A 57,671-nucleotide genomic window follows, 5' to 3' on the forward strand; every position below is an offset into this window, starting at 1 on the left:
GGGTGCAATCAATGAATTACCGTAATCCCGTACATGAAGTATTTTATTATTCCAATACCAAAGGAGATGCCTTATGAATCAACAACAACTACCTAAGCCCCACCAACCGCTCGTAACCCACATCTTCACTGCTGACCCGTCCGCCCATGTCTACGAGGGCAAAATCTACATCTATCCTTCCCATGACCTCGATCATGACGAGCCGAGCAACGATAACGGCGACCAGTATAAAATGGAAGACTATCATGTCCTCTCGATGAACAACTTCGATTCCCCGGTGGTTGATCACGGCGAAGCGTTGCATCTGAGAGATATTCCGTGGGCCTCCAAGCAGCTCTGGGCACCGGATGCCGCTTATAAGAACAATACCTATTACCTGTTTTTCCCGGCACGGGATCATGACGACATCTTCCGTCTGGGTGTGGCAACATCAGAGTCTCCGGCAGGCCCATTCATGCCGCAACCGAATTATATGGAAGGCAGCTTCAGTATCGATCCGGCCGTACTGGTGGATGACGACAATCAGTCATACATCTATTTCGGCGGACTCTGGGGTGGCCAGTTGGAGAAATGGCAGACTGGCAGCTTCGTGCCAGATGCAGAAGGACCTGCTCCTGACCAGCCGGCGCTTGGACCGCAAGTTGCACTGCTTAGCGACGACATGCTGTCCTTCCAAGGCAAGCCTGCCGAGATATCGATTGTCGATGAAGACGGGAATCCGATTCTGGCTGGGGATGAGGAACGGAGATATTTTGAAGGCCCATGGGTGCATAAATATAACGGCTATTACTACCTGTCCTACTCTACAGGAACCACGCATAAGCTCGTATATGCGATCGGCAAGAACCCGATGGGACCATTCACGTTCAAGGGCGAGATTCTCTCTCCGGTTATCGGCTGGACAACCCATCACTCCATTGTGCAAGTTGAAGACAAGTGGTATCTGTTCTATCACGACAGCTCCCTGTCGGAAGGCGTCAACCACAAGCGCTGCGTTAAATATTCGGAGCTGAACTACAACGAAGATGGAACGATCCAGAAGATCAATCCTTATCCGGGTGCGGAGTAAGTTAGCTGGTTAGCGGAAACAGATAAGATTACAATAATATAAGGCATAATACATGAGGCAGCTCCTGACGGGGCTGCTTTTTTGATAGGAGGAGGATCAGTTGTTTCACTCAAACTTGGAGAAAATCTCTGCTGAACAAAGAATACTCCAGCAGTATACTGATTGAATTAATAAATTTATCTTAATTAAACATAAAGCCTTCTTTCCTTCGGAGAGAAGGTTTTTAGTTTAATTAGAATTTTGTTGACACACATATAGCCTAATGGCTTTATCCAGTTGAGTGCGTGAAGCGCGTGTCGACGAGTTTTAGTAGGGAACTTCTTTTCCTGTCGAGGGACAAGAAAATAGTCCGATTAACGATTAGATGAGTATCAAAATAAAAAAGCTATATAGAGGAGAGTAGGCTTTAACTTGGGTCAGTAGCGCTACAGGGAAATACTTAACCCATAGAAAGGGATGAAATAGTTGTTTACTTAGATACGTATTGTGTCTTATAATTTTCACAAAGATACACATCGTATCTCAAAAGTTTTGTATCGCACAAGTAATGTAAGGGTGCTCGCATCTTAGTTCCAGTTTTTGTAGAAAGAGGGGACGACCGATGGAAACGAAAAAAACGCCTTGGCAGGCACCGGAATTAGAGGTGCTGGATGTGCAGCAAACGATGGCTGGCTATGGATTCAGGCAAATTGATTGGATCGAAGAACATGATGCAGACCTATATGATCCATCGTCCTGATAATCATACTTCAAATTAGAAATCGTATTCTTGCTCAAAAGGTCGCCTGTAGGCGGCTTTTTCGATGCTCAGATGAGGGACAAGAACATTGTACCATTTCAAACCAAGACGACTATGATTGATATTGAGCAGCAGCTAAATAAGGCGTAGCATCAGCCTCCTGTTGATGTAACATTTGTTCGAATACGTTGCGAAATTCGTTACGCCGCTCGACAAACTTTGTCCAATTGAGGCCTCCACGAAAAAATGATTTCTCCAAAAACGGCTTATACAGACAGTTCATAATATATAACGGAACCTGTTCTTTCAAATCCAGTGGTTGAAACACATGTGATACACCAGGGGGATGACAAACAAGTCGCCTTTGTAAACCAAAATACATTGGCCCCCAATCTGATGAAGCCCTTCTCTTTCATATACATAAGCGATTTCAACAAAACATTCAACCATATATAGGATTTGTTTATTATGTTAAAGAGGTTCTACACCATTTATAGCGTTGTGAGAGGGGAGTGACCATTTTGAATACTTCTAAACAAATGATGTCTCATAATTCCAATGATCGTTTTAGTAAACTTGGAATTTATAGCGTCCAAAGTGTCTTTATTATTCTGTTCTTGCTGTTAACCCCTGTCTACTATTTGAACAAATGGGACTTTAAACGTCACAAAAAGCGGAATCCTTTCTACACCAGTAAATTGGTTCGATTGCAAGAGCGTTATCCGATTTTCTACGAATTGGCCATGTACGTTCAAAATTTTCCTATTCCTCGTAATGTTTACAAAGTTTTACCCCCTTTAAAGGGCGATGTTCTTCAGGTGGGCTGTGGTACAGGTTTATTGAACAAGTATCTTCGCAAGCAGAAGGATGTTCGTTTTCTTAACATGGATCCGAATATAAATGCTCTAAAACTTGGAAAGAAGTGGGGAAGGTTTAATTCTTATATCCATGCTTTCATTGATAAACCGACTTCTTTACCTGATCATAGCTGCGATATGATTTTGTTTGCAAGAAGCTTTCATCACATTCGCTATCACAAAAAAGCCTTCATAGAGAGCTGCAGACTGTTACGTGACGGTGGATCTATCATTATTGCGGACCCGGTTGTTCTCAAGTCTCTTTCAGGTTCTGTAACGGACGGTGGTTATATGGCGAACTCTTCGATTGATGGTGTAATTTGGAGATTTACCAAAGAAACATTAATTACTCACATAGAGCGCTGTCTTCCTCCTGAATTAAAGATAGAATCAGTAACCGAAACGAGACAAGTGCATGTAACGAATTATAATTTATTTGTACCTCAGACAGATATCGTAGTGGTACTGCGAAAAAGGGAGGCTGTATACAATGACAACTAAATTTATTTATGGTGTTTGAAATCTGCAGCATTATTCAATGTTTATCCATTGCTCAGCCAGAAACATGTCTTGCGGATAATATAGGTAAAGGTATCTCTCCACAGAGGTGCCTTTTTTGTTTTTAGGAACCAAGTCTTGTCCCAAGCTGAAGACAAGATCATTGTGTAGGCTGCAACGTTTGTCGTGTCAAGGGAAGATGAGTTGCACGGGAATAACGGCGTTCTTGGGAGAATAGATATCATCCATTTGTTCACGTAACAGCTTTACGGCTGTTCGTGCCATTTCCTGTTCATCCTGCTGCACATAAGCTACGCCTGAAAGATGTGGATTATCAAAAGATAGCAAGTCGATATTTGAGTGAACGTTCAGAAGACTGATCGCGGCGGATGTAAGGCGTGCTGTTTCTTCAGTCAAGGAAAAGGCTGCCGAAATTCCACTGTGGTTCTGTAAGAAGTTGCTTACATAGTCCAATGCTTGCTCGCTGCGTAGAATGTCGAGAGGGATGTGACACCACAAGCTCTTGTCAATCGAGATGCCTTGATCTGTGTACGCCTGCTCGAAGCCGAGCGTGCGATCCTCGACGGCTGTATTGGCATTTTCAGGTGAGATGAGCGCAATCTGCTGATGACTCTTGGATAACAAATGGGATACAGCTTTATACGCACCGCCGTAATTGTCGGATGTAATGGTGTACGTCTCAATGTTGCGCAGATAGCGGTCGATGAACACACACGGGAATTTATCGAGCGACAGACGCAGTAATGATTCGTTATACTTCTCATCTTCTGTTGGAAAAACGATCAACCCCTTCACACCGAGCTCCGTTAGTGTACGAATGACGTTTGATTCGATAGAGGAGGACTCGCGCGTGATGCTTAGTACCATGCTGAGGCAGGCTTCTTGTAGGAAGTGTTCCGTGTAGTCAACGAGCTTCTGAATGACACGGGTTCTCATCGTCGGAATGATGAAGCCGATGAGCGGCATGGAGCACGCGCTGCGTGGGGATGGCGAGACATTGATGCTAGAAACAACAAGACTAGAAGAGACGAATGAGCCTTTGCCTTGTACGCGTATAATTAATCCTTCGTCAGCTAGTAGGGTTAGGGCGTTCCTGACGGTTATTTTACTTACTCTGAATTCGTCCATTAGTTCTTGTTCAGAAGGAATGCGGTCCGTTGGCCGAAGCTGCCCTGATTTAATTTTCTGTATAATGTTTTCTCGAATTTGTTTGTAGAGCGCCAGCTTTTTCAAAGAGTAGCATCTCCCCATAAACTTTATGATTTTATAATCAATTGGTTATATAAAGCTTATTTCATATATATTATAATACGGCATGTAAAGCGCTTACAATATGGAATCTGAGAAATTGTTGCGAAGGGGGCTTTTCTTTGAAAGGTTAGAATTTTGTTAAGGATGGTGGTGCCAAGATGGATTGTAACCGCTTAAATTAACAGAACTAACTAGTCAGCCGACTTTTCAAATGCATAACAAAAAAGAGAGGATGACGAACAAATGAAAAAACGCAGTGCTTTAATCTCCATCGTTACTCTCCTGATTATGTCACTTGTTTTTACTGCATGTGGTAATCCTTCTGGTTCAAAAACGGAAACACAACAATTAGGCGCTAATGCCGGTGAGAATGCAACAGAATTATCATTTTGGACATTCGCAGATTTGCACGGCAAGCATTTGGATAAAATGCTTGGGTTATGGAACCAACAGAACCCAGACAAACAGATTAAGTTGAATGTAACGGTTATGCCTTACGATGATATGCACAACAAGCTCTTATTGGCAGTTACAAGCGGAAAAGGTGCTCCTGATATCGCGGATATTGAGCTTGGTCAATTCCCTAAATTCTTGGAAGGTGACAACGTTCCCCTGGAATCTTTGAATGATGTATTTACACCATACAAAGACGTTGTTGTTCCTTCACGTGTCGAGATTTACTCCAAAGCCGATCAGGTTTATGGCTTTGATTATCACGTAGGTGCTACGCTTGCTTTCTACAACACTGAAATTCTCGAACAAGCAGGTGTTGACTACAAGACAATCAAAACGTGGGAAGATTACAAACAAGCAGGTATCAAGGTTTACGAAAAGACTGGCAAGTACTTAGGTACTGCTGATACATCAGCTTCGTGGCAAGCATCGTTGCTACTAGCTCAGCAAAATGCCGATTTTACAGATGAAAATGGTAATCCAAAAGTGAACTCGCCTGAAATGATTAAAGCGTATGAAATGTTAGTCGATCTGCAGAAGAACAATGTTATTCATACGATCCCTGGCGGACAACCCGACACAGAAGAAGCAAAAGGTGAATATAACAAAGGCAACTACGCAAGTGCATTGATGCCTGAGTGGTACATGTCCCGCTTTGTAAACGAAATGAAAGACCTTAAAGGTAAGTATGCAATAGCTCCATTGCCTGTATTCGAAGAAGGTAATCCTCGTTCCGTTGGCTTAGGCGGTACTGGCACAGTTGTTACTAAGAATGGTAAAAACGTTCAGTTGGCAAAAGAATTTGTAGCCTTTGCTAAGCTTTCGAAAGAAGCTACTACAGAAATCTGGAATACACTTGGATTTGACCCAATCAACATGGAAGTATGGAAAGATGATGCAGTTACGAAAAACCCTGAAAATGAATACGTCCAATACTTTAAAACAAATGCATTTGATACTTTGAATGAAATCAAAGACGAAATTAGAGCGATTAAGTCCGTTAAAGCTTCACCAACCATCGGCAATATATTCAATACGGTTACTTTGAATGCTATCTTTGAAGATGGCCAAGACGTGAAGGAAGCGTTGGATGAAGCACAAGCAGCAATTGAACAAGAATTGAAATAAATATTATAAGTAAATGATTTGATTAAACCTGTCGGCAGGTACAGTGGTCGGCAGGTTTAACCATAGTCAAGGGAGATTGAGAATATGATAAAGAAATTTGTATACTCTCAAAAAGTTGCACCTTATGTTTTTGTATTGCCATTTATACTCATATTTTTGATATTCTGGTTTTTTCCGCTTGTAAATTCATTCGTAATGAGCTTTCAAGATAGGATGCTGGGACAGGATCCTAAATGGATTGGTGAAGCAAATTATTCGAAATTACTTACTGATAAAGTGTTTTTGACATCTATTAAAAATAGCGTTGTGTACATGTTAGGAACCTTAGTGCTGTTGATTCCTTTTCCCATGTTATTCGCCGTTATGATCAACAGTAAGTTAATGATGGGAAGAGAGTTTTTTAAATCTTCTTTCTTTCTCCCTGCATTGACATCTGTCGCAGTTGCGGGTACCATTTTCCGCCTTACATTCGGTGAGATGGAAGGTTCATTAATGAACAGTTTCCTAGGACTATTTGGTGTAGAGCCTATCAAATTTTTGAAAGACGGAAATTGGAGTATGGCAGCACTGTTAATCCTCGCATGTTGGAGATGGACAGGCGTTAATATGCTTTACTATCTATCGGGTTTGAAAAGCATTGACAATGAATATTATGAGGCTGCTTCAATTGACGGTGCATCTGCTTGGCAGAAGTTTAGAACGATCACAATGCCATTATTGAAGCCGACCACGGTATATGTTACCACAATTAGTGTTTATGCAGGTTTAGCAATGTTTACCGAGAGCCTGATGATGTTCAACGGTAACAAATCACCCCAAAATATTGGCTTAACCATTGTTGGATATCTGTATAGACAAGGGATTGAGCAGAATAAGCTGGGTTACGCAGCTGCAGTTGGTATCGTTCTGTTAATCATTGCTATGGTTATCAATTTAACGCAGTTAAAATTTAGTGGAATGTTCAAAAAGGAGGAGGATTAAAGTGGGCAGAAGTCAGACGAGGAGTGATTTCATCTCTAGAATAGTAATTATTTGTTTATTCATTATACTATTCGTTATAATTATGATCCCATTCTACGCAGTGGCCCTATCTTCCTTTAAACCAGGTGAATCATTAGTTAGATATGGTCTTAACCTAAGTTTGGATTTTGAAATCATGAGTTTTGATAATTTCATCTTTCTGTTTACTGGAGAACATGATTATTTTGTGTGGTTTTGGAACAGTATGATTTTAACAATCGTTCAAGTGGTTTTAACACTTTTTGTAAGCGCATTTGTTGCATATGGTTTTGCAGCATATCATTTTAAAGGTAAGAACTTCCTCTTTATATGTGTTTTGCTCATTATGATGGTGCCTTTCGAAATACTCCTGGTTCCTTTGTACAGCCTAATTAATGATTTGGGAATGGTTAATAGCTATTCGGCAATCATTCTGCCCGGTATAGCCAATGCCGCGACAATATTTTTCTTCAGGCAATATTTACGAAGCATACCCAAAGAGATTATTCAATCTGGGCGGGTTGATGGCGCAAACGAGTATGCGATTTATTTCAGACTAATTATGCCGATTATGAAGCCATCGTTTGCAGCAATGGCCATATTGAATGGTATGAATAGCTGGAATAATCTATTGTGGCCATTCATGGTGCTCGGAGATCAGAGTAAATATACACTTCCAATCGGTTTGAAAACGTTGTTAACTCCTTATGGCAATAACTATGACTTATTAATCGTGGGCTCCTTCTTCTCCATCATTCCAATTTTCATACTATTCATTGCTTTTCAGAAATATTTCATAGACGGTATGACTGCAGGCGCTGTTAAAGGGTAATCTATATTATGATGAAACAGGTGATAAGATGGAAATCCAACAACGAGCGTCACACGACATTCAACCATTAATTGAACAGAGAGCTGATCCTTTTATTTACAGACATTCGGATGGTTATTATTACTTCGTAGCATCCGTTCCGGAGTATGATCGGATTGAAATCCGCAGAGCCCAGAACCTTGAGAAGCTTGTTACATCAACTCCTGTAGTGATCTGGAGAAAGCGCGAGAATGGTATCCTTAGTGCCAATATTTGGGCACCAGAACTGCATTTTATTGATGACAAATGGTACGTGTATTTCGCTGCCGCACACACGACGGAAACGAATGAAGGCTTGTTCGACCATCGGATGTACGTGCTAGAGAATGAAAATGCCAATCCGCTCGAAGGCATTTGGACGGAAAGAGGGCAGGTTCGTACCGAGTGGGAAAGCTTCGCCCTCGATGCCACTACCTTTGAGCATAATGGAAGCCGTTATTACGTATGGGCACAAAAGGATCCGAATATTGAAGGTAACTCTAATCTGTATATATCTAAAATGAGCAATCCGTGGACGTTGACTGGGTCGCAAACGATGATTTCGATGCCGGAATATGACTGGGAGATCATTGGTTATAAAGTGAACGAAGGCGCGGCATTTCTTCGCAAGGGTAATCGGGTATTCCTCTCTTACTCGGCTAGCGCCACCGATTTCAATTATTGCATGGGCCTACTTGAAGCCGATGCGGATGCTGATTTGCTCGATGCCACCTCATGGCGCAAGTCGCAAACAGCGGTTCTCTCGACAGATGAGAGCATCTCAATGTATGGTCCCGGTCATAATTCCTTCACGGTGTCAGAGGACGACGAAGAGACGCTATTTGTGTTTCACGCAAGAACGTACAAGAACATTATAGGAGATCCGCTGTACGATCCGAATCGCCATACATTTGTGACAGCGCTTTTGTGGACGGCTGACGGCAGACCCGATTTCCGCGGTTCTGTTGCAGCACTTGCACGTTCTTTACAATGATCGAGTGTCCCAACAAGGTTGGTTGATGGATTTGAGTTCGTTTATCCAACTTGCCAAAGAGAGACAGTTAGAACATCGAAGGCACCCTACTGGGTGCCTTCGATTTCGCTCTACAGATAATACTTCGAACAACAGTTCTGACTAACGACTTGAAATATCTAGGGGAATAAACAAATGTATTGTCTAAAGAAATTGAGGCGAGTTATGGAAGAAGTTGCAATCTAAAGATTCGGGAAACGATAGCTCAATAAAACCGAGGATAGGGCAGGTTATAATCAAACTGCTTAGCGACTTTTTTTATTGTCGAGGGACAAGAACATTGTTCCATTCGAGTCGCTATTATAGCGGCTTTTTTTGTTTTAAGGAACCAAGTTCTTGTCCCAAGCTAAGGACAAGAACTTGGTTCCTTTGCCGAAAAAGACAAGAACATTGTGGCATTTCGGATTAGGTATTCATCTAAATATTACTGCGAGGGAACTCATGTAGCGACATAAAAGCCTGAGAGTAAGTATTTTTGTTTTTTTGCTGACAATATTGGTTGAACTATAAACATTTCACTGAGCCCGAGAGGGAAGCCATAACATATGCAAAGGGTTCTTTATTCACTATCATTCCATTATTCTGGCAGCATGTTGTTCCCGATATTGCTGAGGCGTAATGCCGAAGTGATCCTGAAATTTTTTGTAAAAGAAGCTCAAGTTGCTGTGCCCCGTACTGCTGGCAATATCATAAATCGGGCGATTGGTATTGGCGAGCAAGAACGCGCAGTAGTTGAATTTTTCACTCTGAACCAGATCCTTGAAGGTCTGACCGGTTGTTTTTTTGATCAAGGTGGACAAATAGTTGGCATTGAAGTTGAAATGCTCCGCGGTGGATGTGAGGGTGCAGTCCATATAATGATTCTCAATATATTTCAAAATTTCAATGATCGTCACCTTGTTCTGCGTCAGTGTGCGAGGACGATTCGTGTCGTACTGGAACACACGCAGCAGTTCGTAGAAGATCAGCAGCATATAGGAATCCATCATCTCGGATGAGCCGAGTGACGGGTCATAAAATTCACAGAGCAGTTGTCTCATCAGGATAGGAATGTTGGTGTTATTCTCGGAATGAAAAATAATGTACCGGTTATGATTCTTACGATCTGAGATGGCATTCGCCAGAAAGTGAGACAGAATGCCATTGTTGGCCAGTTTGCTCAGGAAAGAAGAGGAAAAGTAACGCTTACGAATCAGAATATTAATAATCACATCTTCTTCCGATGTGGACAGAATGGCGTGGGGAATGCCTGTATCTACAATACAGATCTGTCCGCTCTTTAGCGTGACCTTTTTTCCATTTATGATCTGGGTGCACTGACCGGAATATACGAAGCTGAGCTCAATAAAAGTGTGAATATGTAGCGGAACCTCGGCAAACCGTGTGTGCTTGGAAATGGTGATGTTGTCTTTCTCTCCAATCATGTCCGCAAAAACATAAACTTTCTGTCCTTCATGATCTACTCTCTTCAATGAATCGTAGGTAGCAGAGTGTGCAGAAGGATGAGCCTGATAATGCAGATCCCTATCCGTAAGCTTACGAAGCTTTGCATCCAATTGGTCGTGATTCATGCTCACTGCCTCCAGTCGGCTGAAGTTTGTAGTAACCTTAACATCTGAATTTATGACAGTCAATATGTACTGTTTTGATATTTCGGTCTTCATTTGAAAGCGCTATATTAAAAGTGTGAAGTGATTAAACATCTTTGTTTATATTTATATTGGTCTGTTTACGATTGATTAATGGATTTTAATGTATTGATTTATGTTTTGGTTCATATGGGATTTTCTTTATATAATATGTAATTTTGACACTTAATTGATAGGAGAGAGCATAAACAACGAAGTTGTCTGTCTAGCAGAAGGGAAGGGTTTTTGATGAGAAAGATGACCGAGGTGTTGGAAAACCGGGAGAACAATTATATTTTGCCTTTCTTCTGGCAGCATGGTGAAGAAGAACTTGTACTGCGTGAACATATGCAGATTATTGATGAGAGTGGCATCAAGGCGGTTTGTGTGGAATCCCGCCCGCATCCGGATTTTGTAGGGCCCCAATGGTGGACAGATCTGGATATCATCATGGATGAGGCGCGTAACCGGAAGATGAAAGTGTGGATTCTGGATGATTCTCATTTTCCTACAGGATATGCCGCTGGCAGAATCAAGACGGATTATCCCCAGTACCAGAAGCAGTTTCTGAAAATACATCAACAGGATTTCGTCGGACCCCAGCTTCAGGCGGGAATTCTGGTGAAATGGGCGCTGCAACGACCCGGCCAGAGAGGTATTAGTGTTGGAGTGGAGCAAGTAAAGTCGGATCATGAGGGAGAACAAAAGCAAGTCTTCTCGGCTAAAGATCGGATTGTTGGTGTAGTTGCCGCTCGCAAAACGGGACCTGATGAGATTGATCCCGATTCCCTGGTTGATCTGACCTCACAATTACATGAAGGAACGGTGCAATGGGATCTGCCTGAGGGGCGTTGGAGAATCTTTACGCTGGTTCTTACCTATGATGGAGGGGAAAAAGCAACCGAAGGATATCTGAATCCAATTGTGCCCGAAGCCACACAGGTGCTGATTGATACGGTGTACGAGGCACATTATGATCGATACAAAGATGATTTTGGATCGACACTGGCTGGATTTTTCTCGGATGAGCCAAGGTTTGGCAATGTAAAAGGACCACTGGCTTCCATCGGACGCCTAGATATGATTCTTCCGTGGTGTGAAGATTTGCAGGACATGTTAAAGCAGGAAGGATCCGACGATGATGTTATTCGTTCACTCCCCTTGTTGTGGGCGAATGCAGGTGTGAAAGGACAAGAGATGCGCTATCGCTACATGGATCTGATCACTCGATTATACGCAGAACATTTCACGGACAGATTGGGAGAGTGGTGTCGCGCCCATGGTGTAGAGTACATTGGGCATGTCATTGAAGACAATAACGCTCATGCAAGACTCGGTTATGGTACAGGGCATTTCTATCGCAGTCTGTGGGGGCAGGATATGTCCGGCATTGACGTGGTGCTTCATCAGATTCTGCCAGGCATGGATGATGGCTATTACAAATCATTCACATCCACTGGATGGGACGGTGAGTTCTTCCATTATGGAATGGCGAAGATGGGAACCTCACTCGGACACCTGGACCCTAAGAAGCACGGTCGTACCATGTGTGAATTGTACGGTGCATATGGGTTCGGAGAAGGGCTGAAACTGATGAAATGGCTAACGGACCACATGCTGGTACGGGGTGTGAACCATTTTGTGCCACATGCATTTTCGCCGAAAAAGTATCCTGATCCAGATTGTCCACCTCATCTATACGCGAACGGATATGATCCGCAGTATCGGTATCTGCCAATACTAACTTACTACATGAACAGAGTAAGTCATCTGTTATCGGATGGTGTGCATGTTGCACCGGCAGCCATTCTGTATCATGCAGAAGCGGAGTGGGCTGGAGAGTATATGTTGTTCCAGAAGCCCGCGAGAGAGCTTACGCAGAACCAGATAGATTTTGACATCGTTCCATCGGAACTGGTGATCTCGGCGCAGGTGAAAGACGGAAAACTCCAGATGAACCGTGAACAGTTCCCTGCCCTGATTATCCCTTATGCCGAAGCGCTACCGAGTCAATTAATTACTCAACTGGTTGCCTATGCCGAAGCCGGTTTACAGGTCTATTTCGTGGATAGACTTCCTGCTCGAAGCAGTGAAGGAGAGGATTGCACGAGCGAGTTGTCAGATCTGAAGAAGCATAAATCTGTGAGTATTGTTGCACTAGATGAACTGGCGACGCGCCTGCGGAGTGACCATGTGTATGAGATCACCGTTTCGGAATACCAGCCCTACTTGCGTTATTACCACTACCGTCATAACGACGGTGAGGTATATATGTTCTTCAATGAAGATCCGGCAAAAGCGATTGAGACCACGATTACCGTTCCGGCTTTGAAAGGCGTGGATGAGATGTACATCTATAATGCTTTTGCGAATACACTCTCACCACTTCACACCAGCATGTATGGAAACAAGCAATCATTCTCCTTGAGGCTCGAAAAATATGAATCTGTGTTGATTGTGCAGGGGACTGCACTGAGTGAGGAGATCGCGGAAGTCTCAACTGCACATTGTTCATACACCAACCTACACGAGATTACAGGAGAGTGGAAGCTCTCCTTGGCAACGGCTAAGCAATACCCGGAATTCTCTGCATATGGGACATGTGCTGAACTTACTTCACTTGCCGTACCGACGATGTTACCCGAGTTCTCGGGGACCGTGCGATATGAGATAGAGTTCGATATGCACGAAGTACCGGCAGCAGCGCGGCTGGTCATTCATGAACCGTACGAAGTAGCTCAAGTGTGGCTGAATGGGCATGATATCGGAACGCGAATCTGTCCGCCTTATGCGTACGAAGCAAGCGGATATTTAGAACCAAAGGGCAACAGACTTGTGATTGAAGTGACGAATACGCTTGTAAAAGAACAGCAAGATTTCCTGTCCCAGTTCCTGATTCAGGAACCGACAGGTATTGTAGGTAATGTCTATTTACAGTACTGAGAATAGATATGGAATGCACATTGAATGCACACGAGCTTATTTGTTCATTCCATATCTCACCCATGAAGGAGTGAGCAGGCATGGATCATCGTCAACTGGCAACGGATGTGTTACGCAGTGTCGGAGGCAAAGAAAATATCAATAAGGTTACCCACTGTGTAACCCGGTTGAGATTCGAACTCAAAAACAGCAAAATCCCCAATGCCGAAGAGATCAAAGCAATGGATGGCGTGCTGACCGTTATTCAGCAAGGAGGACAATATCAGGTGGTCATCGGGAATCAGGTTGTTCCCGTATTTAATGAGCTGTCTTCCCTCCTGGGAGACATGAGCAATACTGAATCCTCCAATGAGGTACAAGGTGAGAAAAAAAGTCTCTTTGACCGCTTCACATCCATGATTTCCGGTGTTTTTATGCCTGTTATGGGAGCGCTTGCAGCAAGTGGTATTATTAAAGGATTGCTGGCTTGTCTATCTGCATTCGGTGCTCTGACGGCAACGGATGGAACGTATATCGTACTGAATGCTATCGGTGATGCACTGTTTTATTTCTTCCCGATTTTCCTGGGTAGCTCCGCCGCCAAATACTTTGGCTTGAATCAATATGTGGGAATGATTATTGGAAGTTCCATGGTCTACCCCGCGCTAGTGAGTTTTGTAGGCTCTGAGCAGCAGTTGACCTTCCTCAGTCTGCCGATGAATATCATGAATTACACATCATCCGTATTCCCTGCAATTGTTGCAGTATGGTTTGCATCCCTGTTAAATCGTGTTATTGAGAAGCGTATCGCGCAAGGTTTTAGATATTTTCTGGCTCCATTTATCGTACTCTTGGTTACGGTGCCACTGACACTGTTTATCATCGGTCCTGTAATCACATACCTCAGTAACGGTCTTGCTGATATTACAACGGCTATCTACAATTTTAATCCGATTCTTGCTGGACTTGTATTGGGTGGACCATGGATTCTGATCGTCATGTTTGGTTTGCACTGGGCCTTTATCCCAATCTTTATTAACAACATGGCAACTGTTGGTTACGATTCTGTGATGGGGTTACTGGCAGCGAATCAGTTTGCGATGGCAGGCGCAGCCTTGGCCTTTGGACTGAGAGCACGGGATAAACAGCTGAAAACACTGGGTATTTCAACGGGTGGCACAGCATTGCTCGGTGTGAGTGAACCTGCACTTTACGGTGTACTGCTTCCTCAAAAAAAACCGCTCATAATGGCGATTATTGGTGGTAGTATTGGTGGAGTGATCGGTGGAGCCTTTTTGTCCAAAGTTTATGCATTTGCTCCATCCGGCGTATTCGGTATTCCTGGTGCAGTCAATCCTCAAGGCATTGATCCCGGCTTCTATGGTTATGTGTTGCAAATGGCGGTGGGTCTGGTGGTTGGTTTCATTTTGACCTATCTGTGGGGATACCAAACCCGCACCAAATCCGGCGAGTTAGCAACGCAAGGCACAACGGATTCCGTATCTGTTTCCGGTATTGAGGAAACGGATGAAGGTTCAAGTTCATCTGTTACGAAAGCAGAGATGACGGTGTATAGCCCTGTTACTGGAGAGGTTGTTGACCTTGCAAGTGTTGCAGATGAGGCGTTCTCTAGTGAAGCGATGGGCAAAGGAATTGCAATTATCCCTTCAAACGGAACGATTGTATCTCCTGTTAAAGGTGTAGTTACCACGATAACCAAATCAAGACATGCGATTGCAGTCATTGCCAACGATGGTGTGGAGGTTCTGATCCATGTTGGCCTTGATACGGTCAAACTGAAAGGCGAGGGCTTCTCTCTCAAAGTCCAAGAAGGTGATTTGGTGAATGTCGGTGATGTCCTGATGGAAGTAGATTTGGCGAAAATTAAAGAAAGAGGTTTTGAATTGATTACTCCGCTGATAATAACGAACTCTGACAATTATGTGTCAGTAAGTCGGATGGGGGCACAAAATATTTCTGCGGGTAGTCCAGTAATTACAATAAAAGTGTAGAGGCAACTCCTTATGTTCTTTAACTCAATGAAGATGATTATCAAGCTCGCTCGCATAGCGGGCTATTTTTTTAAAGTCAAGAGATCATATAAATTGACATTAGCTCAATAACAGCACTATGTGTTATGCTGTCCAGGGACAAGAACATATTCCCATTGAAGCCGTTATTTTAGCGGCTTTTTTGTTTTATCGGTACAAGTTCGTGTCCCGAGCCAAGGACAAGAACTTGTACCGATTACCGAAATGGACAAGAAGATGGTCCGATTACCGATTAGATGAATATCTAAGTAAAAAGTACATTCAGGTAAGGCTTTATTAGGACAAATACAAATTATACAATTGTCACGTCAAGATGAAGCAACTGAGTTTCTGAGGGTAAACACGGGTTGCTAAGGATTACATTAGTGAGATTTCATAATAAAACTAGCCGTTGAGGGACAAGAACTTGTTCCCATTTCCGATTAGACAAAGACCTAAATAATGAGTAGATACAACTCATAAAGACTAAAGTCTTATATACACGATGATTTTAAGCGGAATTGTTTCCATCCACCTCATTACTTCCTGGTTCTGTTGAACTCAATTTTTCTATCATCTTTCTGATACATGGCATAAAAACATTTAAAATGGCCCCACTGAAGCAGACAGCCAGTGCAGTTCCTATACCTATGGGTCCACCAAAAATGAATGCCGTGAACAGAAGTACAACGTTAATCAGAGTTCTCGAATCTCGAAAAAAATATATTCGTTCGAGTTATTTTTTTTAGTGAGAGTGTTAACCGATCGATCGGAATCGGTGCAAAATTGGTCTGTAGATACATGGCCGTTCCTATTCCTGCAACAACCAAAACGCAGCCGAAACACAAAAATTTGAAAAACAATCTGATTGTATGGTCAAGGTAATGCCAAGAGTTAGAATTAAGATATCTATTGCATAAATTAAACATTGATTTACACGTGATAATGGCATCATTTCGATGATAAATCTTTTACCATTAGATAATGCGGAATTCCATCTTCCATAAATACATCGGAGGTAGTCTGGTATCCTAGCTTGTGATAAAATCCCTCTGCATGTGTCTGTCCGTGTAATTTAACTTTGGATATTTCTTTATTTTCTGCAATTTCTTCCAGTGATGTAACGATTAATTTACCGAGACCATATTCGCGATAAGGTTTTAAGATACATATTCGATCTAATTTACCTACGCCATCTCGAATAATAATTCTGCCTGTTCCGGCGGGTAGTTCATTAAAATAGACCAGGATGTGCTCACACTGTCCATCTAAATTATCATAATCATCAAACTCATCTTCAATTGGTACATTTTGTTCTTTCACAAACACTTCTTCTCTTATTTGAAAAGCGATGTTGAGCCCCTCAATTGAGTCTATTTTTTTTGATTTCATTTCTTATAATCCTTTCAGAAATTCATTTTGTAATTAAAAACAAATTAAACATACTTTTAGAATGATTATAAACGATAATTTTTTTGTTGTAAATACAACAAAAAAAGAGGAGCTAAAGGACTACGATTACAAAAAACGATCTCAATCCATGTAACCGATATGTTGACTGATCGTTCCCAAGTAGCTATATTTGATTTGGAAAAGTCATTAATCTGACTCCTAGTTTTCAAACACCTAAGAATCAATGTATTCTTTTTCAAGAACGATCGTTTTATTAAAATGAATGCCACTGTACACGACAGTAGGGGGAAACTAATATAAGATAGAATTCTCAGAGGTCAACCAGAGTAATTCGGTAAAAGAAACATTGCCATTTTGTAACATGATTTCAATAAACGTTTATAAAGTGACCTAAGTTACATGGTTATTAAGCCTTAAAGTTTTAGTGATACTTTGTGACATAATTTAAGGAGGCAATTAGATGGAAAAATCAGCTTTTGAACATTTCAAATGGATTAATGAAAGCAAAGCAACCTTTGAGAATGACAAATTGATTATTGAGGCAACTGCTAAATCCGATTTCTTTAATAATTGTGGACCTGGACCCGTTTCAGAAGAAGGGATCACACCAGAGAGTCTTGCCAATGCACCTTTTTATTATCAAGAAGTTACGGGGGATTTTGTAATGCGTGCTCAAGTCTCCCATGGATTTAAGGACACTTATGATTCAGCAACACTTATGATTATGCAGGATTTCCAGGTGTGGGCTAAAGCTTGTTTTGAAAAAACAGATTTTGATACACATGCAGTAGTTAGCGTAGTAACAAATCAAACATCGGATGATGCAAACGGGTCCAATATCGACAGTGACACCATTTGGCTACAAATAGCACGAGTCGGCAATTCCTTTGCATTCCACTATTCACTGGATGGTCTCAAATATGTGATGATGCGTTTCTTTACACTACCAGTGGAAGAGACCATTAAGGTTGGCCTTGAAGCACAGGCGCCATTAGGAGAGGGTGGACCACGGACTTTCCAGAACTTCTCGTTAGTCAATAAAACTGTTAAAAATATTCGTTTTGGCGAATAACCTAAATACAACCTGCAATGCAGTTTTAATTGGTGCTGTCGAGGGACAAGAACATATTCCCATTAAAGTCGCTATTTTAGCGGCTTTTTTATTTATCGGTACAAGTTCTTGTCCCGAGCCAACAATACCTACAATGTCGAGGGACAAGAACTTGTACCGATTACCGTATTGGACAAGAACATGTTCCTATTGCCGATTAGGCGTGTATCTAATCGTCATCTTGCCCTTCAATTCCTTAAACTAACGGGCAAGATAGTTTAAGCGTGAACCGTACCACAAGAAAGGGCAGTTTTTTTATTGTACTATACACCGATTAGGTTTGAATGCCAGACTCATTCTTTAGAATAGGACGTAACCCCCTTTGAGTAGAGGTTGTCCACTAACTTGAAAAACTCTTCTGACGATAAATCCTTTTGTCGCTGGAGCCAAAGACGAAATAAGGAAAGGGAGGTTGACAGGTAAAACTCAATCAAGTATGGCGTTAAGGCAGGGTTTTGCGGAACATTTAATTCCAACTGATTTAGAGTAATTTCTTTTTTAAGCGTTTTAAAAAACGGGGACTTCCATAATCACCTAAAAGGGCATGGAGAACCAAAAGATGTTCTTTTTTGTCCAGACAATGGAGCGCATCTTGAACCGTATGCATCGATAGCTCTTTTTTCGCAAAAAATCTTCTTTTATGTCGTTCAATAAGTCATTTTCAAGAGCATCTAACAATTCGTAAATATCAGTAAAGTATTGATAAAAGGTGCTACGGTTATATCCTGACTTATTCGCAATTTCCTGAACTGAAATTTTCTCGATTGGTTTTTGGCTATATAACTAACAAAAAACTCCAACAAAGGTTTGTCTTGTTTTCTCTGTTATTTTAGGTTGCTTTTTCATGTTTTTTCCTCCTATTAACGTCTAAGAATATCATCCGACAAATATTCTATGAAATCCCTATTCCTTGGGTTGTGTCTGGGTAAGGAAGGAGATTGCAAAGCGTTACTATTGCAACTTCTTAAACGGCTATTGTCAGGAAAATACTGTGAGTCAAGCTTGGTTAAACAAAATCCCATTATTTATTAATTTTAGGCAAGCTAGAGTTTTAGCCGCGCTCTATAGAAGCAGAGATTCTAACGCTCTATTATTGAAACATTAGATGTTGAATTTGCTCTTACAGTGTTTGGGTTTTGATTGGTACTGTTGTCAATAATCTGAGACCTATTAACCAGACCTATTCTGTATCACAAACAAATAAGGAGGATATGGTTGAACAACAATTTAGAGACTTTTCTAAAAAATGTCCCTTTAGAACTACCTCGTTTGTTATACATATATAAACTTCATCGCGAATACCTGGGAGGTGCCTTAAAGAAACATGTATGAGGAAACTGAATACAGAATTAAAAGAGTACAAGCGGGCGAAACTCAGGAATACGTTTATATCGTTCAAAAATACCAAAAACAGATATTTATGTATTGCTGGAGACTTATTTCAAACAAACAGGAAGCTGAGGATGCTGTTCAGGACGTTCTGGTTAAGGCCTATGAGAAAATAGATGCCTATAAACCTGAGGTGAATTTCTCCGCCTGGCTCTACAAAATAGCCTATCATCACTGCATAAACATAATCCGTCGAAAAAAAATGCAACAGAAATGGAAGTTCAGACTAATGGCTCAAGATCAAACTGCCATTAGTCCTGCAGAGATGCTGGATAACCAACTCTTTAACGAACCACTAAGCCGGGCGCTTGAAAAACTAAATGTGGTTGAACGGAACCTACTGATTCTGCGCGTTTTTGAAGAAAAATCGTTTGTAGAAATAGCTGAAATTTTGAATAAAAGTCCCGATGCCGTCAAGAAAAAGTTTGCTAGAACCAAAATCAAACTCAAAAAATGGATGAAACCAAAGGAGGAAGAACTATGCCAAAATTACAACGTACTTCTCAAAACGAAAACCTGAAAGAAATGGATCTCTTGATCCAAGAGGAGTTTCAGAATTTTGATGTCACTGACAAAGTCATGACTCGGGTCCATAAGCTGGCAGTTCACAAGAGAGGCTTGCATGCCAGAGCACAAGTTCGTCAAAGATTCGTGGTTTCCGGTCTAACCGCAATGTTCGTTCTTGGAGTATCAGTGACAGGGTATGCGGCCTCACAATATATTGAATTCCTTAACAATAAAGGAGAGGTGGTACTAAACACTGCCGCCGCCAAAGAGCCTACTGACTTTGTTACCAATTACACAAAAAGACTGGGCTTTTACACAAATCAGATTAAAGAACAATTGCAACCTGGGGATTATGTAGCCTATTATGTCAAAGATGAGTTAATTAACAACGCGGATAAATTAACCCCCGTAAAATTTGAATATAAGTGGATCGAGTATTCAAATTTTAGCAGTTTGCAAGCTGAAATTACACGGACGCAAGCTCCAGTTTTAAAATCAATAACGCAACTTCCTCAAGGGTACCAGTTTGATTACGGATACGTTTATCCTGCCGATCTTTATACAAACCATCTGGCAGATGCTGCTTACCTGAAGTTAACAGACGACCTTAGAAGACAAGCTGAATCTTCTTCGGATGGGCAACGGGTCTATATTCAAAAACTGAATTGGAACAAGGCTGATTTCTCTTTGGCACGCTATGTCAAGGGGAAGAACGTTGTAACTGTAATGGCAACAAGAATATTCCCCGACTCCAAAGTGACCATATTCCAGGACGATCACGCTAAATCCGAGAAGCTGAACATCCAAGGTAATGAGGTCTATTATATTCAATCCGATATTAAGGATAGGGAAACTAATTCCGTTCCTTACCATCGGATTGGATGGAGGGACCATCACAATCATTTGTTGTATGAAATATCCAATAATGGGGACAGTAATTTAGGTAAAAAGGATCTGGTCAAAATTGCTGAAGAGATGCTTACATCTCCTTAGTGTTCTAAACAACAAAGGGATAAACAAGGCACTTTAGACATTTTACTGAAGGACCCAAGTAATCTTCCAGCCAGTTATAATTTGAATAAAGCTAACAAAACCTATAAGGCAGTATTATTAATGGAGGAATATGTACAGGAAGGGCCATCCCACAAAGGAGGATGGCCTTTAAACTTGCCGTTAAACTGTTAGTTATTATTTGTCGCGGGACGAGAACTTGGTTCCTTTATATAGAATACTTTATCTCTAAAAGGGAGGGGAAACATTGCATAATATGATGAATAAGAGACAATTTATTGAGATGACAGTTAAAGAACAACGTTCAGTAGTATTTAAAGTTAATATTCAAGATGAATTTTTCCGTGGTGTTTCTAAAGAATTAAATGAGGGGTGTCTATTTGTTGAAACAGAAGAAGGCATAAACATAAAAATTGAAATGGATGACATCATTGAAATTTATGCTATCAAATCTTCATCTCCAGGACATTTTGAAGCAAACTAAAATTAATTGCTCTTAATAGGAGGATTTTTATGAATTTAAGTGAACTTTGGAATCATTTTAAGGCAGATAAACGAATTCAAGGGTTGAGCCTGAATACATTGCGTGCGTATGCTTTACAACTCAAGATGTTGGTTTCTGATCTAGGGGATGTCGATATTTCGGGAGTAACTCTAAATCTCCTGAAGGAATACTTAGCAAAGCAATCTGATCGTCTAAAACCAAGCAGCCTAGGGCACGGTATCCCTTTTGTACGTTCCTTATTTTGCTTTGCACATGAAGAAACCTATCTATCTAGCAATCCTTCTATTAAACTGCATGAGCCAAAACATGGAGAAGCGGGTATTTAAGTTTTTGATGGAAGAAGATGTGATTCATTTAAAGATCTCTTTTCAGACCTTACGGGAAGGAGTTTAAATTAAAATAGTATGCCTTCATAAACTGTTAAGAATTGCTCTCTATAATTCAAACTGTAAGCATTAAAACAAATTATTAGGAGGGCATTAATATGAAAAAAAAGAGTTTGAAGTGGGTTGGATCAACAGCATTATCACTTGTACTGGTAACTAGCATATTACCAGTGGCAGGGGCGACTGGTGTGTCTAAAGTTAATAGAGTTACGGAAGTGAATGGAACTGTGACTACAAAAAGTGAGAAAAACAATGTATATGTAGAGAGTGAGTTCGCCACGCTAAAAAGAGTTGTATTGACACAATCTGAAGCTTTTATGCACTTCAATTTTGATGATTTTCCAGAAGGAGACATGCCTATGCCTGAAGGAGGCATGTCTATAATGAATACGGATCCGGCAGAGGCACAGAAAAAGTGGGAAAAAGAGCGTGAAGATCTTAAAAAGGTTCTTGAAAAATACGGGGTTGAGGTTCAACGTCCACGCCTTTTAACTGAAAAGGAAAAACAACTAGGGGCTGTGAAAGATGGCATTACAGGTGGCGAAGGAGTAACTAATTTCTTTGTCAGAGATCCATTCTTCACAATCGGAAATCATCTAATTGAAGGTTCATTTAAATCGGCTTACCGGAGACTTGAGGTTTTACCTGTTAGAAGTATTCTGGATAAGGAAGCAGCCCAAAATAACGTTCCGCATGTAGCTGTCCCACAACCAGACGTTTCTAAAGGAATCAACTCTGCTGCCGGTCCTTACCTTGAAGGTGGAGATATCCTCGTGTATGGAAAGACTGTATTCGTCGGTAATTCTGGTCTAGCTTCAAACAAAGCCGGTATTGATTGGCTCAGAAACTATTTGACACCATCAGGTTATAAGGTGGTTGAGGTGAAGCTAGAGCCTGGCACATTGCACCTGGATTGTGCTATCAGTTTTGTAAGAGATGGATTAATGATTGTTAGCATGGATTCGTTAGCCAATGGGCTCCCAGAAGAACTTAAAAATTGGGACAAAATCGAAGTGAGTTACAAGGATGCTCAAGATTTGGCGGTAAATGGATTGCCAATCAGTAGCACAGTATATGTTACGGACATTGCATTCAAAAATACAATTGGAAAAGAGCTTGAGAAAAGAGGAATCAAAGTAGAATATGTTGATTACGAAATTTCTCGTTCTTTCGGCGGAGCTTTCCGTTGCAGTACACAGCCATTGCTTCGCACGGATAGCTAAAAGTTAAATCAAGTATGAGGTGAACTATGACAAGCCGGATTTTAGTGGTTGAAGATGATCAGGAAATTCGTGATCTGCTACGTATGTCTCTTGTCCGTGAAGGTTATGAAGTAACAACAGCTAAAGATGGAGAACAGGGAATTGAATTAGTAAATGAGTCATTGGATTTGGTGATTCTGGATATTATGATGCCTGGAATAAACGGACTGGAGGCTTGTATACGAATCAGAGAACGATACAATGTTCCTATTCTTTTTCTAACTGCTAAATCCGGAACTTTGGACAAAACGGAAGGTTTGCTTGCTGGTGGAGATGATTACTTAACTAAACCTTTTTCTGTACAGGAGCTTCTGGCAAGAGTTATTGCTTTGTTGCGTAGGTATACGATTTATCAAGATAAAAAGGATTATGGCGAAACATTTCTTATCGGAGGACGCTTAAAAGTAAGTGAACAATTTAACGATGTATGGAAAGGCAGTCAGAAGATTGAGCTTTCCGATCTGGAGTACGGTCTACTTAAACTGTTGATGACCAGAAGAAATAAAATTTTCTCTGCCCAAAATATTTATGAGAGTATTTGGAAGGAACCTTATTTCTACAGTTCAAATAATACGGTAGTAGTACACATCCGAAAATTACGATTGAAAATCGAAGAAGATCCAGCAAAACCAGCGTATATCTTAACGGAATGGGGAAGAGGTTACCGTTTTGGCCACTCATAAACTTACTATAACTAAAAAGTTGACTGTTTTAATAATTATTGCTCTCACCATAAGTGTTCTTTGTTTTTTACTTTTGCAGTCCATAAGCAATCGGGTTATGGATCATTATTTTACTTCTGATGAGCGTTTAAAGTCCGAATCTCAAGTTTACGTCCAAAAATTTTCAGAATATGTTTCAGCAAACGATCTGTCAACGACAGATCGTATTGCGTTTTCAGACTGGATTAAAAGTCAGAAGAGTAATTTATTTTTATACGTATTTCAGAACCAGGTGCTTCAATATGATTCCTTGTATCATGCTGATGACGAAGGAGCATATGGAAGTCAGCCTGAAACTGATTATGATCGACGGAACTCTTACCCAGTACAATTTAAGGATGGGACAGGTAACGTTTCAATCTATGGATTTTATTTTTCCCACTACTATAATGTGGCCTACATGCTTGAAATATTGCTGTCCGCAATGTTATTTATAACCATTGTTTTATTTGGAATACGTAGAGGGATCAAATATTTACGCACAATTAATAATGAAATTCATATCCTTGAAGGCGGCTCATTAGACTATTCTATAACGGTACGAGGGTATGATGAATTGGCGATGATTGCGGAAAGTATAGAGGAACTACGTAAAGCATTTTTAGGCAGGTTAGAAAGGATAGAAAATTTGCAAAATGAGAGTAGAAATCTCGCAACCGAAATGTCTCACGATATGCGTACGCCACTGACATCTCTCATCATGTATTTAGAGTTTGCCCGTAATACACCAGAAGATTTATGTGTAGAAACAAGGTATCAAATCGAGAGTGCGTATCAAAAGGCTCTCCAACTTAAGAATCGTACAGACGATCTGTTTTCATATTTTTTATTAGATAAAGAGAGGGAGGCAGACTTAGTAACCCTTTCAGTTCGGGAATCAATTCATGATGTATTGTCAGATATTACAGCTGTACTTCGAGCGGAAGGATTTCAGGTGCTTGTAAATGCCTCCCCTACGGATGTCATAATTATAGTGGATATGGAAAATATTGGACGTGTATTTGATAATTTTCTGTCGAACATACTAAAATATGCAGATCGAGAGCAAAAAATTAATTTATTTACTTATATAGAAGATAATCATTTTGTGATTTGTGTAGAAAACAAATTAAAAATAAATAATGAATCTGTAGAAAGTTATAAATTGGGTGAAAAAATCATAGAAAAAGTTATGCATCGGATGATAGGACAATTCTCTTCATCTGAAGATCAAGAGAATTACAAGATTATCCTGAAATTTAAAATAAGTCGAGCTTTTAAATAGCTACCTAAAATTGCATGTAACGTGTTTTCGTAAATCTATCACGTTTACTGTATTCAATTCGTTCGACGATGAAGTTATGCACGGAGTTGTTACGACAAAACGGGTAATTCTGTTGGAAGAAGGTACAGCAGAGATGAAAGGGCTAATGGGCAGTAAAGGGGCTCAACGAAGCGAGCACTGGAAATCTGCCATAAAGATCCAGCCACAACTCATGTTCACCTTTATAATTGGAACTGATGAAGTGAAAGAACTGAAGGTAATGGCCCATGCTGAGCGATCGACGACAGGATGCCCTGACATCACGAGAATCAACATTTTTCCAGCCCATTCCAAAATGAATTGTCGAGGGACAAGAACATGTTCCCATTGAAGTCGCTATTTTAGCGGCTTTTTTATTTTATCGGTACAAGTTCTTGTCCCAAGCAAAGGATAAGAACTTGTACCGATTGCCGATTAGGTGTATATCTAAATAATCAGCATATGCACTTATTTGGGAGCAACTATAAGAATAATGTTACATTAATTAAATCCAAACCCCCGAGTTAGCTGTCTATATAACAGGAGGTGAACGACAATGATCGATGCACAGCAACAAATCAACGCCGCACAAAACGGAGATCACGATGCCTTCGTATCTCTTATAAAGGATCGAACGGATAAGCTGCACCGAGTGGCTCGCCATTATGTACGGGAGTCCAAAGATGCGGAGGATATCGTTCAGGATGCCCTCGTTAAGGCTTATGAGTCACTGCAAACGCTGCAGCAAGCCGAAGCGTTTGAGAGCTGGCTTACCAGAATTGTGGTGAACCGGGCGCTCAATCATTTGAAGAAATCCAAGCGTGTTCACCTGAGCGAAGACCCGCAGGCGCAAGAGCCACTGGTCGTTAATGATATCGATCAAACCCTGGATCTGGAGCGTGCATTGGCCAGTCTGAATCCGAAGCTGCGTCAGCTCCTGTTCTTAAAATATAAGAAGGACCTGACCCAGCAGCAAATCGCCCATCTCCTGGATATGCCATTAGGTACTGTAAAAACACAATTACGGAAGGGGCTGGAACATTTGCGCAACGAAATGGCTCAAGATTTTCTCGAACGAGACCTGGATACATTACGCCTGCAGTTAAGACAACAGGCAGAGCACCAGTTTGCCGTTTCACCGGATTATGATCTGATCGTCAATGACTATCAAGAGAACACCGGGAGGGGAACAGGGAAGGGAGAAGCGGGATTCTTATGGGTTAAAACGGGGAGTGATGACGCCGTTTCTGCCACGCTCTCCAGGGACGGCAACTTGCTAGACTATGCCATTTCCTGGGCCTCATTGGACAACGAGACACGGATATCTGAGGAGGAGCTCAAACAGCAGGCAGAGCAATTCCTGGAAGATCATTATCCCGGCGCACTGCGTGATTTTCCGTATTGTGAGATGGAGTGGATGGAAGGGATGTTTGTGTACACACGACAGCAGAAGGCGATGGGGCTGCCGCTTCCTGAGACGGGATGCCTGATTATGGTTCATCCCAGCGGTCGCGTGGTCGGATTTAGGTACTATGGAACCGTTCCAGGGCCAGCACTCCCAACCATGATCACACCAGAAGAGGAACAGATGGCGTGTATGAAGGCGAATTTTTTGCTACATGTGGAATATTGCGTATTGGACAAAGCCGTGTACACGGATGGTGACGATCAGGTCCATCTTGTTTATGCCCCCCGAAGTAGAGGGCTAATCTATACTGCATCATCACAGGAGGAAGTTCCGACAGCCTATAGGGCAGAAGCTGTCCCCTCTGACCCAAGAACTCTGGACGAGTGGCCAGGTGAGTTCCCGCCCGCACGAAGCCTAGAAGAGTGGATTGGCGTAGACAACGACCAATTTCAGTTAGTACAAGACGACAATATTGGCTCGAACACCAAGTTGATGGTGTGGAAGCAACAGAATGAAGAGCGTCCAGCCAAGAATGACCGGTCTTGGAAGGCCTATTGGGCTGATCAGATGGAGGGAGCAGTCAAGGCGCGAGTAGACAGCCAATCCGGACAACTGATTGACTTTGTTTCGCATGGTAAGTCAGATCAACTAGCTCCATTAACCTGGGATCGAGACGCATGTATAGAAGTAGCTATGGACTATGTCCGAGGACTAGCAACCGAAATGTTGCCGTATCTCAAGCTTCTAACTGAAGAGACCGACGACGAAGATCGTTTGGAAATCATTCGCTTTGGTGTATATGTTCAAGACGTATCTGTCAGGGATGAATGCTATCAACTAGCTGTTGACCGCTCTAATGGGAGGGTCAAAAGTTTGATGTCCCCCTCCATAAGGCCAGAACAGTTAAAGAAGCTGGAGACCGTGCCTTCATTTGATTACCATACAGCTATCCTCCGATGGACGGCACAGGCCAAGCTGCGTCTGCAATGGGAACGGATGCACAATGCTAGGGCGGAAGAGGCCCCGTACGAACTAGTGTATCGAATGATTGGTAGCGAGCACGAGCGGACGCCCGAAGTGCTTGATGCGCATACGGGGAAGTTATACGAAAATACTTTTTACTGACAAACAAAAACATCTAGCCCGAAACTAAGGGCTGGAAGGCATTCAAAAGCCTGCGGACGTAGAACAGCATTTTAAAAATAGACGTTTAACACAACGTTCTATCATATTAATTGTGTCCATTGAATTTTAAAAACGCCGAACTCGGAATATGAGTTCGGCGTTTTAGGTAGATTATACGACGGAGGGGTGGGAGTTAAAACTACAAACTCATGTCGAGGGACAAGAACATCGTCTGATTTCCGATTAGATGTATACTTAAGTAAAAAGTACATAAGCCCTCATTAGTACCAAATAATTTTATATAATAACATTCACATTAAAATATATTACTTATGTAACATTTCTCAAAGAAAGACTCTTAAATTATAGTTCTCTTTTTTGTCTCAGACTCTCAATAAAAACAGGTAGTTATCTGGATAAACTTAATTGAGCGAATAAATGAAATAATAATTGCTTCTCGATCGTGTATGCGATATATTGCATATAAGAATAATTGCAATGAGGATGAAAACAATGCCAATTCCTAAAAATTTTTCCTTACCAGTCCGTATGTCCGCAAAAGAAAGAGCGTTTTCTCAGATTCAGCGATGGATCATTGATGGAACACTGCAACCAGGTGAAAAGCTTATTGATGCGGAAATGGCTGAATCGCTTGGAGTCAGCCGGACACCGATTCGGGAGGCATTTCAGTTACTCGAAGTTCAAGGCCTCGTGTCTATGCATCCAGGAAAAGAAACAAAAGTAACGAATATTGAGAAAAACGATATTTTTAAGATGTATTCAACCATGGCTGCTCTTCAGGCTTTGGCTGCTGAAATCACCGCCCAAACTATTGTTCCAGAACAGATTGAGAAACTAAGATCACTAAATTTGGAATTTGCAAGTTCCATTAAGAATGGCCAAGTTTATCAGGCTATGGAGGTGGATGAGCAATTTCATAATTATATTGTGGAGCTCTCAGATAATCCTTATGTAGCTACATTTAATACATCTCTTCAGATTCACATTAGGCGATTTAAATACGTATTTTTAAAACAACCTATTACGGCTACACTAGCTTCAGTTGAAGAACATGATCAGATTATTAAAGCTTTTGAAGGCAAAAATAGCAACGATGCCCATAATTTAATGAAACAAAATTTTATTCGACCGATGCAGGAACTGAACGAAATACTTTGAAATGAGGGAAGAAACATGGAAAATAAAAAAGATCTTCGCATTCGAAGCAAGGTAATCAGTGAAGGTGCTAACCGGGTACCGAACAGAGCGATGCTGCGTGCAGTTGGATTTCAAGATGAGGATTTTAAAAAGCCAATGATCGGAATAGCAAGTACGTGGAGTGAAGTAACACCGTGTAATATGCACATCAATGATTTAGCGGTGCAAGCTAAGCTGGGCGCACGTAATAACGGCGGTGCTCCACTAATTTTTAATACGATTACCGTTTCTGATGGGATCTCGATGGGGCATGGCGGATGTTGTTCTCGCTACCAAGTCGGGAAGCTATAGCTGATTCGATTGAAATTGTGACCGGAGCCGAGCGTTTTGACGGCGTTGTTGCAATCGGTGGGTGTGACAAGAATACGCCTGCATGTTTGATGGCTATTGGACGGATGAATATTCCTTCTGTTTATGTATATGGAGGAACCATTCAACCTGGTAATCTCGACGGTAAAAAAGTGGATATCGTTTCAGCTTTTGAAGCCGTTGGGCAATATCAAGATGGAAAAATAACAGACGAACAATTGCATAAGGTCGAATGCAGTGTTTGTCCAGGTCCAGGGGCTTGTGGGGGGATGTATACCGCTAATACGATGGCCGCAGCTGCAGAAGCAATGGGTATGTGTTTGCCTGGTTCTTCTTCGACATCAGCTATCTCAGCGGATAAAGCATTAGAATGCGAAGCAGCCGGTAAGCAGGTCATCTCACTTCTTGAACAGGAAATCTACCCAAGAGACATTATGACGAAGAAAGCATTTGAGAATGCGATCACCGTTGTTATGGCTCTAGGGGGATCAACCAACGCATTTCTCCATCTGCTAGCTATTGCGCACTCCGTAGAAGTGGATTTAACCTTGGATGATTTTGAACGAATTCGCTTGCGTGTTCCTCATTTGGCAGATCTGAAGCCAAGTGGTCAGTATGTCATGCAGGATTTGAATGATATTGGTGGTGTTTCCGGGGTAATGAAGCTATTGCTCGCTGAGGGATTACTTCATGGGGATTGCCTCACCGTAACTGGTAAAACGTTGGCGGAGAATTTAGCGGAAGCTGCTCCACTACAGAATGATCAAGAGATTATACGTCCACTCAATAATCCGCTTAAACCAAATGGACCACTGGTTGTGCTTCGAGGAAACCTAGCTCCTGAAGGCGCTGTTGCCAAAATGTCAGGCATGAAGATACAACAGTTTTCCGGACCGACAAAGGTCTACGATAGCGAAGATGAAGCGACAGAAGCGATCATGAATGATGAAATTCAAGAAGGGGACGTATTGGTCATACGCTATTGTGGACCGAAGGGTGGACCAGGTATGCCTGAGATGCTTTCCGTTACAGCACTCATTGTAGGGAAAGGTCTCGGTGGGAAAGTTGCTCTCATAACAGATGGTAGGTTCTCGGGTGGCTCGCATGGATTTGTAGTTGGCCATGTATCCCCTGAGGCACAAGTAGGTGGACCGATCTCTTTGCTCCAAAATGGAGATATTATCACCATCGATAGCGACATTCAGGAAATTAAGGTTGAATTGCCAGAAGAAGAGTTGGCCGCTCGAGCGCAAGCTTGGGTACAACCGCCACTGAAAGTGAAATCCGGTGTACTTGCCAAATATGCTAAATTAGTTTCCTCTGCTTCAAGAGGTGCAGTAACAGATTTGATGGAATAGACAATTAAACATTGATGCTACATATAAAATGGGAGGGGAGAAGCTACTACAACGAATGCATGAAGCGCGCTAAACAAAAAAACGCCAGCTTTAGAGATCAAGAATGTCGCAAGAAAAAGATGAAGAATTTAGTTTCATCATTTGAAAATGAAGTGCACCCCCTAGAATAGACATTGGATTAAACCCCTGAGTTTAGCCGATGAAATTCTAGGGGGTGTATTTTTGCTTGTACCGTTTCTCGACTTTCATTAATTGGGGGTTCGCTACGAATAGCAGGCAGGTTCCGGCTAGTGTTTGGATGGTCTAAATCTGGAATGAGTAAATATTGCCAATGCAAGTCGCTAGCCCGTTAGGCAATCCAAACTAGCTGCTTTCAATATTAAATTAAACTCTCGAATGTCGAGGGACAAGAACATGTTCCTATTTCCGGTTAGACGCATAACTAATCGTCATCTTGCCCTTCAATTCATTAAACTAACGGGCAGTATAGTTCCAATATGTGGTACTATTTGTTTGGGCAATGATGGGGCAGGTATGGCGACCACAATAGGTCTTATTAGACATGGGGTTACTGAATGCAATAATCTTAGATCTTAGCAAGGCTCAAGGAATATCTGATATACCGCTAAACGAAGAAGGAATAGAGCAAGCAACTGCACTGACAAAATGACTTTCAAGCTAAGAATGGGATGTCATATTCTCCAGTAATCTAACGAGAGCTAAGCAAACTGCCGAAATCATTCAGCAATGTTTAGGAGTACTCGTATTCAATGATGAACGTATTAGAGAGATTAATTGCGGCCTAATTGAGGGCACCACAGAGGAAGAGCGTATCACTCGTTGGGGAGCAAATTGGAGTGAGCAAAATCTTGGTATGAAGATTTCAAAATGGTCGCAAAGCGAGGTCTAACTTTTCTCGAAAAACTGATTAAAGAATATGTTGATAAAAGAATATTAGTTATAAGTCATGGAGCATTGATTGGGCTATCATTACAACATCTTTTGCCGCAACATTTCCAAAAAACGTATATAGATAATACTTCTATAACCATATTAGACGCGGTGAACCACACTAAAAGTATCGACAAATTTATCGTCGTTAGCAACTATTAAGCTGGATAATACAGTTTCTGGGTCGAATTTGGTTGGCGGTAAGTTAGAATGGGGGGGATAACATATGGAAAAGTACGGAAGTGACAAGGTACGTTTTCTAAAAGAAATAATGGATTTGATGGTACCCATAGAAGGCGGATCAATTGAACTACGCGATTTTCTTAATACAGATAAATGGCTTAGCACTGATTACACTTTATCTAACCCAGGAAGTAGTAAAAAGACTATAACGTGGACTGAAGCTATAGAGCCATTCCATGTAATGAAGTATCCAGTAACACAGCAGTTATATCATTTTGTCATGCATGAAGAAGAAATAGAGCCGATTGTGAGTAAGCTGCCAATTACGGAAGTTTCGTGGATGGATGCTATTGCTTTCTGTAATGAGTTATCGAGAAAGCTTGGCAGGATGGAATGTTACACAGTTACAAACGAAAGTGAGAACATAATATTTAACAAAATAGCGAATGGATTTCGATTACTGTCAGACGCTGAATGGCAGTATGCGTGCAAAGCAGGATCAAAGGGATATCGGTATGCAAGAATTGATCAAATTGCATGGTATCAAGGAAATTCCAATGGATCTGTTCATAAAGTAGGACAGTTGCTTCCTAATCCATGGGGACTTTATGATTTGATCGGTAACGTCTGGGAATGGTGCTGGGATCTATATGATGCTGAACGATATGGGAACTATAGAGTTTTCAGGGGAGGCAGTTGGGCTGAAGTGGAGAACAATTGTGGTTCTACGAGTAGAAGGAAAAGCATGCCCAATTTTAAAATAGATGATCTTGGTTTTAGAATAGCACTTACAAATCCTTGAGAAAACGACACATCGAGTATGCTCAAGTCGTTGAGCTAACGGTAGGTGTTCAACTATCCGGAAACTATAACTTACTGATGACCAGAAGGCAGCCGACGACTAAGATCGGCTGGCTATTAGTCTTTTATGGTAAGATTATAGAATCACCTACAAAGTAAAACTCAATACTCAATGGAGGACACAACAAGTGTCGAGGGACAAGAACATAGTCCTATTGAAGTCGCTATTTTAGCGGCTTTTAGTTGCCCGCATTCTGAAAAGATTTTTTCAAAAAATACTCATATCTACACTAAATCCAAGAAAAAAGTTAAAAAGCTATGAGCAGTGGAGCTACTTTATGGATGATACATATACCTTGTTACCATCGAGAACCAGCCATACGCAGTTACTTATTCGGTGGTCACTTAGCCCGAAATTATATATTATACATCCAAATTAGTTAAATTACAGAAAAGACGATTTACATCTATTTAATTATGGTTAGATCGTTTAATTAAGTAGGTCAAAAATCACACAATAAAATGCGGATAATTAACGCCAACATGATCCCTTTGTGTCCTACCCATTCACATTCTATGATTTCGAGCTGGAATATAGGCAAAATGAAGAAGAAGCTACTATCGGCAGATATAACATTGTTCGGTTGACAATAGAATGTTTTTAACGTGTATCTAAATGTTAAAATCGAATATGGTGGAAATGATGAAGATGTCGATCTCAATTGAAATTCTGGGGGGAACTTAATGTACTCACGATTAGTACAAAACACCGATTTATCAAAACTACTGGCAAAGACATACATTAAATATGGATTAACCAATGATGAATTTATTATCTTAAACGCATACTGCATGCATGAAGGGTTCTATACACCAGAAATTGATTGGGATGAGCTCTCTGAGATGACGCATACAAACAAGATACAACTGAAAAAGATTTTCGCTTCACTCGCTGACCGAAACAAACTTATTTTTGACGGGACTCGGATTGATAACCATGAATTAAGCCTAGCTCTTCAAGCTGTGTATGACACTGTTAAAACAATTGGTGATCGAATTACGGAAAGCATTTATTTTACACAAGGAATGGGATATAACCAAAATAAGCATATGGGCTACGTTGTTTTGATTCCATTCAGAGAGGGTGTAGGCGTTACTCGCAATAACGATGACTGGTCTTCAGTTTCTCAAGAAATGTGGGATAAAGAAGATATGATAAAACTAGCAAATGAGATAAGATCGTTTGCTGAAAAAATTGATGATGAATACGTTTCTGTGTATAACGATAGATTTAAAAGAAATCAGATGTTGGAACTTGAACGTGAAAATGAAAAAAGAGAGGAGGATCATCGGAAGAAACAACAGAGGAAACTGCCTAAACCTGGTTTTGTGATTCTATTCCGTGATTCAGTTAATCGCTATTACTTTTCGTATACAACTACGATTCTACTAGATCAAAAGATGGCAGACATTCGTAATAAACATGGACAAAATAACATTCATTTTGTACATACATTCGAAACTATTGACACTTCGAATTTTATTCATCAGTTTATAAGAAAACAGTTCTCAAACAGGTTAATAGAGAATACTACTTCATATGCGCTTACAGATGACGATGTTAGATTCATCAAGGAAGAAAATTTCCCACCGAATGCCATGAAATGGCTAGAAGGTTAATATGTATCGGCCATTTCTCGCTAATTTAAATGTTACAGTCGAACACAGCCTGGAACTAGCAGTTACGCGTCAATAAACAAGTAACTTATTGGATAAATATAGTTCTTACATGGAAGTCGCTTATAAAGCGGCTTTTTTGTTTGGAACAAGTGCTTTCAAAGAATGGAGTATAGGATATAACTACTTAAATTTATCCATTTATTCAGTAAAATAACTGCAGAATAATTAAAAACGTTCCTGGATAAATTAAATCCCGAGACATCAATGGGCGAAACTGCCAAGTCTATTTGTCGGCAGAAATTTAGATGAGAAAGCCCACCTTATTTTTAACGAACGACAAAGCATGAGAATATAAGAGCGAGAAATAGGAGCGAACAATGATAAAACCAATTGAACCGATCACTCACCCCCCATTCAACCCAATTCACGACAAGCTCTATAATCCGTTTGAGTTACTTGAGCATTTTAATCCGGAAAATGTACTGAGTTTACCTGCTACGCCCGATTTCCAGTGCTTTTTATACTTTCATCAACAAGGGGGGACTACTATCTCGAACCCTTACGCCGCGATGATGGAAGCTTTGCATGACACATCAGTTGTAAGGGAAATGAATGTATTTCTGGCAACAGAGGTGCAGGCAGGACGCCGTCCTGTCGCAATCATGGGCGGGCATCGAGAGCGACGCGGCAGCGATGCATATCGCGAGGTTGCACGAATTGCTCAGAAGCTTTCTGAATCTGGTTTCATCGTTGTTAGTGGTGGTGGACCAGGTTGCATGGAAGCGACTCATCTTGGTGCACTTTTCGCAGGACGTTCAGAAGAATCACTTACATCCGCAATCAATAGGTTAGCGGAAAAACCATATGATGAATTCCCAAAAAACATGCATCACCTCATTGGAAAAGATGGAAGGACAATCAATGAAGATTTGTTAAGTGATCTCCACGCATGGATGCTTCCAGCTTGGAAAATTGCTAATGAACTTAAGGACCAACTTACGCCTCTCAATCGTAGTTTGGCATTGCCGACATGGCATTATGGTCACGAACCATTTACGCCTTTTGCAACCCATGTGGCAAAATACTTCCTAAACAGCATACGAGAAGATGTTCTCCTGACGCTAGCTTCATGCGGCATCGTTTTTTCTGAAGGGCGGGGAGGCACTATCCAAGAAGTGTTCCAAGACGCGGGCCAAGTATACTACCGCGACACAGAAAATAAAGCTCCTATTACTTCAATGTTGTTTCTTGATAGCAAGTTCTGGACAGTTCCGGAAGTCCCAGATGGTAAGGTGCACATACCAGTGTTGGAATTGCTTCATCAACTCTTCGTAGTTAGTGGGAATATGACAGAGGAGGAATTCAAACGCTATATCCGGCTCGTCGATGATGCCGATGAAGTTGTGAACATCATCATTGAAAATGCTCCGTCCGCAAGCGAAGTCGTGCATAAGCTTAGAAGGTTCGGCATCAGTAATATCAATTCAGAGCTCATGGCCGAAAGGGTTGAGACTCTTGTTAGTCAAAGGAGGAAATGAGGCTAAGGCTTGCTGCTTACAATGTGGAAAACTTCTTTGAGCGCGCGAAGATACTAAACGCCGATGAATGGATGAAAAACAGGAGCTTATCTGGTCGGGAAGTTTTGGAAGGATTTGCTCAACTTAATTCGCTTTTAGCCCAGCCGACATACAGCTCATCTGATAAGAATGAAATTGTGCGCTTGATGGAAACACTGGGGCTTAAAGAATTAGATGAGTCCACGTTTGTCATGCTGCGGCGCAATCATGGAACTCTTGTCACCAGAAGGAACGGTGAATTAAAAGTTGTTGCGAACGGTCGAGAAGATTGGATCGGCTGGATTGAGTTGACGACTGAAGCAGTTAACGAACATGCTACGCAGAACACCGCTAGGGTCATCCGAAACGTTGATGCTCAAATCATGGTGGTGGTGGAGGCAGAGCACAGGCCCTCACTTGTTAGATTCAATGAACAAGTGCTTCATCCCATTGCTAAATGGCGTTTTGATCACGTGCGCTTGATGGATGGTAATTACGTAGATCTGGATATTTAAGCTTCCCTATGAGAAAAACAGAAAATAGTAAAATATGAGCGTTTCCCGGTGTTCAATACGGGAAACGCTCTTTTAATCTTAACCTGGAACAATCTAGCTTATCAGGGGTATAATCCAAAGAGAGTAGATAGATATTGGAAAGAATAGGAGGCCAATCATGGGAAGAAATTTTTTGAAAATAAACAATTTTGAATATAGGATGGTAAGCGATCCAGAGGAAACGGATCAAGAAATGATTGATAACGGCTATATAAAAGTTACAGATGCTCAGTTTGACAAAGCATTCAATTTCTATCCAAAGCTAATGAACAATGAGGTTACTTACAGCGATATTTTGAAAGAAATAAAAGTACTACCCTAAAGCACGTTCCGAACGGCACAAACGATATCCACGCAACTCTTCACTGACACAGTGCAATGATAGGAATTATGTCGATTGAAAAGAGCACATTACCATAAAAAGTCGCTAAAATAGAGGGCGTGTGAGCTAAGAACAGATCCCACCAAAAAACTAATTGTAAAGTAATATCCATTTTTAAAGTTAACGGGCAGTTTAGTTTAATGAACAATGCTAAAATAAAGAAAATATAAGAATAAATTGAGGTAAGAAATTGAAAACAAAGAAAAGTATGAGACAGATATGCCCAAAATGTGGGTACGAGAAATGTGTTCCCAAACTGTATATCGATAATCCAAAATATCCTTCTGGTTCGATTCTGAGATGTAAGCAGTGTAAATCACTTTTTTCGCTTAAAAATGGAGGATGGGTCTTTTGGAAGGAATGGGAATAAGCTAACGAGAACCGTTAGCTCAATCAAACATAAAAAGCAGCCGATCATATGCGTTTGGCTTCTTTACACCGTGATCCGTGAGAAGTGCAGTATACTAACATGGCGATTTGTGGAGGGACAAGAACATGTTCCCATTGAAATCGCTATTATAGCGGCTTTTTTGTTTTATCGGTACGTATTGGGGCAGGTATGGCGTATGGCGTTTGACGATTTGATTCCATCTGTACATATGTACAAAATACGAGTTTTGTGAAACAGTACTAATGATTTAAAAGCTGTACAGTGATTTTTACCCCTGTACAGCAATTCTTTATATTTTTCGAGTTAATCCCAAACTACTTCTGTTCCTGCTACAAAGTCATGAATCGCACGTCGATCCTCACGCAAACCGACCATAAAAGCACTCACAATAACTCCGATACCCAAAGTTAATACGTACACAAGTCCAGCTACAACAACTCGCATCAGCATCGTACCAATTTTTGGCGGTTCGTGTGTATCGTATTGGCGGATTCGAATTCCACATATACGTTTGCCTATGGTTCGACCATACCAGTAAACTGGTAATAAAATTGAGTATAACGCACTAAGCAGTTTGGCAATCGGCTCATCCGTATCAAAGTTGCCCGTCAGCACACCTGCAATAATCACTAACGGAATTGAAATAATAAGACTATCCAATACACCTGCTCCTAATCTAATCCAAAAACCTGCTTTATACAAAGTGCTTTCCTCCAAACTACAATTTTAAACTAAACGGCTAATTTACTTCATGAACTCCCTTCATTAAAATATCTAACTTTATGTACACAACCCAAATAGTATAACAGAAAATTTTACCTTTTTACGATAAAACTCCTATTTCATTTTAATTGCATCTTTTGTGAATTTTATAACAAACTATCGAATTAACTTACTGCTGTACATGTTCACTACTTACTCTTACATAATCCTTTTCAAAAATTGTATTTAGCTACTGAGCCCCCAATGAAAACACCATAATAATTATGTAAACCGAGAAAGCTACTCAACTTTTGTTAAGTAGCTTTCTGTTCGTTCTGCATCTGCCCTCTTCGCCAAATCTTATTCTCCACAATGGCATAAACTAACCCCGCGATGGCAAATATCCATATCGATGTCATGCGGTTCAGATGGTATCCTTTCGCGAAATATGGATTGTACATGAGATCAAAAACCCACAGCCCGCCCCATCCAAACCCAATCATATAGATGAAAGTTCTCATCATAGGAAAGCATACATATTTCCGCAGCAGCCATGTGATCGGGCTAATAATAACAACATAAAAAGCGACTAAATAGTGACCGAATCCCAGGATGAGCGAAAGAATATATATTACTCCCCCTGCATTGCGTAAGCCGTAATACTCTGTCGTTGTTATATGGTACCCTTCAATCCTTTCAAGAACGAGATATGCCGTCAAGCTTATCCCTATAAATATAAGTCCTAATACCATGTACCGTTGAACCGCGTTCACCAACATCAGATCACCCCAATGTCTAAACGTAGCCAGAACCACTCAAGTTACATGATTTCGAACAAATTACACAATTACACATAGGCGTTATTAGGTTCTGTTAAATGTTAAATTTAATCTATCGTTTCAATTGCTCTAATCCAACGACTACTTCTTACCTTCCAGAATCATCGTACCCAAACGGTCCATAAGCTCCATTCTCCCCATCGCTGTGTACGAATAATTATAATTATCGACATTAGAGATTTTATAGATCTTGCCATTCTTCACTGCGTTCATGTTATTCCACACCTTGCTGTCTACCATCTTATTCTCGCTATTCTCCATCAGCAGCAGACGATCCGGATTAACGGTAGCCAGAGCCTCCAGTGCGATCTGTTTACCTCCCCAGCCCTCTGGATCTGGGATACCCTCTGTGCGCTTCAGGCCCCATTCACCGTATAACATCTCAGCTGCCCCTTTATTGGAATAGATGACCAGGTTGTTTGGATATGTCTCAATTACGGCAAAGGATTCACCATGTACAGCCGCCTCCAGCTTTTGTTTCCACTCTGCAGATTTCGCATCATACTTGGCCAGATATTCATTTTTCTTGCTTTCTTCTCCAAACGTATCTGCCAAGAATGTCAGGCGTTCTCTCCAATCATAGTAAGAGTAAGGCAATGCAATCGTAGGCGCAATTTTAGATAAAGTTTCATACTGATCCGTGTTAAAATCCTTTCCCAAAATAATCAGATCCGGATTGGCACCCGCTATAGCTTCAATGCTGAACGGGAAACCATACCAGCCCAAATTAAGGGTATCTGCACTCAGTTGATCCTTAATGGTTGGAGTGATTTCCTCCGGGTTACCGTAATCCGCACTCATCGTTGCAACAGGTGTTTTCCCAATGATCAGTAGCTCTTCTGTAGAGCCGGATAGATCAACAATGCGCTCTGGATTCAAAGGGATCGTAATCTCTTCTCCATTCGGGTTGGTAATCACTTTGGTCGTTGCTTGTGCAGTCACCTCTGAGGAGCTGGCCACTTCACTGGTGGTCTGGATCGTTCCACAGGCCGCCAAGGTGAGCATACAACATAGTGCAATCCATACAGGAATTCGTTTAAACATCGTTGTCATTCTCCTTTTATGTCAGTTCATTAGCCACATGAGGCTTATTTGCTTCAGTTACTTTATCTATCTCATCGAACTCATTATTATACGTTTACTTTTACCTGCCAGCCTTCTGCATCCTGTTGTAATTGCCACAACCGAGCGTAGATGCCTGAGTGATCTAACAAATGCGCATGAGTTCCTTGCTCTACGAGCTGACCTTGGTCCAATACAAGGATCTGATCGGCATTCTGAATGGTCTTTAATCGGTGTGCAATCAAAATAACCGTCTTGTCCGCGACTAGCTCATTAATCGCTTGCTGCACCGCGGCTTCGTTCTCCGGATCAAGTGAAGCGGTGGCTTCGTCAAGCAAAACGATCGATGCATTTTTCAATAAAGCACGTGCAATGGAGATCCGTTGCTTCTCCCCACCAGATAACGTCGATCCACCCTCGCCAACGAGCGTATCGTACCCTTGAGGCAGACTGGAGATAAACTCATGACAACAAGCTCTGCGTGTTGCTTCCTCAATCTCGAATTGCGAAGCGTCTTTCTTTCCTACACGAATGTTGTTGCCGATCGTATCCTGGAACAGATACACGTCCTGGAAGACCACAGAGATATCCTGCAACAGCTTCTCGGGGTCCATCTGATCAACGGGTCTGCCACCAATGCGAATGGTTCCTTGCTGTACATCCCAGAAGCGGGCAATGAGACGTGTGACTGTACTCTTACCACTACCGGATGGGCCAACCAAGGCAGTAATGGTATGTGGCTCAATCGTAAACGACAAGTCTTTCAACACCGGCTGCTGATCATCATATCCAAAGGTCACCTGGTCGAATGAAATCGCCTGATTGGGCTGTACATCTCCCTTTCCTGCCATCGGGGCCTCTTGTTGCACATCCATAATGCGTCTTGCACTATATGCAGAGTACCGCATCTCCCCATAACTCATCAGTACAACCGTTAACGGTTCGAATACCTTTGTACCTACCAGCAAAAATAACAGAAATACCGGTAGGGACAACTCACCACCAGCAAGCAAATAACTGCCCACTAGAATCATCCATGTCATCCCTGATCGTGCAAGCAACATCGCGCCCATGATCATCGGTCCCATAATACCTTCTAACCGAATGGAAGCTGATTTCAATTCGTCAAAAGAACGACGCAGCCGTTCAAAACGTTTGCCCCCCATATTGTGGGCCTTAATCTCACGAATACCGCTCAGATACTCCTGAAGTCGACTGGCGGCTTCGTTTTTGGCTCGAACATGGTTCTCACTCAGTCGTGCCTGAATGGAATCCGTAAGCCATAACAGAGCCACACCTAAGGAAACCGCAACAAACATGGCTACGGCCATTCTCCAATCCACCAACAGAAGTCCGCCAAAAGCAAGTACCGGAAGCACAATCGCGCTGATCAGCTGCGACAGATTGTGAGAGATCGTATGCTCAACCTGACCATAATCACTCAGGATCAGATTCGTCAGATCGCCAGGATCACGTTTTCCGAAAAATCCTAACGACAGATGGCGAATATGTTCCGCCAACTTCAACCTTCCTGAGGCCGCAAGGCTGTATGCTGCCCGATAGGTCTTATCATAGAGCGAAGCATAAGCCGCATACTCCACCAGAAGCCAGGCAAACAGGATGCAGCATACAATCCACATTCGGTTGATATCCAGTCCTTTGTCTGGTCCAGCAAAAGACTTATAGATCGTGTTGAATATATCCACAAGCAGCGCCGCAGGAACAATCTTTGCAATCCCGTCCAGAATCGCTGCAATTACCGAAGGAAGCAGACTACGCGGGTTACCCCCAGATATATTGTATAAATAATTCTTCATCGTCCTGCACCTCCAAGCTTCCAGGAAGCTGCACTGATATGGGCCTGCCACATGTGCTCATATACTCCGCCTAATGCACGCAATTGATCATGTGTCCCACGCTCGGCAATCGTTCCCTTGCGGATCACGAGTATTTGCTCTGCTGCACGAATCGTTGTTAGACGATGAGCAATAATCAGTACTGTTTTGCCTTGAACCAATTGGGCTAGACCTTGCTGGATCTTGTGTTCATTCTCTGCATCTGCGTAGGCCGTCGCTTCATCCAGGACCAGAATGGGAGCATTTTTAAGCAGTGCCCGTGCAATAGCAATTCGCTGTGCTTCGCCGCCGGACAGGTACGTGCCGCCTTCTCCGATTTTGGTGTCATATCCGGCATCCAGTTTCTCAATGAATTCATGACAGCAAGCAGTTTGAGCCGCAGCTATAACGTCCTGTCGTGAAGCTGATGTATTGCCCATCCGAATATTTTCTTCAATCGTATCGTAGAACAAATGTACATCCTGAAATACAAAGGACACGGTATCCATCAGTTTCTCCGTACCCATCTCCTGAATCGGAATTCCACCAATCGTAATCTCACCTTCCTGTACATCCCAGAAACGAAGCAATAGATTCGCAATGGTTGACTTTCCTCCACCAGAAGGTCCGACAAGTGCGGTCATCTCTCCTGCGTTGGCTACAAAATCAACCTGATCAAGTACAGGTTTATATGCTTCGCTCTCCTTACGTTCATAAGCAAAAGATACCTGCCGAAAGGCAACCTCATATGTATCCGGAACTTTGGGCAACTCAGGTTCTTGTACAACCGGCTCGGCAAACACCGATTCTATCCGTTTCTGTCCTTCCACAATCTCTCGCATCCCACTACCCAGATACATTAACTTCAATAACGGAGCAGATAGACTCGGGGTAATGATTAGAAACAGAATAAACGTGATCGCAAACGACTGATTGCCTGCATTTCCACTCGACAGCAGAATACCCACCGGAACGATGAAGGTAAATAACGAGATCATGATTACAAAAAACAGCCCGTAGGATGTTTTACACAAATCAGTTATTTTCAACGAAATATCCCGGTACCGCGTCACCGCCTGTTTAAACGTTAGAAACGAATCAGCTGTAATGCCAAATACTTTCACCGCCGGCATACCTCTCACGTATTCAACACCTGTGGAATTCATCTCTTCAATAGCAAGTTGAAAATCACGATAAGCCTGGCGGCCTTTTTCGCTGCGAAAGAGGCGACTTTGGAGCCAGAACCCGATTCCGATTGGAACCAAAAGCGTCAGCGCCATGCGATAATCAAGCCAGAACAGATATCCCAAGAGCATTAGTGGAATAACGATCGCACTTACCAGGTCCGGCAACTGATGGGCGATAAATTTCTCGATTTTCTCCACACTGACTTCGATGATCTTCTTGAGCTCACCGGTTGCCGTCCGGGTGTGATACCCCATGGGTACTTTGGCAACATGTTCCGCAAGTCTCACTCTGAGCTGGTACAAAATGTTGAACGCAGCAATGTGTGAGCACATCCCCCCGATATAGAGCGCAACAAGCCCTGCAATCAGGGCTACGAACGCGACCATCCCCCAATAGATCAACAAATCTTTGTCCATGGCAGATGGTTGGCCCGCATGCGCTAGCAGTTCCTCGACGATCTTATACACTCCGACAAAAGGAACAATCTGCAACAGACTCGCCAGGGTCGAGAAGATACTTGCTGTAATCAGCAGACCTTTGCGCTCCTTCGTTACTTGCATTAGTCCCGACACTTCAGATGTGTTGTTCATCTCACCCCTCCTGATATTAATAATCATTCTCAATATAGCGCAGTGCTATATACGCACATTAATATCTCATAGAGCCCTGAATGATCACTACCTCTTCACGGAGCAATAATACCTCTTCAAGGATTATTGTTGTCTCACAGCTTCTTATAAGCCCTATTGGACATATGACCTCGTCGCTTAACTTGAGAATGTCTGGTGAAGTATTTACATTCTTGCCAAGCAAAAAAATTGTTGTTGGAGAAAGTTTTCGTTTTTTGCTTGTATAGATAAATATGACTTCTTTGATCTGTAACTCCCGTAATATTTTCCATTTAGTATGGATAAATATGTGAAGGAGTTCTGAAGGAGTTACTTACATCATTTAACTGTCGCCTATTGAATTCAAAAGGAAGCCATATTGGATATATGGCTTCATCGCTTAACCTGTGAATGGACACTCAACTATGAAAAGCTTTCCAGAACGAACCTTCTGTATTAATGATGTCCTTGATCTGGACAAAAGGAATCGTAAACGTTGGAAACCCTGCCGCATAGGGAGCGATGTCATATGGATTGAAGTAGAGATGTAGAGCATCCGCTGTTACAAAAAACGGCTGATCCCCACTAATCCCCGTATAGGTGTCCGGAAACACATACGAGTATTGAGGATCATTTTTGATCTGATCCCCCACAATCTGGCTCAACACTTTTACATAGTCACTATTTGGTTTAAACAAATCCTTCAACGCATACAACTGACCATTCGTCAGATTAATGATCGCATAGATCATCGTAGGCATACCATGCGCTGCACCCGCCGGGTAGTTATAACCTGTGAGTTGCAGTTGCAGCAATTGCTGCTGATAAAACGTTATATCAAAATCACCTGTATACGTATAATCTAGCTGCTGATCCGCAGGGATCGGTTTAACCTGGGAGAGTTGCTTCAACTTGGCATTCAGCGCAAGCTGCTCCGCTTGGTTCGTTAATCCCTCCACCTGCGGATAATATACGAGGTAGTCCCTGTTTGGTTTGTACTTCTCTTCGCGTACACGGTACGGCAGATGAAGCGGAACGATTGTATTTTGCCGCCAGATGATCTGTCCTGCCCGATTCACATACGATAAACGCTGGTCTACATAGGCCTTAATCAGATCTGGTGCCACGACCTCCAGCGTACCCGAACCTTCTACATGGGGATACCCAGCGGCAGGTCTTCCACTCAGATCCAACAGATAGGTCTGTCTTCCATCCGATGCGGAAGCAAGGCCGTTTTTGTAATTGCCTACTTCGCGATATAGGAACTCCGTAAGCCTTCTACCGTTGGTATCTGCAATCGCATACACAGAGCCGATATAAGGCTGCTCCGGGTTAATCGCTTGCCCCAGCGCATAACGATGCTCGCCTAGTTCGCGGATGTCATTATAGGCGGGTTGAATGATAAACGATCCTTGCGTATTAATAACACCGTAGATCGATTTGTAGTCCTCTGCTGTATTAACAATCGCTTGCCCGCCGTTAAAAGGAAATGCCGATGAAAACTTGGGCTGAATGCGAATATTACCCCGTTCGTCGATGTACCCATATTTTCCAGATGCTTCTTTTTGAAAAGCAAGCAGTCCATCCCCTAGTGGTCCCACATAGGCATATGGATACGTTGCGAGCCGATGTCCATTGCGATTAATGAGCGCATATTCATTGTCCTTAATCTGCACAACCGCTTTACCATCTTGAAAATCATTCGCCGAAGCGAACTGTGCAGGTATCACCTCATTGCCCAACGCATCCAAATAACCATACCGACTCACCGATCCATCTGCCTGACCAGGATTAGAATCGTAAAATAACGCTCGACCGTCGTTCATATTTGAGATATACGGGTACGCACGTTTGGTCAGGACTGTACCTTGTTCATTAATCATCTTAAATCCTTGAGAATCAATTGTTATCGCCCGTTCTTCGGAAAAGGAATTGATGGAATCGTATACAGGTTGAACGACATACTGCCCCTGAAGGTTAATTACGCCGGCACGACCACCCTTCACAACCACAGCCAATCCATTGGGTTGGAACTCTTGCGCGTCATCCAGAACCGGCTCAAGCCGAATGTGGCCTTGGGCATCCATGTACCCCCAACGCGTCCCACTCGTGGTTCGAACGGAGACTGGATATAACCATGTCGCTACCCGGGCATGACTTATAGGGACCATTGCCTGCTTAATTTTCTTTTCTAGCTCTTGTAGTACCTCTCTGGAAGGATACGCTTCCGGGAAACTGAGTGCCTTCTGAACTGAAGCGAGAGCTGCCGGATACTGGCCCGCATGGTACTGAGCATCCGCAAGGTAATACCAGTAAAAGATATAATCAGGATATTGCTGGGTTAGTTGCTCGTAATATTGCACTACTTTGGGATAATAGGTTGCATATACGTCCGGTGCAGGAACCCATTTCCCATTCTGCCATCGGATAATCTCCACACGATAAGCTTCACCTGTGTCATGTATCCAGAGTGCAATCTCCACTTTCCCATCTCGGCCATGTGGACCAGGCATATCTATAATCTCTGCATAGCTATAGTATAGATCGTCAGGCGCCAGATCTTTGAGCCCTGATTCCGTCCACTCATATACGGCAAGCTTAGACCATATAGAACCAATCCGCCAACCGATAATAAGATTGTTCCTTGCAGTTGAAGTTACAGGGGCTGCAGTCATTAAAGTCACCCCATACCCCAATCCCTTAATTAGTGCCATCTTGATCCAATGTCCTTGAACAAATTTCAGAATGAGCAAATACAGCTCACCATTCAACTGATAGACTGCAGCAATCTCCGGCATACCGTCACCGGTAAGATCTGCCGCATAGATCGCTGGATGTTGAACAGGTTTATCAATAGTGACGACCGTTGCACCAGCCGGAATATGTTGATTCACAATTTGCGTTAACAGCGGTTCGCTCATGGACATCTCAGTTTCCTCCCTTATGACCGCATTCGCCTAATGGTATGCGTCATAAATCGGGATATGACATGTAATTCATTTTATATAAGTTGAACTAAAGAATATTCACACTTACCACTCCGATGACAGAACACCTTCCGATCGCTGTTATCCCCATATTTTTGATTCACCTTTTAATTATTCTTCTTACAAAGTTACTTTCTCTCCATTGATTAGCAGGTAGCTCACATCATTCACCGGAATGGTCTTAGGGGAAATCCACTTAATGAGATCCTGATCCAGCTGGAGGAAACCGGATTCGCCAGTCAACTTTGTACCATCCTTCAGGTGCACTTCAATACTCAGATCCTCCATCCGAATCATACTCAGTGCCTCACCTGTAAGTGTGACACCAACCGGGGAAAGAGTAACATTTGCCAGTGAGGCTCCATTTGCATCAAGCTGAATGTTTCCTGTTTTACTCAAACCATTTTGACTCAAGTTAAAGGTCGTTTTCCAATTTCCCTGTACAACTTCACTAATGCTCGTAAAGCTGCCTTGGAGTCTGAGCTTATCTAATTGGTCAACAGCGGACAGATCATACACAAACTCAATGTAATCCCCACCAATGTCTACTCCTTTTTTCATGTATCTCCCGTAGCTAATGGAATATTGGGGAATATCGAGCTTTTGACCTTGCTCATCCGTGAAGTAGAAGTATCCATGATTATACTCGCCAATCTCATTATCCGGATTAATCTGAATGTGTAACTTGCCATCCACAAAACCTATATTGGAAATATGCATCCAATCAATACCGGAAATGGGGATATTCGTTACATCCTGATGCAGTACCGGAATAGGATCAGTTTCCAATTGAATATCGGTTGTACCTCCCAAGCCACTAATACGATCTCGCTCCAGGATTTGATAACTATTGTTTTGCTTTTCTTGTAACAACTGCTTCCAGTCCACTTGTACGTTGTAACCCTCTTGAAGAGATGTACCCGACATCAGCGTATTAATCTGAACTGTAATTCAATTTTTGCTGACTTTTCCTTGAATGAGGAATCGGACAATAGCCGTTTGATTCGCATCATCATAATGAATAATCTGAGCGTTGTTTGCATTACCTCCGGTTATCCTGTAATCATATACATCCAGTGTATCGTCAATGCGATGACCCGTCAGATCCGACAATGAAACATAGATTTCCGTTGTATCTCCGTCCCTGACAGCACCTATAACCTCCATTCGAATCCCTTGATCTTCACTCACCTGATGAACAGGCTGAAGAATGCCAATCCGATCTGCACCTAGAAAATGAAGAACAGTAGACAGATCAATGATGCCCACCGATGCAGCTGCCCCTGTAACAAGACATAACGATAACGCAGCGGTTACAGGAATATAGATGGCTTTGCGATACTTTTTTCTTTTATTCATGGACTTCTTTGTCTGTGCGGATGGATCGGATGGATATAATACAGGTGGATAAAATGATGTATCTGATCTTGTAATGTTTGTTGGTTCATTCATCGCCAATTTATCATAGAACAACTTTTTAATGTTAAAGAGGTTCTGCTCAGTGAATTCTTTTTCGGATTCTCCCATATGATCGCCTCCTTTATTTCCTGTTCATCCACCATGTCCTCAATCGTTGCCTGGAGCGATAAAGCTTGTTATGGACTTGCCTAACGTGTAGAGACAATGCTTCCGATATCTCATGGGGTCTCTGTCCTTCGTAAAACCGACGTTTCATAATCTCCCGTTCCGGTTCTGGAAAAGATTCAATCATTTGATTAAGTTCCGTATATGTCTCTTTACTGACCATCTGAACCAACAAATCATCCGTTTGCACCGAATGAATCTCCTCTTCATATGTAAGCTCAGTTCTTTAAGTTTCCGGTAGCGATCAATCGCTTTATGTTTTGTCATTGTTGCAAGGTAATTTTTCAGGCTACTTCGCCCAGACTGGAATGCATCCGGATTCTGCCAAAAAGCAAAAAATGTATCTGCTACGCATTCTTCAATCTCTTCTGTCGATGCATGATGTAGGATGGAATGAGCAATCTTCCATAACAAACCTGCGTAGTGGTTCATCACCCATTCCATGGCTTCAGGATCACGATTCGCTACTGCCTTCCGTATCTGTTCTTCTTCCACGATTAGATGTCCCCTCCCTTCCATGCTCATATGATCACGAGTGCTCGTGTTGATCCGTGCTTCCTACCTATATTCGTTTGGCAAATGACTTTTACTTACTCCACGATAAAAAAAGATTTGCAGTGGCCTTGTAGCCTTCTGCAAATCTTCTCATCTTCTATAATACATCTTATTTACTACATCATATCGCTCTCATGGGCCTTCGCTTGAAAATCTAACCAATATTACGCCTCTTCTTGCATACTCAATTGTACATATTGGGTGAGACGACAATACTGAAATAACAGCAACTCTTCATTACCTTGTCCAAGAGCCACGCTACGTCCTTCCTTAATGACGTGATTCAACAACTCATGCAGGAAACTCATCTGCAACCGCAAGGATTCCGCTGTGAGCTGCTCAAGTACCTCAATATCTCGGATCGTAAACTGAGATAACCCGCGCAGCAGCAACTCTTCTGACCAGCCGTTAATTTTCTGCATGAACTGATTATATTCTTCCAAGTCTGCCCATCCTCCCATTACCGATATCCAGTTTCAGACTGAGCACCGTTTTGCCCTTCAGGAAACTGATTGGGCTAATCCGTTTTGGTTCCACACGCACAAAGGCATAGAAATGTTCAAGTGATTGGGAACCATATCCTGACTCCAGTCTTTGGATCATCGCCTGCCAGTCAGATGAATATGGGAGAGTGAGTGCCAATCGTTCTCCTTCGGTACTCTCAACCGTCAGGACAAGCTCCTGCGTTTGTTTGACAAAGTTATGGTCCACGATTCGAGCAACTTTGATCACTGCCAATCGTTCTTTGGGAGCAGCAAACAAGTCGAACGATCGCGATTCCTCTTGAAGTACTGACGTTACGTCTTGCATGGTTTTGCCCATATTCAACGTTTCCACACCCGTTCGTGGCAAAATCGCAAGCTTGGCACCTTCCCCGGAAGAGATCCGGCGTTCTTCATTCACTTTAACTGAATGGAATTGAACTTCTTCACCCACGAACTGGCGAAAGGTAAGATTAGGCAACCATGGTGTGAATGCACCATAATGCTCTGTATACGAGAACTGCTGATCATCATAATATACAGCACGTACATCGCTATAAGTGTAGATTTCCTCATCATCAAAACAATAGAAATAATAGGTGATTCCACGGAAACCGGATCGTGTCTCCCACGCATCAGCTCCCAGTCCATACAGGTGAAGTGAAGGAACCGTATAGTATTTACTTCGAAAACTGCCAATGAGCTGACTCTGCTGAATGACAGATACCTTTTCTTCTTCAAGAACCTGGAGTGCAAGATACAGCTTGCTTACCCGATCCAACATGGATTGCATGGAGAAACGTATATGTCTGTTGAAAAACAACTGTAGTTCCCCTTGAATCCCTCGTAAACTGCGTTCTATGTCAGGTAGGTTGCCACTATGAGCTGCAATTGCCAAAGTCTCCAGTTGTGCCATATAGGACTGAGGAAGGCGGGCCAGTCCCGTCTTCAACAATCCTGCCAGCATAACCCGACATTCCTGCACTGTCTGAAGAGAGAACTTGGCCTCGTACACCCGTCCACTTAATGCATCCGTATCATCCAGACCTTTAAAGTTCCGGTACCGTAACAAAGCTTCAAGCTTGGCCATTTTCCCGGCTGTCTGCTGCACCTTACATAGTGCTTTTGCAAGGTTCGGTTCCTCCGTAAAAGACACCTCGATATTCTGGGTGGTCAGATGAACCGTAAGAAGTGAATCTTCAATGATCTTAATTTCCTCTGGGTATCTCAGTCGGAAAACAACTTCCTCAATCATGGAAGAACTATACGATTTAATTAACACAGTAAGGTCAGACTCCGTCATCCAGCGGAAGCGAGACTCGATCTCACGAGAAACTGAATGCGGATCTTCGCTTGAATCATCCACGTTTGATACTAAGTTTGATGATGATTCTGTTACTGATACGTTTTTTGGTACGTCCAACGGATCATTATCCGATATCCCTGAGTCCTTATCCAGCGCATGCTTCTCGTCTGCATTCATTGAATCCTCTGCCGTATATTCCCGTTGATCATACAGAATTGCAATAAGCACATGCTTGCAGATATGATCGGCCGGGCAGGAGCATTCCCAATGATCCAGCGTATTTTCAAGCGTACATTGTGTCCCGTCACTGAGCTGACAACTCACAGATGATGCATTCCATGTGTACGTTACACTTACACCATTGTCCAACTCTTTCAAAGACCTTTTGTACAACCCCTTGTTGGCATACCGAATCAAATAATCCTCCGTACACAGCTTCGAAAAAATCCGGAATTTTTCCTTGAATCCATTCACGTCATCAACGCCCCGTTGCTCTCAGAATGTCGTAGATCGTTTCACTGAACACGCGACCTGGAACGTTGCCTAGAGCAATGGATTTGTTGTCACCATAGTAATAATATTGCTTGTTATTCGGTTTGAAGAAATGAAGGGATTCCAGGGTAATGTCATCCAATCCCTCGTAATACGTGATGCTCGTACCACTGAATTGCAATTCCGCAACGAGATCTCCGTACTCTTTATAAAATTCATGATACCAGCCGCCGTCCTGTGCCGGTCCTTTGATCCAGCCGTATTTCTCCAGTGCTTTGGGGAAAGCCGTTGGTGAGAAATCAGACTCGGGCAGATGATCGTATTCATTCTTCGTTTTATCCTCATCTTCTGGCTGGTGAATCTCACGATTCAATTGCTCGAATGGCTGCTTGATCTCGTAATCCTCCAACTGCGTTGTCCAACCTTCAAGCGTCGCCTGATCCAGTTCCAGCGGGTGTATAAGTCCCACTTGCGCATCCGAAGGCAGATCAACCTCATCTTCATCCACGGAATTGAAGGTCCCGTCCTCCATATAACGGAAGGTGCTGATCAGAGAGCCATCCTCATATGTTCCCCAGATCAGACCAACAGCAAATTTTTGCATGATTACATTTTGTACAAACAATGCTTTCCACTCATCGGCAGACCACAGACGTTGCTTGGACAATGACTCTTCCAGACGCTGCGCCTGAATGTTAACCATGGATTTGAGATCTTTTTTCAGCTGTGTGAAACGTGCCTTGGACTGCGCTGCCAATTCAGGATCATCTTTCTGTGCAGGAGCAGGCAGACTCTTCACGGATTTGCCCGTTTCTTCATTTAAGACAACGACTTGCAAGTCTCCATTGACCTTAACAAGGAAGGAACGCTCTCCGTAACTCAGCTGCATGGTTCCTTTTTCATCAAAACCAAGTGTGGTGACCAGCCGATCCTCCAGTTGTTCCGAGGTAAGTCCCATATTATCGGCTGCAAGTTGCAATGCTTCTTCTGCTGCACCTTTCACCTGACGGTTCTTCACGCCACGTTTGATCTTGTCAATCGCCATAAGAGCGGATGGATCTTTCAGATAAGCGAGCACTTTTACAGCATCTGCTGCAATCGCGCCACGACTGTTTTCTGTCCATTCCTTAATTTGCGGAGCCAGAATATTCACAATGTGAATATCGCCAAAGAGTGCTGATACATACATCACCCATTTCTCTTTTGCAGGAGCACCTTCCTGAATCCAGACCTGGAGCAGTTCACTTGCAAAACGAGCGAGCGATGCCTCACTTACGTAATCTCGTAATTCATTCAACCGTTCATTAGGACCGGATGTATGATCCAATGATTGGACCAAAGCATACTGTTTAATCCGGTCATCTAAAGGCTGATTGTCTTCAATACGTATCAGTGAAGGGAGATCTTTCAAGGACAACCAGCTCAGTCTCGACAACTTTTTGGCATCCGCCTGATCAGCGAGTGCAGCATGGGCATACTCTGGACTTAGATCTGCGGTATCCAGCAGAATTTGGATCAAGCTCTTCCAATCGTCGGACTTCTCTTTCTTCAAAAGTTCACCGTACAGTTCCTTGCTGTTTTCCAGACTGCGGATTGCAGTCAGAGCCATCTCTTTGATTCCCACTTTTTTCTCCGAGAGGTAGATGAGCGTATACAAGTCCTGATCAGGAATTCGGTTGAATTCCGCTAACGCCACGCCGTTGGCCTTTTTGGAAGAATCCTGCAGTCCGGCACGAATCGCTTCAGCCAATATTTTCTTCGATAACTCATCACGCTGTTCAAAGGTAATCTCCAGAATTAAAATGCGTGTATCTGTTGGCAGTTTCTTGTACTGTGTCAGTGCATAGTCCAGATTCTGCTGAATGATTCGGCGGTATTCGTCATGCGGCATCGATTTGTATCTGTAGTCGGTCATGCCATTAAGTGAGATCAGGCTGGTTAGCAATTTCTCACGTTGCACCTCAGGGTCTTGCCCGTAACGTTGAAGCAGCTGCTCTCCACTAAACGCGTATGAATTGTACATGTCCGAGATAATATCCAGTGTCCAATCGGGATGAGTGGTCAGGATTGCGAACCTGCGCATCGCCTCCGAATCCAAGGGCAGAAAACTAATACTAATGAGGTTGTGAACACGCTTTTTATCCCGATTCAGTTGATTAAACAACCCACGACTATTTGGGTCCTCCCAATATTCCTCCAGGGTGTTTTCCCCACTTAAGTATCTTGCAATCGCAAGTCCTTGACGTCCCCCGTCCAAAGGATGCCGAAGAGCGTTAAATACCGCTTGCTCCAGTGACCCCTCCGCATTAGGCAATGTCAATCCTTGATCCTCCATGAATTTCTGAATGCAGAGTTTGAGGAATGGCGGTTTGATAATCTCGTATGCTCGAATCGCTTGTTCAGGACGATTCGCGATCGCGGATTGTAACATGTTCCAAGATACCGTGTACGAATTAAGCTCGTCCCGCAACATTTCAACCAACTGATAAGGTTCATCCAGAGGCACAAGTCCAGCAAGCAGATCATTTGGACTCTTGGCTCTAGGGTCCATACTCAGCAAGTAACGGCGAACTTCAAGTGGATAAATCTCATGTAATTGATGTACTGTGTGAAGCAAAACATGCCCAATCTCACTATTTGTATCAAGGAACCGTTGTTTACCTCCACTAATGTTAATCAGGTACAACAAGGCACCACTCACAAGTACCATAGTTTGATGGAATACTGTGTGTGAACATTGCTCTTTTGAAGAGAAAGACGTATTGGGATACAGTTCAGCTATGAGCTGACTACGCTTCTCCTTGAGGAATTCATCCTTCAATTCTTGGGAAGATCCGTTATGTTTCCCTTGAATATTACTGACCACTACAGGTTCAATCAACGTATGTAACTCGTCCCGCAACTTATCTGCATCATTAGCCATCACATGTTGAAACAACACTGGTAACGATTGAACAGAAGATTGAACCTCTGCAAGATGAGAAGCCGTGTCACTGAGTCTTGAATATAATTGCAGCAGCATTAAAGCATTAATTACATCCCGGTAATCCCCTTGACTGTCCGCTTTTTTGGAATCAAAAAGCCACTGGGCACGCTTTAATTTACTCTTTAATTCAGTCAGAATTTCGTTCTCGCCTGCAAACTGTTTGATCTTCTCCAACCGGGACAACAATCCATCCATACGATCAGCGCTTTTGCTCTTCCCGCTTAATCCGTAAGCTTCGGAGTCATTTCCCATACAGACAGTAAAGGCATCCGTTCTCCATGAATTTCTTTTGGAATAATTGGATTCCAGATATATCACAATAGCCCCGGCACGGTAAAAGATATCTCCATCGTCTTTTTTGGCAAGCTTCATGAGCAGATCAATCGTTTGATACACATAATGACTCGAATTTCCCATCATATCCGGGAACTTGTCTGTCGTTCCCAAGACGTAATCGATAATTTCGGAGCTTCGATCTGTTTTTAATGAATACTCGTTTGAACAGGTTACTGCGAATTTCTCCACCAAAGTTTCAACTGCGCGGTCTGCGGTAAGCATTACACATTCCTCCTTGAATTTAAGTGATGATCTCGCCAATCCAATCCGCGAGTTCGTTAGGCGTAATTGCTGCTACATGTGCCCCCATATTGGTTAATGTCTGTGCGGCATGTTTGTTATAGACTGAATCCCCGTTAAAATCGAGCGCGGTGAGAACCAGCAATTTACATCCTGCATCGATGATATCTTTACAGGCTTTGTACATCTGCGCAATCGGGTAACCTTCCTCCAGATCACTAACCAGAATAAAGATGGTTTTGCCCGGATTATCGATTAACGTCTCGCCATAACGCAGCGCTTTGGTAATATGTGTGCCCCCGCCGAGCTGTACATTCATGAGCACGTCTACGGGGTCTTCCAGCCTGTCGCTCAGATCAACAACCTGCGTATCAAATATGAATAATTGGGTGCGCAACGCATTCAAACGGTAGAAGATGCTGGCCATCACCGAACTGTAGATGACTGAATCCAGCATACTGCCACTTTCGTCCACACCAATGATGATGTTCCACTTGTTATGGGGCTGGATATTCCCATCGAAATACAGACGATCAATCACAAACCTGCGCTTGTTTTTATCGTAATTTTTCAAATTCTTGGTGATGGTTCGCTTGAAATTCAGATTGCGTAAGGATCGTACTGAACTGGAGGTGTAGCGACTGCGCTTGCCCATGATACTGGCTCGGGTCTGCGATTCCAGCTTGCTGCGGAGCTCTTCAACCACAGTTCGCACGATATCCTTGGCGCTCTTTAATACCTCACCTTTCATCCGTCCTTTGAACTGCATAATATTCTTGAGCAGATTCATGTTGGGTTCAAGGGATTCAAGCAGCTTTTTGTCCGTTAACAATTCTGTCAGCCCGTAACGATCAAGCGCCTGTTTTTCCAAAATTTCTACCGTTGGTTTGGGGAATAGATCCCTGACCTTGTGCAGCCATTTTGGTACAGTCAGGTTAGACACACCGCGTCCTCCCTCTTTTCGGTAACCTTGTTCTTCACCGTATTCACGGTTATACAGATACCCCAGAATCTCATCGATTTCCGTATATTGAAATTCAGCCGAAGTGTATTGGTCTGTATTACACAACCCTTCTTCCGCCGATTCACCGAGAATCAGACGCCATCGATTTAAGGTTTCAGCAGAATGTTGATCCCCTCGTTTGCTTCCATCCGGATTGGAACTTTCATTGATTTCTCCGGTTTCGTCCGTTGTCCGATTCGCTTCATTCATATTAGCTTCCATGCGGCAAACTCCTTTCGAAGCGCTTCATCCCACGTCTTGGACTGAATCAGCATCTGTTCATCGACCGCAGGCCTCAACATCTCCTCTGGTTCAACCTGATGCAGACTCGCCACCCGCTCCGCAATCAAGCCCGTCTCCATTGGTGTAAAGTAGGTGAATGCCAACCGCAATTCCGGTACCATACTGATGAAGTCGTCGTATGACAGCTGTTCAATCAGATAATTCAACTCAGACAAGAGCTGATCTTCATATAAAAAAGCGTCACGCGCTACAGTGAATACTCCCTGCAAAAAAAGTGCCGTTTGACGGGTCTGATCCGGTGTACCATGGATATACCCGCGAGCACGATCAACAATCTCATCCCTGGGCCTGTCACCGAGCCCTGAGGAAATAGCCACACACACACCCTCCAGCTGAGCCGGAAGCTGGTGATCAGACAGAAGCTCATTCAGGTGAATTCGGAATGTCTCATCCTGAAAATTCTCCTCTGATGACTCCGCGAGCATGGCTAGCAGCTTCAATCCCTGAATAATAGCTTCATGTTCATCCGGATTGGCTCTGGAGAGCTGTAACAACTTGTCTACGGCATTCCTATAAGCTTCGGATACCAGGTCAGGGAGATGTTGCTCGTCAGATAATCCCAGCAACCTGCGGTGTTGATGAATTCGGTTCAAGACATGCAGACTGTTACATAAGGATAGAAAATTCCCGTCCGTTCTCAGCGCTGAACGGACCTGTTCATAGAGTTTCATCGCAGTGTCCTGAAGCCCCAAAAGTAGCGCTTGAAGCATGAGTCGGGCAAGTTCACCGCTATGATGATTCGGTATTTCTTGCATTTGTTCTTCCATTTTGCGCGTAGCCGCTCCAGCAAGTGTTCCGCCATAGAGAGAGTTTTCTATCAATCTGGCTTCAATACGGGAGGAGTACATATAAACCCAGGTTTCACGTACGAGATTCATGTCACGCTCTGCGATCCAGTCCGGCCCCGATTGCCGTTTCGCGAATTCCGGAACCAGATAGGTGATGCACTGAATCAATTGACTTATCTGACGGTGCTCCGGTTTCGCATACAGATCCAGCACTTTCTTGTGCTGTCCTGTTGTGCGGATCTGCAGTTTGTACTCTGTACAACGCGCCTTGAAGTCCTCCACGATGGGAATACTGAATGAATTGGGAGCCACACTTCCAATGACGTCTCCTGTCAATAACTGCTGCAGCTCTTGCAGCGGTTTATCGGTCGCCAACGTAAGCTCCCCCTTCACAAAGGAAGAGAGTGCTGCATCCATTAACTCATAGACGCCGCCTTCCCTTTTACCCCGAAGCCCGGCAAGACCTTGAATCATGCTGTACGCCTCAATTGCATCACTCGTTGATACATGCTCGTGTCCGTCCCGTAATTGACGCATCAGCCGGGATAACAAGTCCAGAGCCGTTAGATTATACGGTGTACTCTTTTTGCGAAGCAGCTGGTTCCAGATCTGATCGTAATAATTTACATAAGGCATGCCACTCGCATATCCATTGAGCCGATCCGCTTCAGCAAAGGTATAGACCATCGGGTACATTTGTTGGTGAACCGTATCTGGATTAACCGCACTTTGTTGAGACGTTCCTGGTTTACCTTGTCCATCCAAACGTTGGTCTGTATGCCGTTTATCCATTTCTGGCTGTTCCAATTCCGATTCATGTTGCTCAGACATCAACAGTCCATACGTATGAAATCCACCGGTAATGACAAGCACACGGTCATGCTCCTGCACCGCTTGATTAATACGTTGTCTCATATGTGCTTCTCTTGCCAGATCACCTGAAGAATGTAATCGTTCCGTGGAATAACACATTCGGGATAAAGTACAATACGTGAATACATCCTGCACGAATGCCTGAGTGGATTTTTCCAGACCGCCAATTTCAAACACCTTTTCCCATAATTCATCAAAACTGCGGCAGTTTGTTTTTTGGCATAATCGGTTAATGAAGTCAGACCCCGCAAGCAAGGTTTCGTCCTGGATGGAGATCTCCTTTTGTTCTGTCTGGCCGGATTTGGATGCACGAGTGGAGAAGTGTTGATAGTCCAGATCAATAAACTTCGCCGGAATGTCCAGGCGTTTTGCTTCTTTCAAAGCTACATATTCAGGCGAATACCGAAGCATCGGATAATAGCAGGCTTCTCTCTCCAATTCACTCTCATAGGTATAGTACAGACTGACAGGAGGTATCGTTGCCTCATCACTCAGCACTGAAATTAATGGATTACCGCTC

The 57,671-nt window shown here is 42.6% G+C and carries 43 protein-coding genes and 2 pseudogenes (1 of these 45 running past the window's edge); 27 read left to right on the forward strand and 18 right to left on the reverse strand.

All coding sequences use genetic code 11. The features are described 5' to 3' along the window. The first annotated feature begins 73 nt into the window (after nucleotides 1–73). From MHH92_RS16250 to MHH92_RS16260, 3 genes are all read left to right on the forward strand, one after another. A complete protein-coding gene (locus MHH92_RS16250) occupies nucleotides 74–1,069 on the forward strand; it encodes a glycoside hydrolase family 43 protein (RefSeq protein ID WP_036613892.1) in 996 nt (331 codons plus the stop codon). 601 nt (nucleotides 1,070–1,670) lie between these two features. Beyond that, nucleotides 1,671–1,808: a paeninodin family lasso peptide gene (locus tag MHH92_RS16255; protein WP_106427116.1), complete on the forward strand. Its 138-nt coding sequence runs from the start codon at nucleotides 1,671–1,673 to the stop codon at nucleotides 1,806–1,808. 521 nt (nucleotides 1,809–2,329) lie between these two features. Next, on the forward strand, nucleotides 2,330–3,166 hold the full coding sequence (locus MHH92_RS16260) for a class I SAM-dependent methyltransferase (RefSeq protein ID WP_047843251.1): 837 nt from the start codon (nucleotides 2,330–2,332) through the stop codon (nucleotides 3,164–3,166). A gap of 186 nt (nucleotides 3,167–3,352) precedes the next feature. Here the strand turns inward: MHH92_RS16260 and MHH92_RS16265 are convergent, their stop codons facing one another. Continuing rightward, nucleotides 3,353–4,417 carry a GntR family transcriptional regulator gene (locus MHH92_RS16265; protein WP_340904902.1) on the reverse strand — a complete coding sequence of 355 codons (1,065 nt, stop codon included), beginning with the start codon at nucleotides 4,415–4,417 and terminating at the stop codon, nucleotides 3,353–3,355. A gap of 261 nt (nucleotides 4,418–4,678) precedes the next feature. On the opposite strand from MHH92_RS16265, the gene MHH92_RS16270 reads away from it, so the two are divergent. From MHH92_RS16270 to MHH92_RS16285, 4 genes are all read left to right on the forward strand, one after another. Then, a complete protein-coding gene (locus MHH92_RS16270; RefSeq protein WP_340904903.1) occupies nucleotides 4,679–6,016 on the forward strand; it encodes an ABC transporter substrate-binding protein in 1,338 nt (445 codons plus the stop codon). An 84-nt stretch (nucleotides 6,017–6,100) separates the two neighbouring features. After that, nucleotides 6,101–6,997 (forward strand): carbohydrate ABC transporter permease, encoded by an 897-nt coding sequence (locus tag MHH92_RS16275; RefSeq protein WP_315372012.1) that lies wholly within the window; start codon nucleotides 6,101–6,103, stop codon nucleotides 6,995–6,997. 31 nt (nucleotides 6,998–7,028) lie between these two features. Then, nucleotides 7,029–7,847, forward strand: a complete 819-nt coding sequence (locus MHH92_RS16280; RefSeq protein ID WP_370739079.1) for a carbohydrate ABC transporter permease — start codon at nucleotides 7,029–7,031, stop codon at nucleotides 7,845–7,847. Between the two features lie 28 nt (nucleotides 7,848–7,875). Then, nucleotides 7,876–8,859, forward strand: a complete 984-nt coding sequence (locus MHH92_RS16285) for a glycoside hydrolase family 43 protein (RefSeq protein ID WP_340904906.1) — start codon at nucleotides 7,876–7,878, stop codon at nucleotides 8,857–8,859. Nucleotides 8,860–9,467: 608 nt separating this feature from the next. On the opposite strand, the gene MHH92_RS16290 is transcribed toward MHH92_RS16285, so the two are convergent. Then, the gene (locus MHH92_RS16290) at nucleotides 9,468–10,469 is read right to left on the reverse strand and encodes a helix-turn-helix domain-containing protein (protein ID WP_253508869.1); all 1,002 of its coding nucleotides are present in this window, start codon (nucleotides 10,467–10,469) and stop codon (nucleotides 9,468–9,470) included. A gap of 306 nt (nucleotides 10,470–10,775) precedes the next feature. Here MHH92_RS16290 and MHH92_RS16295 point away from each other — a divergent pair, with 306 nt between their 5' ends. Then, nucleotides 10,776–13,469 (forward strand): glycosyl hydrolase, encoded by a 2,694-nt coding sequence (locus MHH92_RS16295; protein WP_253508871.1) that lies wholly within the window; start codon nucleotides 10,776–10,778, stop codon nucleotides 13,467–13,469. Nucleotides 13,470–13,549: 80 nt separating this feature from the next. After that, nucleotides 13,550–15,460: a beta-glucoside-specific PTS transporter subunit IIABC gene (locus tag MHH92_RS16300; RefSeq protein ID WP_253508873.1), complete on the forward strand. Its 1,911-nt coding sequence runs from the start codon at nucleotides 13,550–13,552 to the stop codon at nucleotides 15,458–15,460. Between the two features lie 969 nt (nucleotides 15,461–16,429). On the opposite strand, the gene MHH92_RS16305 is transcribed toward MHH92_RS16300, so the two are convergent. Then, nucleotides 16,430–16,870: a GNAT family N-acetyltransferase gene (locus tag MHH92_RS16305; RefSeq protein WP_076317727.1), complete on the reverse strand. Its 441-nt coding sequence runs from the start codon at nucleotides 16,868–16,870 to the stop codon at nucleotides 16,430–16,432. Nucleotides 16,871–17,351: 481 nt separating this feature from the next. Between MHH92_RS16305 and MHH92_RS16310 the strand changes: the two genes are divergently transcribed. Then, nucleotides 17,352–17,963, forward strand: a complete 612-nt coding sequence (locus MHH92_RS16310; RefSeq protein ID WP_036673660.1) for a DUF1349 domain-containing protein — start codon at nucleotides 17,352–17,354, stop codon at nucleotides 17,961–17,963. Between the two features lie 573 nt (nucleotides 17,964–18,536). Here the strand turns inward: MHH92_RS16310 and MHH92_RS16315 are convergent. After that, nucleotides 18,537–18,767 carry a TetR/AcrR family transcriptional regulator gene (locus MHH92_RS16315; RefSeq protein WP_340907694.1) on the reverse strand — a complete coding sequence of 77 codons (231 nt, stop codon included), beginning with the start codon at nucleotides 18,765–18,767 and terminating at the stop codon, nucleotides 18,537–18,539. A gap of 559 nt (nucleotides 18,768–19,326) precedes the next feature. Between MHH92_RS16315 and MHH92_RS16320 the strand changes: the two genes are divergently transcribed. The 17 genes and pseudogenes from MHH92_RS16320 (at nucleotide 19,327) to MHH92_RS16390 (ending at nucleotide 36,531) form a co-directional block, all read left to right on the forward strand. Then, nucleotides 19,327–19,911: an RNA polymerase sigma factor gene (locus MHH92_RS16320; protein ID WP_340904916.1), complete on the forward strand. Its 585-nt coding sequence runs from the start codon at nucleotides 19,327–19,329 to the stop codon at nucleotides 19,909–19,911. Then, the gene (locus tag MHH92_RS16325; protein WP_340904918.1) at nucleotides 19,872–20,891 is read left to right on the forward strand and encodes a DUF4367 domain-containing protein; all 1,020 of its coding nucleotides are present in this window, start codon (nucleotides 19,872–19,874) and stop codon (nucleotides 20,889–20,891) included. Before MHH92_RS16320 ends, MHH92_RS16325 begins: the two co-directional genes overlap by 40 nt. 265 nt (nucleotides 20,892–21,156) lie before the next feature. Next, nucleotides 21,157–21,393, forward strand: a complete 237-nt coding sequence (locus MHH92_RS16330; protein WP_076317724.1) for a hypothetical protein — start codon at nucleotides 21,157–21,159, stop codon at nucleotides 21,391–21,393. A 29-nt stretch (nucleotides 21,394–21,422) separates the two neighbouring features. Continuing rightward, nucleotides 21,423–21,740, forward strand: a complete 318-nt coding sequence (locus MHH92_RS16335; RefSeq protein ID WP_253508879.1) for a site-specific integrase — start codon at nucleotides 21,423–21,425, stop codon at nucleotides 21,738–21,740. 158 nt (nucleotides 21,741–21,898) lie between these two features. Then, nucleotides 21,899–23,023: a dimethylarginine dimethylaminohydrolase family protein gene (locus MHH92_RS16340; protein ID WP_083669620.1), complete on the forward strand. Its 1,125-nt coding sequence runs from the start codon at nucleotides 21,899–21,901 to the stop codon at nucleotides 23,021–23,023. 26 nt (nucleotides 23,024–23,049) lie between these two features. Continuing rightward, the gene (locus MHH92_RS16345; RefSeq protein WP_036673666.1) at nucleotides 23,050–23,745 is read left to right on the forward strand and encodes a response regulator transcription factor; all 696 of its coding nucleotides are present in this window, start codon (nucleotides 23,050–23,052) and stop codon (nucleotides 23,743–23,745) included. After that, on the forward strand, nucleotides 23,732–25,048 hold the full coding sequence (locus tag MHH92_RS16350) for a sensor histidine kinase (RefSeq protein WP_076317723.1): 1,317 nt from the start codon (nucleotides 23,732–23,734) through the stop codon (nucleotides 25,046–25,048). The genes MHH92_RS16345 and MHH92_RS16350 overlap by 14 nt, the downstream gene beginning before the upstream one ends. A gap of 574 nt (nucleotides 25,049–25,622) precedes the next feature. Next, entirely contained in the window at nucleotides 25,623–27,599 is a 1,977-nt protein-coding gene (locus MHH92_RS16355; protein WP_340904925.1) for a sigma-70 family RNA polymerase sigma factor, read from the forward strand. A 513-nt stretch (nucleotides 27,600–28,112) separates the two neighbouring features. Next, entirely contained in the window at nucleotides 28,113–28,778 is a 666-nt protein-coding gene (locus MHH92_RS16360; RefSeq protein WP_340904926.1) for a GntR family transcriptional regulator, read from the forward strand. A 15-nt stretch (nucleotides 28,779–28,793) separates the two neighbouring features. Continuing rightward, nucleotides 28,794–30,484, forward strand: a pseudogene (gene ilvD, locus MHH92_RS16365) (dihydroxy-acid dehydratase). Between the two features lie 739 nt (nucleotides 30,485–31,223). After that, a complete protein-coding gene (locus MHH92_RS30595; protein WP_430214022.1) occupies nucleotides 31,224–31,394 on the forward strand; it encodes a hypothetical protein in 171 nt (56 codons plus the stop codon). After that, nucleotides 31,370–31,597: pseudogene (locus MHH92_RS30600) on the forward strand (histidine phosphatase family protein); the annotation flags it as partial. The gene MHH92_RS30595 and the pseudogene MHH92_RS30600, both read left to right, overlap by 25 nt. A 64-nt stretch (nucleotides 31,598–31,661) precedes the next feature. Then, complete coding sequence (locus MHH92_RS16370; protein ID WP_100527504.1) at nucleotides 31,662–32,420, forward strand: formylglycine-generating enzyme family protein; 759 nt, start codon at nucleotides 31,662–31,664, stop codon at nucleotides 32,418–32,420. Nucleotides 32,421–33,163: 743 nt separating this feature from the next. Next, a complete protein-coding gene (locus tag MHH92_RS16375; RefSeq protein ID WP_340904930.1) occupies nucleotides 33,164–34,099 on the forward strand; it encodes a hypothetical protein in 936 nt (311 codons plus the stop codon). 377 nt (nucleotides 34,100–34,476) lie between these two features. Continuing rightward, nucleotides 34,477–35,637, forward strand: a complete 1,161-nt coding sequence (locus MHH92_RS16380) for a hypothetical protein (protein ID WP_340904931.1) — start codon at nucleotides 34,477–34,479, stop codon at nucleotides 35,635–35,637. Continuing rightward, on the forward strand, nucleotides 35,634–36,170 hold the full coding sequence (locus MHH92_RS16385; protein ID WP_243391300.1) for a hypothetical protein: 537 nt from the start codon (nucleotides 35,634–35,636) through the stop codon (nucleotides 36,168–36,170). Before MHH92_RS16380 ends, MHH92_RS16385 begins: the two co-directional genes overlap by 4 nt. A gap of 157 nt (nucleotides 36,171–36,327) precedes the next feature. Next, nucleotides 36,328–36,531 (forward strand): hypothetical protein, encoded by a 204-nt coding sequence (locus tag MHH92_RS16390; protein WP_100527501.1) that lies wholly within the window; start codon nucleotides 36,328–36,330, stop codon nucleotides 36,529–36,531. A 754-nt stretch (nucleotides 36,532–37,285) separates the two neighbouring features. Here the strand turns inward: MHH92_RS16390 and MHH92_RS16395 are convergent. The 14 genes from MHH92_RS16395 to MHH92_RS16455 form a co-directional block, all read right to left on the reverse strand. Then, nucleotides 37,286–37,684: an RDD family protein gene (locus MHH92_RS16395; protein WP_081746009.1), complete on the reverse strand. Its 399-nt coding sequence runs from the start codon at nucleotides 37,682–37,684 to the stop codon at nucleotides 37,286–37,288. A gap of 920 nt (nucleotides 37,685–38,604) precedes the next feature. Beyond that, nucleotides 38,605–39,567, reverse strand: a complete 963-nt coding sequence (locus MHH92_RS16400) for an ABC transporter substrate-binding protein (protein ID WP_340904935.1) — start codon at nucleotides 39,565–39,567, stop codon at nucleotides 38,605–38,607. An 86-nt stretch (nucleotides 39,568–39,653) separates the two neighbouring features. Next, nucleotides 39,654–41,402 (reverse strand): ABC transporter ATP-binding protein, encoded by a 1,749-nt coding sequence (locus MHH92_RS16405; protein WP_340904936.1) that lies wholly within the window; start codon nucleotides 41,400–41,402, stop codon nucleotides 39,654–39,656. Continuing rightward, nucleotides 41,399–43,198 (reverse strand): ABC transporter ATP-binding protein, encoded by a 1,800-nt coding sequence (locus tag MHH92_RS16410; protein ID WP_340904938.1) that lies wholly within the window; start codon nucleotides 43,196–43,198, stop codon nucleotides 41,399–41,401. The genes MHH92_RS16405 and MHH92_RS16410 overlap by 4 nt, the downstream gene beginning before the upstream one ends. Before the next feature lie 437 nt (nucleotides 43,199–43,635). Continuing rightward, the gene (locus MHH92_RS16415; RefSeq protein ID WP_340904939.1) at nucleotides 43,636–46,143 is read right to left on the reverse strand and encodes a WG repeat-containing protein; all 2,508 of its coding nucleotides are present in this window, start codon (nucleotides 46,141–46,143) and stop codon (nucleotides 43,636–43,638) included. Nucleotides 46,144–46,323: 180 nt separating this feature from the next. Continuing rightward, a complete protein-coding gene (locus tag MHH92_RS16420) occupies nucleotides 46,324–47,130 on the reverse strand; it encodes a hypothetical protein (protein ID WP_340904941.1) in 807 nt (268 codons plus the stop codon). Between the two features lie 24 nt (nucleotides 47,131–47,154). Next, the gene (locus MHH92_RS16425; protein WP_340904943.1) at nucleotides 47,155–47,730 is read right to left on the reverse strand and encodes a hypothetical protein; all 576 of its coding nucleotides are present in this window, start codon (nucleotides 47,728–47,730) and stop codon (nucleotides 47,155–47,157) included. Nucleotides 47,731–47,743: 13 nt separating this feature from the next. Then, nucleotides 47,744–47,950, reverse strand: coding sequence for an RNA polymerase sigma factor (locus MHH92_RS30605; RefSeq protein ID WP_445744709.1), 207 nt, complete (start codon nucleotides 47,948–47,950; stop codon nucleotides 47,744–47,746). Continuing rightward, nucleotides 47,911–48,282, reverse strand: coding sequence for a sigma factor (locus MHH92_RS16430; RefSeq protein WP_340904945.1), 372 nt, complete (start codon nucleotides 48,280–48,282; stop codon nucleotides 47,911–47,913). The genes MHH92_RS30605 and MHH92_RS16430 overlap by 40 nt, the downstream gene beginning before the upstream one ends. A gap of 224 nt (nucleotides 48,283–48,506) precedes the next feature. Further along, on the reverse strand, nucleotides 48,507–48,785 hold the full coding sequence (locus tag MHH92_RS16435) for a hypothetical protein (RefSeq protein WP_340904947.1): 279 nt from the start codon (nucleotides 48,783–48,785) through the stop codon (nucleotides 48,507–48,509). Further along, nucleotides 48,772–50,604, reverse strand: a complete 1,833-nt coding sequence (locus MHH92_RS16440; RefSeq protein ID WP_340904949.1) for a hypothetical protein — start codon at nucleotides 50,602–50,604, stop codon at nucleotides 48,772–48,774. Before MHH92_RS16440 ends, MHH92_RS16435 begins: the two co-directional genes overlap by 14 nt. Before the next feature lie 4 nt (nucleotides 50,605–50,608). Continuing rightward, nucleotides 50,609–54,166 carry a DUF4132 domain-containing protein gene (locus tag MHH92_RS16445; protein WP_340904951.1) on the reverse strand — a complete coding sequence of 1,186 codons (3,558 nt, stop codon included), beginning with the start codon at nucleotides 54,164–54,166 and terminating at the stop codon, nucleotides 50,609–50,611. A gap of 19 nt (nucleotides 54,167–54,185) precedes the next feature. Then, nucleotides 54,186–55,409, reverse strand: coding sequence for a VWA domain-containing protein (locus MHH92_RS16450; RefSeq protein ID WP_235431586.1), 1,224 nt, complete (start codon nucleotides 55,407–55,409; stop codon nucleotides 54,186–54,188). Next, on the reverse strand, nucleotides 55,394–57,671 hold the 3' portion of the coding sequence (locus MHH92_RS16455) for a DUF5682 family protein (protein ID WP_340904954.1). 191 nt of this gene lie beyond the right edge of the window; the window shows 2,278 of its 2,469 coding nt (coding positions 192–2,469); its start codon lies off the right edge, out of view; its stop codon occupies nucleotides 55,394–55,396. Before MHH92_RS16455 ends, MHH92_RS16450 begins: the two co-directional genes overlap by 16 nt.

Origin of the sequence: Paenibacillus sp. FSL M7-1414 (genome assembly GCF_038003195.1) — a bacterium.
Lineage (GTDB): Bacteria > Bacillota > Bacilli > Paenibacillales > Paenibacillaceae > Paenibacillus > Paenibacillus amylolyticus.

What these genes read in the sequence shown, in the direction of transcription:
- MHH92_RS16250 (WP_036613892.1), top strand. Translation starts at nt 74, where the DNA reads ATGAATCAACAACAACTACCTAAGCCCCACCAACCGCTCGTAACCCAC.
- MHH92_RS16255 (WP_106427116.1), top strand. Translation starts at nt 1,671, where the DNA reads ATGGAAACGAAAAAAACGCCTTGGCAGGCACCGGAATTAGAGGTGCTG.
- MHH92_RS16270 (WP_340904903.1), top strand. Translation starts at nt 4,679, where the DNA reads ATGAAAAAACGCAGTGCTTTAATCTCCATCGTTACTCTCCTGATTATG.
- MHH92_RS16275 (WP_315372012.1), top strand. Translation starts at nt 6,101, where the DNA reads ATGATAAAGAAATTTGTATACTCTCAAAAAGTTGCACCTTATGTTTTT.
- MHH92_RS16285 (WP_340904906.1), top strand. Translation starts at nt 7,876, where the DNA reads ATGGAAATCCAACAACGAGCGTCACACGACATTCAACCATTAATTGAA.
- MHH92_RS16290 (WP_253508869.1), bottom strand. Translation starts at nt 10,469, where the DNA reads ATGAATCACGACCAATTGGATGCAAAGCTTCGTAAGCTTACGGATAGG.
- MHH92_RS16295 (WP_253508871.1), top strand. Translation starts at nt 10,776, where the DNA reads ATGAGAAAGATGACCGAGGTGTTGGAAAACCGGGAGAACAATTATATT.
- MHH92_RS16300 (WP_253508873.1), top strand. Translation starts at nt 13,550, where the DNA reads ATGGATCATCGTCAACTGGCAACGGATGTGTTACGCAGTGTCGGAGGC.
- MHH92_RS16305 (WP_076317727.1), bottom strand. Translation starts at nt 16,870, where the DNA reads ATGAAATCAAAAAAAATAGACTCAATTGAGGGGCTCAACATCGCTTTT.
- MHH92_RS16310 (WP_036673660.1), top strand. Translation starts at nt 17,352, where the DNA reads ATGGAAAAATCAGCTTTTGAACATTTCAAATGGATTAATGAAAGCAAA.
- MHH92_RS16320 (WP_340904916.1), top strand. Translation starts at nt 19,327, where the DNA reads ATGTATGAGGAAACTGAATACAGAATTAAAAGAGTACAAGCGGGCGAA.
- MHH92_RS16325 (WP_340904918.1), top strand. Translation starts at nt 19,872, where the DNA reads ATGCCAAAATTACAACGTACTTCTCAAAACGAAAACCTGAAAGAAATG.
- MHH92_RS16335 (WP_253508879.1), top strand. Translation starts at nt 21,423, where the DNA reads ATGAATTTAAGTGAACTTTGGAATCATTTTAAGGCAGATAAACGAATT.
- MHH92_RS16340 (WP_083669620.1), top strand. Translation starts at nt 21,899, where the DNA reads ATGAAAAAAAAGAGTTTGAAGTGGGTTGGATCAACAGCATTATCACTT.
- MHH92_RS16345 (WP_036673666.1), top strand. Translation starts at nt 23,050, where the DNA reads ATGACAAGCCGGATTTTAGTGGTTGAAGATGATCAGGAAATTCGTGAT.
- MHH92_RS16355 (WP_340904925.1), top strand. Translation starts at nt 25,623, where the DNA reads ATGATCGATGCACAGCAACAAATCAACGCCGCACAAAACGGAGATCAC.
- MHH92_RS16360 (WP_340904926.1), top strand. Translation starts at nt 28,113, where the DNA reads ATGCCAATTCCTAAAAATTTTTCCTTACCAGTCCGTATGTCCGCAAAA.
- MHH92_RS16370 (WP_100527504.1), top strand. Translation starts at nt 31,662, where the DNA reads ATGGAAAAGTACGGAAGTGACAAGGTACGTTTTCTAAAAGAAATAATG.
- MHH92_RS16375 (WP_340904930.1), top strand. Translation starts at nt 33,164, where the DNA reads ATGTACTCACGATTAGTACAAAACACCGATTTATCAAAACTACTGGCA.
- MHH92_RS16380 (WP_340904931.1), top strand. Translation starts at nt 34,477, where the DNA reads ATGATAAAACCAATTGAACCGATCACTCACCCCCCATTCAACCCAATT.
- MHH92_RS16385 (WP_243391300.1), top strand. Translation starts at nt 35,634, where the DNA reads ATGAGGCTAAGGCTTGCTGCTTACAATGTGGAAAACTTCTTTGAGCGC.
- MHH92_RS16390 (WP_100527501.1), top strand. Translation starts at nt 36,328, where the DNA reads ATGGGAAGAAATTTTTTGAAAATAAACAATTTTGAATATAGGATGGTA.
- MHH92_RS16400 (WP_340904935.1), bottom strand. Translation starts at nt 39,567, where the DNA reads ATGTTTAAACGAATTCCTGTATGGATTGCACTATGTTGTATGCTCACC.
- MHH92_RS16405 (WP_340904936.1), bottom strand. Translation starts at nt 41,402, where the DNA reads ATGAAGAATTATTTATACAATATATCTGGGGGTAACCCGCGTAGTCTG.
- MHH92_RS16410 (WP_340904938.1), bottom strand. Translation starts at nt 43,198, where the DNA reads ATGAACAACACATCTGAAGTGTCGGGACTAATGCAAGTAACGAAGGAG.
- MHH92_RS16415 (WP_340904939.1), bottom strand. Translation starts at nt 46,143, where the DNA reads ATGTCCATGAGCGAACCGCTGTTAACGCAAATTGTGAATCAACATATT.
- MHH92_RS16420 (WP_340904941.1), bottom strand. Translation starts at nt 47,130, where the DNA reads ATGTCGGGTACATCTCTTCAAGAGGGTTACAACGTACAAGTGGACTGG.
- MHH92_RS16425 (WP_340904943.1), bottom strand. Translation starts at nt 47,730, where the DNA reads ATGGGAGAATCCGAAAAAGAATTCACTGAGCAGAACCTCTTTAACATT.
- MHH92_RS30605 (WP_445744709.1), bottom strand. Translation starts at nt 47,950, where the DNA reads ATGGTCAGTAAAGAGACATATACGGAACTTAATCAAATGATTGAATCT.
- MHH92_RS16445 (WP_340904951.1), bottom strand. Translation starts at nt 54,166, where the DNA reads ATGCTTACCGCAGACCGCGCAGTTGAAACTTTGGTGGAGAAATTCGCA.
- MHH92_RS16450 (WP_235431586.1), bottom strand. Translation starts at nt 55,409, where the DNA reads ATGGAAGCTAATATGAATGAAGCGAATCGGACAACGGACGAAACCGGA.